Source organism: Iodidimonas sp. SYSU 1G8, assembly GCF_039655775.1.
GTDB lineage: Bacteria > Pseudomonadota > Alphaproteobacteria > SMXS01 > SMXS01 > RI-34.
The window spans coordinates 735,383-790,386 of the sequence record NZ_JBBYXJ010000002.1; the positions used below are offsets into that span (position 1 = coordinate 735,383).

A 55,004-nucleotide genomic window follows, 5' to 3' on the forward strand; every position below is an offset into this window, starting at 1 on the left:
CCCTTGGTCGACATCGGCACGATCTCGATGTCGGACTCGGCGTAGCACGTATGCGCGGCAAGCAGCCGCTGTTTGACTTCATGGGCCTGCGCCAGCGCCAGCGGGCTGCTGCGGGTGCCGATGCGTACCGGGCGTTGTCGGGTTGTCTCGCTCATGTTTGAGGCTATAACAGGCCCCGGCCCGAACTTGAAGCCTAAGGGAACAGCGTGCGCGTCCTCGGCATCGAAACCAGTTGCGACGAAACCGCCGCCGCCGTCGTGGACAGCGAGCGGGGCATCCTATCCAATATCGTCCTCAGCCAGCTCGACGAGCACCGTCCCTATGGCGGCGTGGTGCCGGAAATCGCCGCGCGCGCCCATATCGATCATCTCGATGGTTTGATCCGCGAAGCGATGGAGACGGCGGGCGTGTCCTATGCCGATCTGGACGGCGTGGCGGTCACCTCCGGGCCGGGGCTGATCGGCGGCGTCATGGTCGGGCTGATGACGGCGAAGGCCGTGGCCAGCGCGCATGGCCTGAAGTTTGTCGCGATCAATCATCTGGAAGCGCACGCACTTGCCGTGCGCATGACCGACAAGGTCGCGTTTCCCTACCTGCTGCTGCTGGTCTCCGGCGGCCATTGCCAGCTGCTGGTGGTCGAGGGCGTCGGCCGGTTCCGCCGTCTCGGCACCACAATCGACGATGCCGTCGGCGAGGCCTTCGACAAGACGGCCAAGCTGCTGGGCCTCGGTTATCCCGGCGGTCCCGCGGTGGAAGCCGCCGCGCAGGCTGGCGATCCGGCACGGTTTCACCTGCCGCGGCCGCTGATCGGCCGGGATGATTGCCATTTCTCCTTCTCGGGCCTGAAGACGGCGATCCGCCGCGAAACCGAACGCCTCGGCGTTCCCACCGATCAGGACAAGGCGGATCTGTGCGCCGGTTTCCAGGCCGCGGCGGGCGACGTGCTTGCTGACCGGACACGGCGCGCCATGGTCATCTTCAACGAGATGACCGGCGGGGCGAACCGGACCTTCGTGATCTCGGGCGGCGTCGCGGCCAACAAATACCTGCGTGCGCGCCTGGGCGTGCTGTGCGAACAGCAGGATTTCGCGATGGTGTGCCCGCCCATTTCCCTCTGCACGGACAATGGCGCGATGATCGCCTGGGCCGGGCTGGAACGCCTGGCCCTGGGCATGACCGACACGCTGGAGGCGCCGGCCCGTGCCCGCTGGCCGCTCGATCCGGATGCGCCCGCCGCCATGGGCGCGGGCGTCAAAGCCTAAGGGTCAGCGCCGGGTCAGGCCACTGATCAGCAACTGGATGACACCTTCCACCTGCGGCTCCAGATCCGTCAGGGTGCACTGGGTGTGAAGCTGGGGATAACGAAACTTCAGGGTGGCGTCCTGGATGAACGAGGCGGCGGCATCCGGATCCTCGATGGCGAATTCCCCGGTCGTCGCGCCCGCTTTCAAAATATCAGCCAGCAGGCCGCGTGACCGCTCGAGATATTCCTGGGCCAGCATCGGCCCCTTGCCGTGCGGATCGCGGACCTGCTCCTGCAGGGTCGGATAGGTCTGGAGCTGCTCGAAGGTGAAGTGCATCTCGCGTAGCACGAACTCGCGGAACTGGCCCGCCACCGTCAGGTGCGGCAGGGCGAACACCGACTTCAGCGCGGCCAGGGTCTCGTCCATGGCCTCGCGCATGATGACTTCGGCGATATCGGCCTTGTTCCTGAAGTAGCGGTACAGGTTGCCCGGAGACATGCTGCAATCCGCCGCGATTTCCGCCACGTTGGTCTTGCCGTAGCCATACTGGCTGAAACGGGCGGCCGCTGCGTCCAGGATGCGGCGGCGGACATCGGCGATGGATTTGAGGGTGCTTGCCATGGCCGGACATTACGGAGCGAAATCGTTACGCGCAATCGAGGATTTGGAACGCCGGTTATGTCTTGGGCGCGGGGTTGCGGCCCGTCCGCCGAGCGGGCATAAACAGGTCTCCTGAGGAGCGGCATCTTTGCACCACATCGGTATTATCGGCGGAGGCGCGTGGGGAACGGCGCTGGCGGCCAGCGCGGTTCGCGCGGGACGCAAGGTCACCCTGTGGGCGCTGGAGGACGAAGTCGTCTCGGCGGTCAACATCCGGCATGAGAACACGCTTTATCTGCCCGGCATTCCGCTCGACCCGGCGCTGCGCGCCACGGGCGACATGGCCGAGGCCGCGGCGGCCGATGCCATTCTGCTGGTGGCGCCCGCGCAGCATATGCGTGCCGTGGCCGGCCAGCTGGTCGATGCGGGGGCCGACGCGCCGCTGGTCATCTGTTCCAAGGGCGTCGAGCAGAAGACGCTCGCGCTGATGAGCGATGTCCTGTCAGACGTGGCGCCGGGCGCGGACATCGCGGTGCTCTCCGGCCCCACCTTCGCGGCGGAGCTGGCCCGCAACTTGCCCACGGCGGTGACCCTGGCGGCACGGGACGAGGCGCTCGGCGGCCGCCTGATCGAGGCGCTGGGTCATAACCGCTTCCGTCCCTACCTGTCCCATGACGTGGTCGGCGCCCAGATCGGCGGCGCGGTGAAGAACGTGCTGGCCATCGCGGCGGGCATCGTCGCCGGCGCCCGGCTGGGCGACAACGCCGCCGCGGCGCTCATTACCCGCGGCCTCGCCGAAATCATGCGTCTTGGCCAGGCCCTCGGCGCCCAGCGCGAGACGCTGATGGGCCTGTCCGGGCTTGGCGATCTGGTGCTGACCTGCGGCAGCACCCAGTCGCGCAACATGTCGCTGGGCAAGGCGCTGGGCGAGGGACGCGCGCTGGCCGAAATCCTCGGCGAGCGGCGGTCCGTGGCCGAGGGCGTGTTCACCGCCAGTGGCGTCGCCGCACTTGCCGATCGCCACGAGATCGAAATGCCGATCTGCGGTGCCATGGATCGCGTGCTGAATCATGGCGCGGTCGTCACCGACGAGATCGACGCCCTGCTCAGCCGTCCGTTCAAGCTGGAAACTCTTTAGGAGCATGACATGCACTATGTGATCTGGGGCCTGGACAAGCCGGACTCTCCCGACGCCCGCGCCAATACCCGCCCGCGCCATCTGGAATACTGGCAGAAGACGCCGCTTAAGGTGCTGCTGGCCGGGCCGATGATCGACGAAAGCACGGGCAACATGAAGGGCAGCATGCTGCTGATCGACGCCGACGACATCGAGACCGTCCGCGAGCACGCCTTCAACGATCCTTACTGGACCGAAGGGGTTTTCGGCAGCATCGACGTGACCGCGATCCGCCTGCCGCTGGGCGTCCTGGCCGGAAAGCTCTGAGCATGGCGTTCTGGCTGGTGAAGTCCGAACCGGGCGCGTGGTCGTGGGACGATCAGGTGCGTGATGGCGTGACCTCCTGGACCGGCGTGCGCAACCATCAGGCCGCGCTCAACCTCAAAACCATGAAGGTGGGCGAGAAGGCCTTCTTCTATCATTCGGTCGATCAGAAAAAGATCGTCGGCGTGGTGGAGGTGGTCAAGGAAGCCTATCCGGATGCGACGGATCCATCCGGCCGGTTCGTCACGGTTGACCTGAAGGCGGTCGCACCGGTGCCGGAGCCGGTGTCGCTCGCCCAGATCAAGGCCGATCCGCGCCTTGCCGATCTGGCGCTGGTGCGCCAGTCGCGCCTATCCGTGGTGCCGGTCGGCGACGAGCACTGGCAGATCATCTGCGGCCTGGCGGGCATCGACCCGTGAAACGGCCCCGGCCGGAGAGTCTGGGCGAAATCCCGGGCGCTCCACCAGCGGGGACGGTGCTGTGCCGCGTCAGCGATCTGGCGGCGCAAGGCGCGCGCGCCCTGCAGTTCCGCGATGGCGAATTGCGTTACGACATCTTCATCCAGCGCTGGAGGGACGAGATTCATGCCTACCGGGATTCATGCCCGCACCTGAAGCTGCCGCTGGATTACCGGGGCGGTCAGTATCTGGATGCGTCGGGGCGCTACCTCCGGTGCGCCCATCATGGCGCGCTTTTCCGGGTCGAGGACGGCTACTGCGTCGAAGGCCCGTGCAAGGGCCGCTGGCTCACGCCGATCCGCCTGCGCGTCGATGGTGACAACATCCTCGCCGGCTGACCCCGCCGAATCATCCATATTGTGCGGGTACGCGCTCGCCCCCTATCATCCCGCTCCGGCAGACAGGGAGAGCGTGCGATGAGCGATGAACAGGTGTTTCCAGTTTCTGAAGCCTGGGCGGAACGGGCCTGGATCGACGCGGCCGGCTACGAGGAGATGTATCAGCGCTCCATCGACGACCCGGAGGCTTTCTGGGGCGAGCAGGGCAAGCGGCTCGACTGGATCCAGCCCTATTCGCGGGTCAAGAACACCTCGTTCGAGGGCGATGTCGGGATCAGATGGTTCGAGGACGGTACGCTGAACGTCAGCGCGAACTGCATCGACCGCCATCTGGAGACGCGCGGCGACCAGACGGCCCTGATCTACGAAGGCGATGATCCTTCCGTCTCGAAGCACATTTCCTACCGCTTGCTGCACGACAATGTATGCCGCTTCGCCAACGTGCTGAAGGCGCGCGGCGTCCGCAAGGGTGACCGGGTCACCATCTACATGCCGATGATCCCGGAAGCGGTCTACGCCATGCTGGCCTGTGCCCGCATCGGGGCCGTGCATTCGGTCGTGTTCGGCGGGTTCTCGCCGGACAGTCTGGCCGGCCGTATCGTCGACTGCGAGTCGGCGGTGGTGATCACCGCCGATGAGGGCGTTCGCGGCGGACGGCGCGTTCCGCTCAAGGCCAACACGGATGAGGCGCTGAAGAAGTGTCCCGGCGTCAAGTCGGTGATCGTCGTGCGTCACACCGGCGGCGATGTGGCGTTCAACGAGGGCGTCGACGTCTGGTATGACGAGGCGGCGGCCCATGTGGCCGCCTACTGTGCGCCCGAGGAAATGAGCGCCGAAGACCCGCTGTTCATCCTTTACACCTCCGGCTCGACGGGCAAGCCGAAGGGCGTGCTGCACACCACCGGCGGCTATCTGCTGCACGCGGCGATGACTCACCAGTACGTGTTCGACTATCACGACGGCGACATCTACTGGTGCACCGCCGATGTGGGCTGGGTCACCGGTCACAGCTACATCGTCTACGGTCCGCTGGCCAATGGCGCGACGACGCTGGTGTTCGAGGGCATTCCCACCTGGCCGGACAGCTCGCGTTTCTGGCAGGTCATCGACAAGCACAAGGTCAACATCTTCTACACGGCGCCGACCGCCATCCGCGCCCTGATGCGCGAAGGCGAGGCGCCGGTGAAGAAGACGTCGCGGGCGTCGCTGCGCCTGCTCGGCAGCGTCGGCGAGCCGATCAACCCGGAAGCCTGGCTCTGGTACCACAACGTGGTGGGCGACGGCCGCTGCCCCATCGTCGACACCTGGTGGCAGACCGAGACCGGCGGCATTCTCATCACACCGCTGCCCGGCGCGACGCCGCTGAAGCCCGGTTCCGCCACGCGTCCCTTCTTCGGCGTGAAGCCCGAACTGGTCGATGCCGAAGGCAAGGTGCTGGAAGGCGCCGCCAGCGGCAATCTGGTACTGACCGAGTCCTGGCCGGGTCAGATGCGGACCGTCTATGGCGACCACCAGCGTTTCATCGACACCTATTTCAGCGCGTATCCCGGCAAGTATTTTACTGGCGACGGTTGCCGCCGCGACGAGGACGGCTATTACTGGATCACGGGCCGGGTGGACGATGTCATCAACGTCTCCGGCCACCGGCTCGGAACGGCCGAGGTGGAGTCCGCGCTGGTCGCCCATCCCAAGGTCGCCGAGGCCGCCGTCGTCGGCTATCCCCACGACATCAAGGGGCAGGGCATCTATGCTTATGTCACCTTGAATGCGGGCGAGACGCCGACGGAGGAGTTGCGCAAGGAACTCGTCGCCTGGGTCGGCAAGGAAATCGGCCGGATCGCCGCGCCGGACCTGCTGCAGTTCGCCCCCGGGCTGCCCAAGACCCGGTCCGGCAAGATCATGCGCCGCATCCTGCGCAAGATCGCGGAAGACGATCAGGGAAATTTAGGCGATATTTCCACCTTGGCGGAACCGGGGGTGGTGTCCGACCTTGTAGACAACAGACTCAACAGACATTAGCGCGTCGAGGGGACGATCCACATGGAGTTGCTGACCAATCCTGACGCATGGGCGTCGCTGCTTACGCTCACCCTGATGGAAATCGTCCTCGGTATCGACAACGTGATTTTCATCGCGTTGCTGGTCCAGCGGCTACCGCCCGAACAACAGGCCAAGGCGCGTGTGCTCGGCCTGGGCGCGGCTCTGGTGATGCGCGTGATCCTGCTGTTCGCCATCGTCTGGCTGATTCAGCTTACCGAGCCGCTGTTCACCGTCATGGACAACGAGATTTCATGGCGCGACATCATCCTGATCGCCGGCGGCGTCTTTCTCGTCGTCAAGGCGACCACGGAGATCCATCATTCCATCGAGGGCGTCGAGGAAGTGCGCAAGGTCGGGGTTCATGCCGCCTTCGGCATGACCATCCTGCAGATCATGTTGCTCGACATCGTGTTCTCGTTCGACTCGGTGCTGACCGCCATCGGCATGGCCGAGCATATCGAGATCATGATCGTCGCGGTCGTCATCGCCATCGGGGTGATGCTGTTCGCGGCCGGACCGATCTCGGATTTCATTCATAAACATCCGACCACCAAGATGCTTGCGCTCAGCTTCCTGCTCATGATCGGCATGGCGCTGATCGCCGATGGCTTTGGCTTCCATCTGCCACGCGGCTACATCTATGCGGCGATCGGCTTCTCCGTCCTGGTCGAGGTGCTGAACCTCGCCGTGCAGAAGCGGCGCGCGAACAAGAGCCACTAGCCCGCGGCCTGCCGCGCCAGGTTCAGGGACTTGTCACGGCGCTCTTGCCTCTCGGCAAGGGCGCCGGTTTCGTTCAGGCCATGAAGCCCCGCGCCACGCCGACGACCGTGATCGCCATCAGGGCCAGGGTCGCGCCCAGGGTGATCAGCATGCCGGCGCCTCGCTTCGCCGGGTCCCTCGTGTAGGTAACGGCGTAAAGCACACGCCCGATCAGCCATACCACGCCGATGGCTGCCGTCCAGACGTCTCCGACGACAGGCACCGCGAGCCAGAGAACCGGCAGGAACAGCACCAGCTGCTCCACCGTGTTGAGGTGAACGCGGTAGGCCCGTTCGAAAGTGGGATGGCCGCTGGTCGCCGGCGCGGCAACACCGGTCTTGCCGCGTAGCGCACCCACGCGGAAACTCAGCAAAATGGTGTAGAAGATGACGGCGATGGTCACCAGCGCCGTCAGTTTGGCCTCGATCATGGACATCCTCCCCTGGTCAGGAAGGGATCATATCGCGACGCGGCTTAGAAATCGCTGACGATGCCATTGCGCTCCCAGTCGCCGTACCGCGTCGGCTCGGGACCCTTGGGCCCACCATACTCTTTCGGCTTATCGTCCACCTTCGCCGGCTCGGCCGGCTTTACCGTCTCGTCGGGCTGCTTTTTTGTCTCATCGGTCATGCAAGGCTCCGCCTGATTGCCAGAACCAGATATGGCACCGGTCGGCCATGCGGCCAAGCCGCGATTTCCCCACGACCGAACGGGATTGAAGACGGAACCGGAGTTATTACATACCGGAGGCTCAATCACTCAGAGGCCCGAACGACAATGAACTGGTTTCGCACAACCTTGCTGATGGCGGCGCTGACCGCGCTGTTCATGGGTATCGGCGCCATGATCGGCGGCGGGGCCGGCGCACTGGTCGCGCTGCTGGTCGCGGCGGGCATGAACATGTTCGCCTACTGGAACTCCGACAAGATGCTGCTGCGCATGCACAACGCGCAGCCGGTGGATCAGCGCTCGGCGCCCGAGCTTTATGAAATGGTCGCGGACCTGGCGCACAATGCCGGCATTCCCATGCCGAAGGTCTACATTGTCGACGAAGACCAGCCCAATGCCTTTGCCACAGGCCGCGATCCCCAGCATGGCGCGGTGGCGGTGACTACCGGCCTTCTGCGCATGCTGAGCCATCAGGAACTGGCCGGTGTGGTGGCGCACGAGCTGGCGCACATCAAGAACCGCGACACGCTGATCATGACTATCACGGCGACGGTCGCGGGCGCGATCTCCATGCTGGCGAACTTCGCCTTCTTCTTCGGTGGCAACCGCGACAATCCCATGGGCATCGTCGGCTCCATCGCCATGATGATCCTGGCCCCGATCGCCGCCATGCTGGTGCAGATGGCGATCTCGCGCACCCGCGAATATGCGGCGGACCGCGCCGGCGCGGAAATCTGCGGCCGCCCCATGTGGCTGGCCTCGGCGCTGGGCAAGCTGGAGCAGGGCGCGCGCCGGATCGACAATCCGGCGGCCGAGCAGAACCCGGCGACGGCGCACATGTTCATCGTCAACCCGCTGCATGGCGGCCGCATGGATGGGCTGTTCACGACCCACCCCCGTACTGAGAACCGCATCGCCGCCCTGCGCCAGATGGCGGACGCGGGTGCCGGTCCGTGGGGCTGAGCCCTATTTCGGGCTCACAAGGCCGAGGACGTCCGACAGCAGGAAGATGGCGCTCTTGACCATGGCGTAAACCACGCCGGATACGACGGCGACCGAGACGATCGCCGTCAGCCAGCCCAGCAGCGCCACGGCGCCATCGCGCTCCAGCAGGGCCAGCGAGAACAGGCAGATGGCCAGGGCCGGCAGCATGTTGCCCAGCGGGATCGGCAGAAACAATATCGCGGCGAGAACGACGCAGGCGGCGCCGATGATCTGGTCCAGCGGCCGCGTGGCCAACAGCGTCAGCCGCGGCCGCATCAGCCGCTCCGCCCGTTCCATCAGCGGCGCGATTCGTGCGATGATCGCCGCGAAATCGGTCAGCAGCAACGACCGGCTGCCGATGATCCGGGGGAGCCATGGTACCCGCATGCCGATGGTCAACTGCGCGGCGAGAAACAGCAGCGGCGTGCCGAGGATCAACGATGTTCCCGGCGGTGTCGGCAGCAGGTTCGGCATCGCGAAAATGAACATCAGCGCGCCATACGCCCGGTCGTCCATGCGCGCCATGATGTCGGCGATGGAGATTCGCTCGCGCGGATGATCGGCGGCGATCTGGGTCAGCAGCTCCGACAATTTGGGCCCATGCCCATCGCCGCGCCGGGGCGCTGCGGGAACGGGAAGCGATGGGTCGGGAGGCATGTCCATGATCACGAATGTCAGCCTTATCAGATCATTCGGTGACTGTCTCCGCCCGTCTCCGTGAAATGCTTGCGACACATCCAAACAGCGCTTGAATAGCGCCTTGCCGCCGACTACTGAAAGGCCATGGATGTCGCTCGCCAGACTGCTCTCGCCCTGCTCGAAACGGTGCTCGCCAAGCGCCTTCCCTTCGACGATTCATTCGCGCGTGCCGCGGAGCCGTTGAGCCCGCAGGATCGCGGCTTCGTCCGTCAGCTGACCGCGACCACCCTGCGCAGGCTGGGCCAGATCGACGATCTCATCGACGGCTGCCTGCAGAAACCGCTCCCGCCGGCCATGCCCGTGCCGCGCGACATTCTGCGCCTCGGCGTCGCCCAGCTGCTGTTTCTCAATACGCCGGCCCATGCCGCCATCGACACCTCGGTCACCCTGGCGGACGAGCATGCGGACCGGCGCGTGGCGAATTTCAAAGGTGTCATCAACGCCGTGCTGCGCCGTCTGTCGCAGGAGGGCGTGCCGAAGCGGGCCCAGCAGGACGGCCCGCGCCTCAACACGCCGAAATGGCTCTGGGACAGCTGGTCCAAGGCCTATGGTGGCAAGACCGCGCGCCAGATCGCCGAGTTGCATCTGCGTGAGGCGCCTCTCGATATCACGTTCAAGCCAGGCCAGGACCTGAAGCCATGGGCGGCCAAACTGGGCGGGCAGGTGTTGCCGACCGGGACGGTGCGGATGCCCGCGGGCGGCCGGATCGAGGAATTGCCGGGCTACAGTGATGGCCTGTGGTGGATTCAGGATGCGGCGGCGGCCATGCCGGTGCGTCTGTTCGGCGATGTCGCCGGAAAGACCGCGGTGGATCTGTGCGCGGCGCCCGGTGGCAAGACGGCGCAGCTCGCCTCGGGCGGCGCGGCGGTGACCGCCATCGATCGTTCCGCGCCCCGCCTGCGCACCCTCAACGCCAATCTGCGCCGGCTGAAGTTGACGGCCGAGGTCGTGACCGCCGATGGCGCGGCCTGGACACCGCCCGCGCCGGTCGACATCGTGCTGCTCGATGCGCCCTGTTCCGCCACCGGCACCATCCGGCGCCACCCCGACGTGCTCTGGCTGAAGACCGAGCGGGACGTCGCCACCGTGCGCCCCGTCCAGGCCCAGCTGCTGAAGAACGCCGCGTCCATGCTGAAGCCCGGCGGCATGCTGGTCTATTGCGTCTGCTCGCTGCAGCCCGAGGAAGGCCCCCAGCAGATCGCGGGCTTCCTGAAAGCCAATCCGGACTTCCGCCGCGCCCCCGTGACCGCCGCCGAAGTTGGCGGCCTCGCCGACCTGATCACCGGCGACGGCGACCTGCGGACTCTGCCGTTCCATCTCGCCGAACAGGGCGGCATGGACGGCTTTTACGCGGCACGCCTGGTCAAGCAGGGCTAAGGCCGGGCAGTAACGGTCCCGCTCATTCCATCCGTCGCGATACGGCCGTCCACGATGTGGATCTGGCGGTCGCCGGCGCGCGCGAATTCGGGGTCGTGCGTCACCGCGAGGACCGTCTTGTTCCGCTCGTGTACCAGTTCGGACAGGATGTCGCGCACATTGGCGCTGGACACGGAGTCCAGATTTCCGGTCGGTTCATCGGCCAGGATGATCAGCGGGTCATTGGCCAGCGCGCGGGCGATGGCGACGCGCTGGCGCTGGCCACCGGACAGCTGGTCAGGCCGCTTGCGCAGGTGATCCTCGAGCCCCAGGTCGATCAGCAGTTCCTCGGCGCGCGCGCGCCGTTGCTTGTCGTTCAGCCGGCCCAGCTTGGCCATGGGCAGCATGACGTTGTCCATCACGGAGAATTCGGCCAGCAGGAAATGGAACTGGAAGACGAAGCCCAGTTTTTCCAGCCTGATATGGGCGATCTCGTCCTCACGCAGGTTGCTGACCTCCTGCCCGTCAAGCCGAATGGTCCCGGAGGTGGGCATGTCGAGCAGGCCCAGGAGATACAGCAGCGAGGACTTGCCCGAGCCGGAAGGCCCCATGATGCTGACGAACTCGCCCCGGTTGATGCTTACATGGGCGCCGCGCACGAGCGTCACGGGAACCGGTCCGGGCAGGATGCGGGTCACGTTCTCGGCGTGCAGCACCTCGGTCATCAGGCCTGTCCCCGCAGAATGTCGACCGGATGAACCTGACCGGCCTTGCGCGCCGGAAAATACGCCGCGCCCATGGCCGACAGCGTGGCGAAGGCGCAGGCGAGCAGCGCCTGGTCGATGCCCCAGTAGATCGGCAGGTTGATGGCGCCCGTGATGCCGGGCGGCTCGAACTGCAGCGACCCCAGCAGGGCCATCAGCGCCAATCCAAGGCCGATGCCGCCGACGCTGCCCATGGCGCCGATGATGGTGCCTTCCCAAAGGAAGATGCGGCGGATGTCGCGTGCCGAGAAGCCCATGGATTTCAGGATGGCGATGTCGCGGCGCTTTTCCATCACCACCGTCGAGATGATGTTGTAGATGCCGAACGACGCGACGACCAGGATGGCACTGACCACGCTGTACATGATGATGTTGCGCACCAGCAGGACCGACATGAGGCTTTCCGAGGCCTCCTGCCAGGATTGCGCGCGGTAGCCGATCTGCTTTTCGATCCGCGCGGCGATCTCGCGCGAGGCGTACGCGTCGTCCAGCTGCATCACCAGCAGGTTGGCGCGGTCGGGCCGGCCCAGCAGGACTTGCGCGCGCTTCAGCAGAACATAGGCCTGGCCCTCATCGACGCTGGTCACGCCGGTGTCGAACAGGCCGACGATCTTCATGGTGCGCACCAGACCGACAGGCGACGACACGGTCAGGGTGTCGCCCATGTCCAGGTTCATCTTCTTCGCCAGCGAGCGGCCGATGATGATGCCGTTGGGATTACCCGACAGCACGTCCAGCGAGCCGGCGACGATCTTGTCCTCGATGTCGCTGACGCCCTTCATCAGGTCCGGCACCACGCCGTTCATGAGAACGCCTTCTTCCTTGCCGGCGAAGGTGAGAATGATCTGCCCGGATAGGACCGGGGCGACCCGCACGCCGGGCAGACGCGCGATATAGGCCATCTTCTGCTTGTAGCCGCGAATACCGCGCACTTCGGTGCGCGGCTTGACGTTGGTGATGGCCACCGCGGCATCCGGATATCGGATCGCGGCCGGCTGAGGAGGCGGATCGCGGAATTCGTCGCTGACGGTGATGTGCGGGGCGGAATCGACCAACCGCTCGATGAAGTCCCGTTCGGATCCGCGCATCAGCGAACTGACCGCCATGAAGAAGGCCACGCCCAGCATGACACCGAGCAGCGACATCAGCGTCTGGCGTCGCCGGCTCGATAGATGGGTGATGGCGATCTTGAGGTTAAGGGCCACTCTTTTTCGTCCCGGGCACCGTGATGGTCACGCGGCGCCCCTCACGCAACGTGTCGGCCGGATTGACGACGACCTTGTCCTTGCGGGTCAGACCTTTCGTGACCTCGACCCAGTCCGCGCCGGACGCGCCCGTCGTGACGGGAATTTGCGCGAGCTTATCGCCCCGGACGACCCAGGCCTTGCCATCATTCACCGAGCCGGCGGGCAGCAGCAGGGCATTCTGCCGGGTCGCGGTGACGATATTCGTATCGGCGGTCATGCCGATCAGCAGGGGCGTGTCTTCGGGCAGGCCGATGCGGACGCGAAAGCTGCGTGCGACCGGGTCGCCCTTGGGCGTGATCTCGCTGACCTTGCCGTCGAGCACCTTGCCGGGAAACGCCTCAGAACGGATCAGGGCCTGCTGGCCCGGCTTGACGCGGGGGATGTCTTCCTCGTCCACTTCGACCGACACGCGCAGCGGCGCGCAACAGGACATCCAGAACAGCGCCTCGCCGGCGGGAAATACCTGGCCCACCTCGCCATCGCGCCGGATGATGGTGCCGGTTTCCGGCGCGGTCAACGCCATCTCGCTCATCTGCTTGCGCACCCGCGCCAGCGAGGCCTTGGCGGTTTCCAGGTCATTGCGCGCCGAATCCCGCGCCACGCCCGTGCCGACGCCGCGCCCGAACAGCTCGGCGGCGCGGTCGTACTGGCTCTGGCTGAAGCGCACCCGCGCCTCCCATTCCCGCACGGACTGGGCCATTTCCTCGTTGTCGAACACGGCCAGTTTCTGCCCCTTCGTGACCGAGGCGCTTTCGTCCACCAGCATCTGCACCAGCCGCCCGCTGAGCTTGGGGGCGATGGGCATCATCACGGTCGGCTCCACCGTCCCGGAGGCATAGACCGCCTCCACGGCCGGACCGATCCGGGGCGAGGCGACTTCGACCGCCACTGGCCCGGTCCGCCACCACAGCACGCCGCCGGCCACCGCGATCAGGGCGGCGGCAACAAGAGATCGAACAATCCATTTCCGCATCGAGGGTCACCGGCAGGCAAGCTTGGAGGGCGCGAGGCACCAGGCATAGCAGACAAATAGTTACCTGTCGGTACCATCGCCAACGCCATGACCTAAAACAATGAGGCGCATGAAAAAACATGCGTCATGCTTGCGGGCGCAATGCCAAGTTGGTAAGCACGGTCTATGCAGCAACAGGTCCGTATCTCACCGTCCATCCTATCCGCTGATTTCGCGAAGTTGGGCGAAGAAGTTCGCGCAATCACCGAAGCGGGCGCGGACTACATCCATATCGACGTGATGGACGGGCATTTCGTGCCCAATCTCACCATCGGCCCGTCGGTCATCAAGGCGCTCCGGCCGCACAGCGACAAGCCGTTCGACGTGCATCTGATGATCTCGCCAGTGGATCCGTTCATTCAGGCCTTCGCCGACGCGGGCGCCGACATCATCACCGTGCATCCCGAAGCCGGCCCGCACCTGCACCGCACCATCCAGAGCATCAAGGCGACCGGGGCGAAAGCGGGAGTCTCGCTCAATCCGGCGACGCCGGTCGAAGCGGTGGACTTCGTGCTGGACGATATCGACCTGATTTTGGTGATGAGCGTCAATCCGGGCTTCGGTGGCCAATCTTTCATCGACAGTCAGCTTGCCAAGATCGAAAGGCTGCGTACGATGATCGACCGTAGCGGCCGCCAGATCGATCTCGAAGTCGATGGCGGTGTCGGCGCGGATAATGCCGCCCGCGTGATTGCGGCCGGCGCCGACGTGCTGGTCGCGGGGACCGCGGCGTTCAAGGGAGGACCGGCGCAGTATGCCGGGAATATTCGCCAGTTACGCGGCCTGACGGCCTGAAACTTCGGAGCGCCATGCCCAGGAAGGCGAAAAGCAAGTTCATCGACCCGACGCGCGCCGTATCGCGCAGTCTGCGTCAGCGGCTTCGCAACTCCTATTATGATACGTTCCTGTACCGCCGCGTGCTCAAGGGCGCGCATCCGGTACAGATCAAGTTCAATCCCAAGAACCATTGGGGCGGCGATGTCGCCGTGGCCGATGCGCTGTTCCGTGGACAATATACCTTCGCGGGTCACACGGTCAGCGCGCCCAATGAAAACCCCTGGCGCCTGCAGGCGCCGAGCCAGGCCTGGCTCGACGAGCTGCATGGCTTTTCGTGGCTGCGGCATTTCCGCGCCCAGGGCGGCGATGCGGCCAAGCGGCATGTGGAAGTACTGATCAAGAAGTGGCTGCAGGATTTCCACGACTGGGATCCGGTCGCCTGGCAGCCGGAAGTGATCGCCCACCGACTGATCGCCTGGATGAGCAACGCCAGCATGGCGGTCAGCACGCAGGATCTGGTGCATCACAGCGCGGTGATGAACAGCATGGCCCGCCAGGCGCGCCATCTGGCCCGCACCGCGCCGACGGCCCGTGACGGTCTGCCCCGTTTGCTGGCGCTGATCGGTCTGATCTATAGCGGTTTCTGCCTGCCGGAAGGTGCGCGGCGCCTGTCCAAGGGCCTGCAGCTTCTCGAGCGCGAGCTGGACCGACTGGTCCTCGCCGATGGCTGCATCGTCACCCGCAATCCCAGCGATCAGTACGAGGCGCTCAAGGCCCTGGTGGCGCTCAAGGCCGATTTGAAGGCCGCCAGCCAGGACATGCCCAACTATATCCAGCGCGCCATCGACCGCATGGCGCCGATGCTGCGGTTCTTCCGTCTTGGCGACAGCAAGCTCGCCCTGTTCAACGGCAGTTTCGAGGAAAGCGTCGAGGAACTGGATCAGGTTCTCGATGCCGCCAAAGCCCAGGGCAAGCCGCTGGGCGGCGCCATCTATTCGGGATTCCAGCGCGTGCAGGCGGGCCAGACCATCGTGCTGATGGATGCGGGATCGCCGCCGCCGGGCGACCTCAGCATCAGCGCCCATGCCAGCGCCAACAGTTTCGAAATGTCGGTCGGCGCGGAACGGCTGATCGTCAATTGCGGCTCCAGCGATGAAATCCTGTATGACGGCCTGCACAAGGTCAGCCGAACCACGGCCGCCCATTCGACGCTGATCATCGACAACAAGAACTCGTTCCCGATCCTGGACAACCAGCGGATCGGCAAGCGGCCCAAGAAGGTTCTCGCCGTCCGGGACGAGATGGACGATACGGTCGGTCTCGACATCACCCACTATGGCTACGTCACCGCCTTCGGCTACGAGCACGAGCGAATCCTGAAGGTCGCGCGCAGCGGCAAGGTCATCGAGGGTATCGATGCGCTCAAGTCGGTGAACCGCAAGAAGCGGCCCAAATCGCCCATCGACATCCGCTTCCACCTGCATCCCGGCGTCGAGGCGCGGCGCACGGTTGATGGCGGCGCCGTCGAACTGACCCTGCCCAGTGGCGCGCTGTGGCGGTTCGAATCGACCCACGGCGTCAATGTCGAAGAGAGCCTCTATCTGGGGGAGCGCGGCCATGTGGAGCGCACCCGGCAACTGGTCGTCAGCGGCACCAGCGGCGCGCCGCGCCTGCAGATAAACTGGCGACTGCTGAAGATCTGACACCCGCAAGAACAAGAAGAAAGACGACCATGACCGATCAACCCATTCGCAGGGCGCTGCTCTCCGTTTCCGATAAGGCTGGCCTGATCGAGCTGGCCCGTTTCCTCGCCGATCGCGGTGTCGAGCTCCTGTCGACCGGCGGCTCGGCCAAGCTGATTGCCGACGAGGGCATCCCTGTCCGCGAGGTCGCGGACTATACGGGCTTCCCCGAAATGATGGACGGAAGGGTCAAGACGCTGCACCCCAAGGTGCATGGCGGCCTGCTCGGGCTGCGCGACAAGCACGCGGATGCCATGGCGCAGCACGAGATCGGCGCCATCGATCTGCTGGTGGTCAACCTCTACCCGTTCGAGGCCACCGTGGCGCGCGGCGCGGATTTCGAGACCTGCATCGAAAACATCGACATTGGCGGCCCTGCCATGATCCGCTCGGCCGCCAAGAACCATCACTTCGTCACCGTGGTGGTGTCGCCCGACGATTACCGCGCGGTGATGGATGACATGGCCGCGAACAATGGCGCCACCACCCTGGCCACGCGCCGTCGGCTCGCCGCCGTGGCCTATGGCCGTACCGCATCCTATGATTCCGCCATTTCCGGCTGGTTCGCGGGCCAGCTCGGCGACACCTTCCCCGAGCGTTTGACCATCGCAGGCACTCGGCGCCAGACCCTGCGCTATGGCGAGAACCCCCACCAGCAGGCGGCCTTCTATGTCTCGGGCGACGAGCGTCCGGGCGTCGCCACCGCGCGACAACTGCAGGGCAAGGAACTCAGCTACAACAACCTCAACGACACCGACGCCGCCTACGAGGCGGTCGCTGAATTCGATCCCGCCGAGACGCCGGCCGTGGTCATCGTCAAGCATGCCAATCCCTGCGGCGTCGCCATCGCGCCGTCCATGGCCGAGGCCTATCGTCGGGCGCTGGCCTGCGATCCGGTCAGTGCGTTCGGCGGCATCATCGCGCTGAATCGCACCCTCGACGGCGAAACCGCCGCGGAGATCGCCAAGATCTTCACCGAGGTGATCATCGCCCCGGACGCCACCGACGAGGCCCGCGAGATCATCGCGGGCAAGAAGAATCTGCGCCTTTTATTGGCAGGTGGCCTGCCCGATCCGGCGGCGCCCGGCATGACGGTGAAATCCGTCGCGGGCGGTTATCTGCTGCAGAACCGGGACAATGGCCGCGTGTTCCGCGAGGGCTTGAAGGTCGTGACCAAGCGGGCGCCGACCGAGCGGGAGCTGACCGACCTGTTGTTCGCCTTCCGTGTTTGCAAGCACGTCAAGTCGAACACCATCGTCTATGTGAAGGACGGCGCCACGGTTGGCGTCGGCGCCGGACAGATGAGCCGCGTGGATTCAGCCCGCATCGCCGCCCGCAAGGCGATCGACGCCGCCGAGGCCAACGGATACCCCGAGCCACTGACCAAGGGCTCGGTCGTCGCCTCCGACGCGTTCTTCCCCTTCGCCGACGGCCTGCTGGCCGCCGCCGACGCGGGCGCGACGGCGGTGATCCAGCCCGGTGGATCCATGCGTGACCAGGAAGTGATCGACGCCGCCGACGCCGCCGGTCTGGCCATGGTGTTCACCGGCATGCGCCACTTCAGGCACTGATCTAGACCGAGGCGAACAGGCCCCTGATCTGCCGGGCGACGTAGCCCAGTTTGGCCACCGTGATGGTGCCGCTGGAGCGGAGTTCGGCATTCAGCTCGCGCACCCGCTGCAGCGCCTTGGCATGGGTTTCGTCCCACGCCTCGGGCCCGCCCGCCTCCAGCGCCATGGCGGTGAGATCGCGCTGCTGGTCGTAGAGATCCTCGATGATGCTGCCGAGCGCGAGACTGTCCCAGTGGTCGTTGGTGACGGCCAGATCGGCTGCGTCCCGCAGCCATTCCAGCCCGACCGCCTCGCCAATGGCGAAATAGGCGCGAGCGACCGCGTCGAGTTCGCCTTGCACGCGTTCGTTCAACAGCACGATGTCCACGGCCGAGGCGAGCGGTCCCATGCTCGCGATCTTGCGCGCCAGCGCCGACGGCACACCGTCCTTCTCAAGGGCCGCGGCATGCTCGGCCAGGTCATCGCGGGATTGTGCGTCCATCAGCGTCGTCGAATTGAACAACGCCGCCACGCCCGGCGCGAAGCGCTCCACCGTGGCCGCCATGTCCAGCGGCAGCGCCAGATGCGTCAGGAACCAGATGGCCTTCCGGTGCAGGACTTCCTTGGCTTCCAGGCGCATGGCGGTCTGTACGGAAGCCGGCACCTTGTTGTCGAGGCTGTCGATTTCGTCCCAGATGGCGCGCAAGCCCATCACGTCGCGGGCGACGATGTAGGCGGCTGCGATCTGGTCCACCGCCGCGCCGGTTTCCTCGGCGACCCGGGTGACGAAGGTGATGCCGGCACGATTGATGATCTCGTTCGCCAGAATCGTCGAGGCGATGTCGCGCCGCAACTGATGCCGGGGAATATCCGCCTCGAAGCGCGACCGCATGGCTGACGGGAAATAGCCGATCAGGTCGGGCATGACCTGAGGATCGTCCGGCAGGTCGCTGCGTTCCAGCCGGCGGTAGAGGGAGATCTTGGCGTAGGCCATCAGCACGGCCAGTTCCGGACGGGTCAGGCCGATGCCGGACGACTGGCGGCGGGCGATGTCCTCGTCATCGGGGAGGAACTCGATGTCGCGGTCCAGCGATCCTTCCTGCGCCAGCCGCCGCATGAAGCGCGCCTGCGAATCCAGGAGTTCGGCGGCCCGCGCCTCGGTGGTCGACAGCATTTCCGTCTGCCGGTAGTTCGTCTCCAGCACGTGGGCGGCCACGTCCTCGGTCATCTCCTGCAGCAGGACGTTGCGCTGCTTCATGGTCAGATCGCCTTCGGCGACCAGCGCGTTCAGCAGGATCTTGATATTGACCTCGTTGTCCGAGCAATCGACGCCGCCCGAATTGTCCACCGCGTCCGTGTTCAGCCGCCCGCCGGTAAGGGCGTATTCGATGCGGCCGCGCTGGGTAAATCCCAGATTGCCGCCTTCGCCGACGACCCTCACCTTCAGGTCGCGGCCGTCAATGCGCAGGGCGTCGTTGGCCCGGTCGCCCACATCGGCATGGGTTTCGGTATGGGCTTTCACATAGGTGCCGATGCCGCCGACGAAGAGCAGGTCGGCCTCGGCCATCAGCACCGCGCGGATCAGTTCCGCGGGTGTCATCTTGTCCGTCTCGACGTTCAGCATGGCCTGGATCTGCGGCGTCAGCGTCACCGACTTGGCCGAACGCGGGAAGACGCCGCCGCCTTTGGAGATCAGGTCGGTATTGTAGTCGCCCCAGCTCGAGCGTGGCAGCTCGAACAGGCGCTGGCGCTCGGCGAAGCTGGTCTCCGGATCGGGGTCGGGGTCGATGAAGACGTGGCGGTGATCGAACGCCGCCACCAGCTTGATCGTCTTCGACCGCAGCATGCCGTTGCCGAACACGTCACCCGACATGTCACCGATGCCGATGACGCGGATCGTCTGGGACTGGACGTCGATCCCCAGTTCCCGGAAATGACGCTGCACGCCGATCCAGGCGCCGCGCGCGGTGATGCCTATCTCCTTGTGGTCATAGCCGTTGCTGCCGCCCGAGGCGAAGGCATCATCGAGCCAGAAGCCATAGTTCCGCGAGAGTTCGTTGGCGATGTCGGAAAAACTCGCCGTTCCCTTGTCCGCCGCCACGACCAGATAGGGATCGTCGTCGTCATAACGCACGACCCGCGCCGGCGGGACCGGCAGGCCCGACACGATGTTGTCGGTGATGTCGAGCAGGCCCGAGATCAGCGTGCGGTAACAGTGGATGCCCTCGGCTTGGATGGCCTCGCGACTGCCGCCTTCCGGCAGGCGCTTCGGCACGAAGCCGCCCTTGGCGCCGACCGGCACGATGACCGAGTTCTTGACCATCTGCGCCTTCATCAGGCCGAGGATTTCGGTGCGGAAATCCTCCGGACGGTCGGACCAGCGGATGCCGCCGCGGGAAATCTTGCCGCCGCGCAGGTGGATGCCTTCCATCCAGGGGGAATAGACGAAGACCTCCACCATCGGCCGCGGCTTGGGCAGCATGTCGACGAGATTGCTGGCCAGCTTGATCGCCAGATAATGCTTCGGCGCGCCGTCGGCGTCGGTCTGGAAGTAGTTGGTCCGCAGGCTGGAGCAGATCATGTCCATGAAATTGCGGATGATGCGGTCTTCGTCGAGACTGGCCACCGATTCCAGCTGGGTGTTGATCTCATCGACGATCCGGCCTCTTTCCTCGCTGTTGGCGGTGTCGGGGTCGAAGCGTGCCTTGAACAGGGCCACCAGATTACGGGCGATGGCCGCGTTGGCCGTCAGGGAGCGGCGGAGGTAACCCTGCGAGAAGGTCGATCCGGCCTGGCGCATGTATTTGAGGTACGCGCGCAGGATCACGACATCGCGCCAGACCATGCCGGTGTTCAGCACCAGGCTGTTCAGGCTGTCGTCTTCCGCGTGGCCGGCCCAAAGTTCGGCCAGGATCTGCTCCAGCGGCTCCTTCACAACGCTCAGTTCCAGATCGTCGCCGGCCGCGTCCATGGCATAGAATTCGTGGATCCAGGCCTCGCGGCTTTCACCCTTGGGCCGGATCGAGTGGGTCTGTTCCTCGATCACCTTCAGGCCGAGGTTCTCCAGCTTGGGCAGGCACTCGCTCAGCGGGATCAGCCGGCTGGCATGATAGATCTTGATCCGCACCACGCCCGGGGCATCCTCGGGGCGGCGGTAGGCGTTGAACGCCATGCCGTCCGGGGCCTTGAGATTGTTCAGTTTCTCGATGTCGAAAACCGCGAGCCCCGGTTCATAGGCTTCGCAATAGGACGATGCGAAACCATGCGCATAGCGGATCCAGTGACGGTTGCCGGCTTCCTCGCCGAACCGTTCGTGCAGGCGGTCCTTCAAGTGATCGGTCCATGTTCTCACCACGGCGGCGATCCGGCGGTCGATGTCCTCCGGGTTCACGTCGGGCACCGCCCCCGGCGGCGTGCTCAGCATCAGATGCAGCCGGGCCAGCGGCGAATCGCCGACCTGGGTATGCTCGGCGCTGATTTCACCGCCATAGGCCTCGGTGAAGATTTTCTCGATCTGCTTGAGACGGGCCGTGGTGAAGGCTTCCTTCGGGATGTAGATCAGCGCCGAAACGAACAGTCCGAAGGGACCGATGCGGATGAAGGATTTGGCGTGCGGCCGTTCCATCAGCCGCACGATGCCGATCGCGATTTCGTACAGTTCATCCGGGTGGATCTGGAACAGTTCGTCGCGCGGATAGGTCTGCAGGACGTTGTTCAGGATCTTGCCGTCATGGCTGTAGCGATTGTAGCCGGCCTCGCGCACGACCAGGTCGATCTTGCGCCGGAGCAGCGGAATCGAGCGGGGATGCATGCTGTAGGCGAGGCTGGTGAACAGGCCGACGAACTGCCACTCGCCGACCAGCTTGCCGTCAGCGTCATAGCGCTTCACACCCACATAGTTCAACTGGACCGGGCGATGGACGCGCGAGCGCTGATCGGCCTTGATGACGATCAGCGGCGTCGGCTCGTTCAGGAACTCCTGCACATCCGCTGACAGGACCCTGTTGTCGACCCGGCCCTTGAAGATCAGGAAGTCCGGATCGCGAAGCAGGCCCAAACCCTGCGCATGGTCAGGGACGGCCTTGATCGCGCCGCTCTCGGCATGGAAGCTGTAATCGCGAAAGCCCAGAAACGTAAAGTTGTTGTCGATCAGCCATTCCAGGAAAGCCAGTGCTTCCTTTGTCTCGGATGGATCGGACGGCCCCGGGAATTCGGCCAGATGGTCACGGCTTTCCTTCAGCTTCGCCAGCATGGGCTGCCAGTCGTCGAAGGTAATCCGGACATCGGCGAGAACGCCCTGAAGGCCGCGTTCGATCTCCGCGAGCGCGACCGGATCGGTCAGCTGATCGACTTCCAGATACATGTAGGACTCCGCGAAGGCGAGGCCATTCGCGTCCCGCTTGCCGTCGATGTTTCGCTCCACCGTCATCACCGGGTGGATCAGCATATGGATTTCGCGGCCCTGCCGGCTCAGCTCCGCCGATACGGAATCGACCAGGAAAGGCATGTCGTCGTTGACGATCTCGATGGTCGTTCTGTGGTCCTGCCATCCGGCGTCTTCCACGGTCGGGTTGAACACGCGCACCTTCGGCGCGCCCGGTTGGCGCGTGGCGGCGAAGCGCCACATGGACAGTGCGATGCCGAACAGGCTCGACGTCCGGCGCTCGATGATGTCCTCCGGTGGCACCCGCGCGTAGAACCTCTCGGCAAACGCCAGGAATGTCTCGGCCTCCTCCGGAGCCAGTTTGGCACGGGCCATGTCGGCGACGCTGGAGAGGTGTTGCTGTTTCCGGTCCCAGCGATTGTCCATCTTGCCGTCCCCCTGTTTGCACGCGAGGTGTCAACGCCCCAGCCGCGGTGAAGTTTTCAGCGGCTTGCCGCGGAATGGTCGATCGTCTTCCGCGCGGGTCTTCATCCCTTACATTATATGGTGTCTGTGGCTGTTTGACGAAGGCGGCGACCCTGCAACACGGTATCTTTCGTCAGAGCTGCCGATCCGAAAGTCCCGAGAATGCCTCCAGTACACGATCCGGCCATTCCATACCTGAATGAGCTGCTCACGTTTCTCGTGACGGCGCTCATCGTGGTGCCGGTCTCGCGCATGCTCAGGATCAGCCCGATTCTCGGCTTTCTCGGCGTGGGTGTCGTTGTCGGTCCGTCCGTTCTCGGGATCGCGACGGATGCCGACAACATCGAGGCGCTCGCGGAACTGGGCGTCGTCTTCCTGATGTTCACCATCGGTCTCGAGCTTTCGCTCGATCGGCTGTGGAAGGCCCGGCGCTATGTCTTCGGGCTGGGTGCCCTGCAGCTCGCTGGCTGCGCGGCGGCCATCGGCGGACTGGCCTATCTCTGGGGAAATCCGCCCGAGGCAAGCCTCCTGCTCGGTCTCAGCATGGCGCTTTCATCGACGGCGGTGGTCATGCAACTGCTCGTCGAACGCGGGCAGATTTCGTCGCGACCCGGACGCGCGGCTTTCGCGATCCTGCTGTTTCAGGACCTGGCGGTGGTCCCCTTGCTGTTCCTCGTGGGCGTGCTGAGCGAACCGGGGGAAGGATCGAAACTCCTGTCCTTCGGCGTCGCGATGCTCAAGGCCGCCGGCTGCGTGCTGGTGATCTTGCTGCTGGGGCGGCTGCTCCTGAGGCCTCTGTTCCGCGCGGTGGCGGCATTGCGCAGCCCGGAAGTGTTTCTGGCGCTGACGCTGTTGGCCATTCTCGGCACCGCGCTGGCGACCGACGAGGCAGGCCTCTCCATGGCGCTGGGAGCGTTCCTCGCGGGGCTTCTGTTGTCGGAAAGTGAATTCCGGCACCAGATCGAAGCCGACATCCAGCCGTTCAAGGGCCTGCTGCTCGGGCTGTTCTTTATTTCCGTGGGGCTTCGGATCGACCTGTCTCTGGTGGTCGACCGCTGGCCCTTGGTGCTGGCCGCCGTGGCCGGTCTTTATATGATCAAGACCGCGATCATCGCGGGTTTGGCGCGCCTGTGGCGCTTTCCGCTCGGGCAATCGATGCGGATCGGTCTCTATCTGGGGCAGGGCGGAGAATTCGCCTTCGTCGTCGTGGCGGCGGCGGTTTCCGGAGGCATCATGGCGACCGAGCCTGCCCAGTTCATGCTGGTCGTGACGGGTTTGACCATGGTCCTCACGCCCTTCGCCAGCCTGTTGGGCGATGCGCTTGGCCGGCGCAGCCTTGGCCGGGCGCCGGTGGGCGGCCTTCCCGAGGAGTTTGGCGACCTGGACGATCATGTCGTCATCGCCGGGTTCGGGCGCGTCGGGCGCACCGTTGGTCGGATGCTGACCATGCAGAAAGTCCCTTACGTGGCGCTGGACCTTGATGCCGAAAGCCTGGCGCCGCTCTATCGGGCGGGCGCCCCCGTATTCTTCGGCGATGCGAGGCGTGTGGACATACTGGACAAGGTCCGGGTCGAACAGGCGTCGTCGCTTGTCATCACGCTGGATGATCCGGCGGCGGTGCGGCAGTGCCTTGCCGCCGCTCATGAGCGCTGGCCGCATCTGACAATCTTTGTTCGGGCCCGCGATATGGACGATGCGCGTGAGTTGATGAAAAGTCGTTCGTGCACGGCGGTTCCGGAGATGATGGAATCGAGCCTGCAACTCGCGGCTGAAGTGCTGCGCGGGCGCGGATTGCCCGATGATGCGATCCTCCCGCTGGTCGACTCGTTCCGCCAGCAGATCTACACCGGCATCAAGCCGTCCGCCGAGGAGAGGGAATAGGCAATCGGCGCCGGCGGTGGATTGAGCGGCAGCCCCGCGGGGTCGCTGGAAGCATGTCGCTCCATCAGCAGGGCGAGATGCAGCGCCCGGACGAAAAAAGTGGGCAGGGTGGGGCCAGCACGGTATCGCCCCCAGTAACGGCGTTTCAGCCCGTCATGCAGCGCGTCGGGCACCAGATTTCGGTTCAATGCCGCCCTGGCAAGGAAATCGGTCGCACGGCTCAGGCGACTGCGGCGGGCTGGCGGGCGAAGGGCGGCGTCCAGGAGGGCGTCCAGCTCCGTCGGAGCCATGATCCCGGGAATGCCATCGCGCAGGGCGCGGATCGTCGCGCGAAGCTCTTCCGACTGCAGGAGTATGGCCTTGTGAAGGTCGGGTTGCGACTGCCGGAACGACGCCCGTCTTGCGCGGAAGAGGGCAGGCAACCGGCGCATGGCAAGGGATTCGAAGCAACGCTTTTCGACCCGCATTCCGCTGGGAATATGGCGCGCCATGTCCAGCACGCCCAGATCCAGGAACGGGGAGGCGAACGGCAGGAGGGGTGCCACGGCCAGATGGCGCATCTGCACCATGTTGGCGATCAGGAAGGTATCGAGAAACAGGCTGTCCTTGATGTCGTCGAGATTTGAGGACTTCGGCGCGGCGCTCAGAATTTCGCCGTAGACCAACCGCAGCGCGGCGCGCAACGTGGCGGCTGTCTCGTTCGTCAGGGCCGGCACTATCGCGCCGAGCAGGGCCGGATCCTTGAGTGCCGCCGAGCCCAGAAGATCCTCGTTGGTATCAAGGCGGTATGCGGACTGGCCGAATGCCTCGTCGCCGAAGCAGAACATGGATGTGGGATCACGTTCGCGCGCATGGGCCGCGGCGCGCGCGAAGGCATCCACTTCGAAGCAGCCCTTGCGCATGAACAGACCGTCGCGGACATGACTGCCGATCATGCCCGTGACGCTGAAATCATCGATCCTGTAGACCCGATGCGGCACGCCGAGTAGTGCCGCCTGGCGCCGCGCCGCATCGGGATCGCTGCCGCGCCGCGGCTCGCCCATGCTGAACGAGAAGGTGCTGGTCTGGACGCCCGCCCCGTGAAGGATACCGAGGATGGCCGTCGAATCGTAACCGCCCGAGAGCGCGAGCAAAGGGTGCCGGCCTGCCACATGGGACAGCACGGCCCCGGTGATCCGCGACCAGAGCTCGTGTTCCATCTCCTTTTTGTCCCGCCATACATCGTCGCCGGGGCGGTAGCGCCAGTAAGCCGTGGCCGAAAGACGGTTCGGTCCGATGCGCACCAGGCTGGCGGGGGGCAGGCTGCGCAGGCCGCTGAACAGGGTGCGTCCGCGCAGCATGCAGCCATTGACCAGGAAGCTGGCGATCATCGCCGGGTCGATACCGGCTGCGAAACCGGCCGCCATTCCGGCGTCGTCCGTGATCAGGTCGCAGCGCTCGGTCCGAATGTGATAGAGCCGCGATATGCCGAGATGATCCGTCCAGCAGGACAGGACGCCGGTCTTGTCCAGCCAAAGATAGCTGCGGTGCTGGACCGCGATCGAACGCAGGCCTTCCGGCGCGCGGGCCATGTCGATGAGATGGTGCGGTACCGCGACGTCGGGCGCGCCCCCGGTGCCGTCGACGGTTGCCAGCAACGGCTCGCCTGGCTTGGGCGGCTGGTTCCACCAGCCGAACATCAACGCGCCGTCGGCGAGCATCATATGTTCGACACCGACCGGCGCGCAGGCCGACATGATGCGCCGCGCCGCCGGAGCGGCGTCCTCGGCGTAAACGATCGCCAGGAATGTGGGTGTCGCCACCGTCTGAGCCCCCGTAGCACGCCGTGATGATCGCGCTACGGGTCATACTAGAATGCCTTTGGAGCCAATGGAATGGCAGGTTCGACCGTGATGCCGGTTCAGCGGGCTTCGATCCGGCGCACGAAGTCGTTCAGCAGCAGACGATAGAGGTCGTCCTTGAGAACCCCATCCTCGACGCCTCTGTCGATATTGGGGTTGTCGTTGATCTCGATGACGAACACGCCGTCCTCTCGCTGTTTCAGATCGACTCCGTAAAGGCCGTCGCCGACAAGGTTGGCGGCGCGCACGCCGGCCTCCACCACGGCGCGGGGCGCATCCTCGACCGCCACGGACTTGAAGGCGCCCTCGGCGAAGCCGCCGCCGGGCTTGTGGTTGATGATCTGCCAGTGCTTGCGCGACATGAAGTATTGCGACACGAAAATGGGTTTGCGGTTCAACACGCCGACACGCCAGTCATACTCGGTGTACATGAACTCCTGCGCCAGGATCACGGCGGAATGGCGGAACAGGCGCTTCGAGTGCTCAAGCAAATCCGACCGGTTATCGACCTTCACGACGCCGCGCGAGAACGAGCCGTCCGGAATCTTCAGCACCAGCGGGTAGGACAGGGCCGCTTCCGCGTTCAGCACGTTCTGCCGGCCGATGATGACGGTTCTTGGCGCGGCCACCTTGTTGGTCTGCAGCAGTTCGGCCAGGTAAACCTTGTTGGTGCAGCGCAGGATCGACACCGGATCGTCGATCACCGGAATGCCCTCGAACACCGCCTTCTGGGCAAACCGGAACGTGTGGTTCTCGAGCGTGGTGGTTTCGCGGATGAACAGGGCGTCGTATTCCGCCAGACGCAGATAGTCCTTGCGCTCAAGGGTCTCGACGTCGATGCCCATCTGGGCGCCGATGGCGATCAGCTTTTTGATCGTCTCGGGCGACGAGGGCGGCAGTTTCGCGTTCTGGTCATAAAGCACGCCCAAGGCAAATCGCGCGGTGGGGCGGGCTTTCGGCGCGCGCCAGTCGGCGCGGGTATAGTGCTCCAGGCGAGTTAGGAAGAAGTCGAACTCGTCCGGGTTGAGAGCACGCGGCGCGATGGCCTCCAGCGTTTTCACGCTCCAGCGTTCGTCGAACTCCACATGCACCCGCAGCAACGGGCAGCGGAACCGGTCGAATAACTGCCGGGCGAAGGTTCGGAAGCGCGCGCCCGCTGGCTGGCCGAAATAGACGGTCAGTGTAAAAGCCGCCTGGGGAGGATTGGCCAGCTTGGCGATTTCGTCGCGCAGCGTATGATTGAGGTCAGGCAGCTCGACGCTGTAGAGCGCCTTGCGCGACAGATTCAGGATGGTCTCGACCGTCGGCACCACCTTCTGGCCACGTGCCTCGGCCAGCAGGGAGCAGTAATATCCCAGGTCCAGATATTCCAGATCGCCGCTGAGGTTGATCACGCGCGCGCTCTTGCTCGAAAGCCCGTCCGGCGTTTCCACATATTGCTGCAGGGTGACGGCCTTGCCTGCCTTGCGCGCCCATTCGCAGTCGGCGGTGGAGTCGACGATAATGATATGTCGTGTCATGACGCCTTTAAGGAGACGCTGAGGTAAGGTCGTTGGTCGCCGAGCCGGGCGGATGATGCGCGCGGCCATGGTCTCAGTAAAGATAGCGTTTGTGGTCTAATCCGGTACGGTGGCGAGGAATTTTTCCAGTACCAGGGCAGCGGCGCCGTCATCGTAGAAATCCGGCTTGCGCCCGGCCCGCGCATACCCGGTCGCGAGATAGCGCCGGATCGCCGCGTCATTGTCTTCCCGGACTTCGAGAGTCATGCGCCGGCGCCCGGTCGCGGCCGCGAGCCGTTCGGCTTGGGCGAGCAGGCCCGTGCCGATCCCCCTGCCTCGGCGGTCCGGATCGACCGCGAGGGAGTACAGCCTTGCGGCCTTGCTGTTCCGGCGAAGCAACACGATGGCATCGCCAGCCAGGCCGGCATCGTCCTCGGCGACGAGGCAGAGGGCGGTATCGCGTCCCACGAGACGCCGCATGGCGCGCCGCGACAGACGGTCTCCCGGAAACGCCGCCAGTTCCAGCCGCTGCATGGCCTCGACATCGTCCTGCTGCGCTGGCCGAATCCTGATCGTTGACGCCATTGCGGCTGGTTTCCCCATACGATGATGATCGGGACGCCGGGGACGGTTGTGCGGCCCGCCGTCTGAGCCGATAGTCTGAGCATGCAATGAAAGGGACTACAATGGTTGCCGCTGTTCCTCAGTCAGCCCAGGCGTTCAGCGCCGACGCACGCAAATACGATGCTCTTCGCCGCGGCCTGGTGCCCTGCTTTGAGTCCTTCTATGGAGAGATCGGGCTGCTCATGGCCGACTGGGGCGGCCCCGAGGCGCCGCGCGTGCTGGACCTGGGGGCCGGGACGGGTCTGGCGGCGTCCTTCGTCCTCGCCACCCGGCCTCGGGCGCGTCTGACTCTCATGGACGGCTCGGACGCCATGCTCGATGTCGCACGGGGGCGTTTTTCGCTGGTTCCTGACGTCCATTATGTTCTCGCCGATTTCTCTTCGGCGGATCTGGGCGGTGACTGGGACCTGATCGTCTCAGGTCTGGCTATCCATCACCTTGAGCACGAGGACAAGCAGGCGCTGTTCGCCCGCATCGCGGCGGCGCTGGCGCCGGGCGGCCTGTTCATCAACGCAGAGCAGATTCTCGGGCCCACCGCGGCGCTGGAGGCCCGCAACGAACGGATCTGGACGGCGCAGGCGGCGGCGTTGGGTGTGCCGGACGCGGAGATCTACAATGCGCGCCAGCGCATGCTGCACGACCGCTGCGCCCCGGTGGAGGACCAGCTGAACTGGATGCGCGTGGCGGGGCTCGCGGACGTGGACTGCAGCTTCAAATCGCACCGCTTCGCCGTGATGAGCGGGCGGCGGCCCTGACCGAGGGAGAGACCGGTCAGGCGAGGACTTCTGCCAGAAAGGCCGTCATCGCCGACCACGAGCGGCGGGCAGCCGCCTCATTGTACTGCATGCCCTGGTCAGGTGCGTCGGCGGCTTTGTTGGTGAAGGCGTGACGGGCATGGCCATAGGCGTGCAGTTGCCAGTCGGCGCCCGCATCCGTCAGTTCCTTGGCCACGCCGATTACGTCGGGCGGGGGCGCCAGCGGGTCTTCCCAGCCATGCAGGATGAGAACCTTGGCCGTGATCGGCCCTTGTCGCTCTAGATTCGGTGGCGGGAAGATGCCGTGAATACTGGCTACTCCCTTGATGTCCGGTGTTCCGCTCCGGGCCATGTCCAGGACGCACAGGCCGCCAAAGCAATAGCCCATGGCCGCGATCCGTTCGGGATCCACCGCCGGATGTGCCTTCGCCGCCGTGACGGCCGCGATAAGCCGGTCTCGCAACAGGGCGCGATCTTCCAGAAAGGGCTGCATCAGCGCGGTATTGTCGCCAGCCAGATCGCCGCGCCGGCCCTTGCCGTAAACATCGATGGCGATCGCCACATATCCCAGTTCGGCAAGGCGCCGGGCAGCGCCGCGTTCAGCCTCGCTCTGGCCGGCCCATTGATGCACCACCAGCACGCAGGGCCGCTTGCCATCCTGGGTATTGTCATACGCCGCGAACGCTTCGCAGGTCACGTCGCCATGGGCATAGTCGAACGTGCCGGTGTCCATGAACTTACTCCGGGCTGCCGGTTCCGTCGGGCTTGCCCTCTTCTTCCGGCGGGGTCTCGTGGAAATAGGGTTCCACGTCACCCTTCAGCTTCACCGTCATGGGATTGCCGTAGCGGTCGCGCGTATTGCCGACGCTGAGGCGCACCCAGCCTTCGCTAACGCAGTATTCATCCACATTGGTCTTCTCGACGCCCTTGAAACGGATGCCGACGCCCCGCCGCAGAAGCTCTTCGTCATAGAACGGGCTTTTCGGATTGGTGGCCAGGCGGTCAGGAGGCGTGTCGGTCATGGGCTGAACTCTCGGTCGGTCATTTCCGGGCCACATTGCCCCAAGCGCACCGTCCGTGCCAATCCCAAATCCCTTTGCGCCACCAGTGTCATGACCCGGTGTCGGCATTAACCTGGATCAGCGACGGGCGTGACGATAGATGGCATTGTGCGTCCTTGCGCCCGATGCGGGCCGCGTCGTTGCGGTCAACCGCCATCCGCGCCCGACCATGAAAAGGTGTCCTGCGGGTGATTGAACGACCTGGCTATCCCAGTTGGGAGGAGCATCGCATTGCTGCGCTGCACCGGTACGACATTCTGGATACGCCGCCCGACGGCGCCTTCGACCGGATCACCGCGATGGCCGCCGATCTGTTCGATGTGCCGATTTCGATCATCAGCCTTGTCGATCAGGACCGCATCTGGTTCAAGTCGCGGCATGGCGTCGATACCGTGCAGATCGACCGCGCGCCGGGCCTATGCGCGTCCGCCATCCTGCAGGGCGAGCCATGGGTCCTGACCGATGCCCGCCGCGACGTCCGCTCCCTGACCAATCCACTGGTCGCGGGCGAGTTCGGGCTGCAGTTCTATGTCGGGGTACCGCTCCGAACGACCGATGGCTTCAATCTGGGCACGCTCTGCGTCATCGACCGTGAACCACGCGCGATCACCGAACGGCAACTGGCGCAACTGCGCAATCTGGCTGCCATGGTCATGGACCAGATGGAACTCCGGCTCTCGGCCCGCAACTCCATCGACGAGCTCTCGCGGGCCGTCGCCGAGAAGGAAACGGCGCTGCGGCGCGCCGAGGTGTTGGCCAAGGAGGTCGATCACCGGGTGATGAACAGCCTGCAACTCGTCGCCGCGCTGCTCAGGGTCCAGAGCCGGGCCGTCGATGACGCCCACAGTGCCGAGCAACTCAAACGCGCGAGTGGCCGGGTCATCGCGGTGGCGAGGGTGCACCAGCATATCTACCTCAACAACCAGGGCGATGTCGGCGAGTGCCGCGATTATCTTACCCGGCTCGGGCATGATCTGGCGGGCATGCTCGGCACCGGTGAGCATGCCCGGATTGTCGTCGATTCCATCGAGGCACGGGTCGCCATCGATCGTCTCGTGCCCTTGGGCATCATCATGAACGAGCTGGTGACGAATGCGTCGAAACAGGGCGCGAGGACGATCCGCGTGACATTGCGTCATGCTGATCCGGACCGTTACCTCCTGCGTGTCACCGATGACGGGCCCGGCCTGCCCGACCATTTCGACAGCACCGCGACAGAAGGCCTCGGCATGAAGGTGGTCGGCACCCTGGTCGAGCAACTGGGCGGCGAACTGGTGCTGGCCCACGCGGACGATCTGGGCGGCGCCAGCGTCGGCGTGCTCTTTCCCGTGCGTTCGCCGGATGAGACGATCATTCCCTAGGGTCGGCGCGGTTTCGGCGTGAAGTCGATGAACAGGTTCTGCTTAATGCGCAGGGCGTAGTTCGGAAGGTGCCGGAAGGTATTCTCCGGCGCCAGGCGGAAGTCCTCGATTCTGTCGATGAAGGCCTTGAAGCCCCAGTAGAGTTCTCGGCGGGCAAGTGGCGCGCCGAGGCAATGATGCACGCCCGAACTGAAGCCCAGATGGGCGCCGGCGTTCTTGCGCTCGAGATCGACCTCGTTCGGACACTCGAACTTCTCCGGGTCGCGGTTCGCCGCCGCGAACCGGACACACACGATGCCGCCCCTGGGGATCGTAACCCCGTGCAGCCTGACCTCCCGGGTGGCGAGACGCGTCAGGCCCTGCACCGGGCTCTCGAGCCGGACCACCTCTTCGCAGAAGGTCTTCAGATAACGCTCAGGGTCCGATTTCAGCCGATCCCAGACAGCGGGATTCTGGCCCAGCAGCATGAGTCCGCCGGTGAGTGCGTTGGTCGTCGTCTCCGACCCGCCGACAAACGTGTCCTGCATCATTTCGGCGTGGAGCTCGTTGTCGGTCAGCGGGCGACCCCATTCCGGGATCACCGTATTCACCAGGTCCGACAGCAGCGTTCCGTCGGGCTCCCGGCGAAGGCGCTCGAAGATCGGTTGGAAATAATGCTGTGCCTCGATCTCTTTGTCGGCCGACCACAAGGCTTCGTCCTCGGTCAGCCCGAAGCCGCGGCCTCGAATCCAGGCATCGGTCCACTCCTTGATCCGCCACACATCCTCGTCCCGCGCGCCCATCTGGCGGCAGATGATGATCAGCGGCAGCGGCACGGCGTACTGGCTGACGAATTCGCAGCGTCCTTCGTCGACGAACCGGTCGATCAGGTCGTAGGCAAGCGTTTCGACGAACGAGTCGATTTCCCTGATCTTGCCGGCGGTAAAGGCCTTGTCGAACATGGCGCGCATCTGCTTGTGCTCGGGCTCGTCGCGGCCGGCCAGCGAAATGCCCGGTACCCATCCCTTTTCCAGATATCTGTCGTGGATTCGCCTGGCGAGGCCGGTGAGATTTTGATGGTCCTCCCCGGGACGCTTGTTCGAGAAAGTCTCCGTGTCCCGAAGGATCTGGCGCAGGTCCTCGTACCGCGTGATGTTGTAAACGCCGGTCAACGGGTCGAGCCACACGGGCGCCTGCTCGCGCAGCAGGTCATAGGTCGGGTACGGACAGTCCAGCACCTCGGGATCGGCGAGCGCAGCCTCGTCGAGCGTCCTGGGGCGCACGGGGTTTTCCATCCGGTTGATCGGAGACATGGCTTTCCTCTTCCGCTCTGTTCGCCGGGGCATCCCGCCCCGGTGCTCGAGTGGCCAACCTTAGCGGCAGGAAAACGGGCTGCCGCCTGTGTGATCTGACAGGTCTCGCCAGATCACCCTGCGTCTCGACTGGCCGCATTGGTGCCAATTCTGGTGCAGAGGATGGATTTCGAGGTTCAATAACGGGACACATTGAGCCATGCTTGGCCCCGTGCATTCGAGCAAGGATGGTTCTGGAATGATTGTCATTCCGCTCCCTGACGTCTCCGATCCGGCGGGCGCCCACGCCCTGGATACCTATGCCAGCCGGCGAGGCTGGGCTGGCTACATCTGTTCCGTCGAGGACGCACGGGCCGGGCAGGGCGCCGAACCGGCAGTGGCCGGCGCGGTGTCGTCGTCGGCGTGCCGGCTGATCGAGCAGTATGGCGAAAAGGGTTTCGCCGAGACCGATCCCGTTCAGGGGTGGGTCCGGGAACATACCGTCCCGGTCATCTGGACCGTCGATGAGTTCCGGAGTTCCGGCGATCAGCGGCAGCGAGACCTCTTCTCCCTGGTCGCGGATCACGGGTTCAAAAGCGGCGTATCCATTCCGTTTTTCGGCCCGTTCAATATCCGGGGAACGCTGGTCGCGCTCGATCGGGCCGACAGCATCAACATGGACAGGGCGATCGAAGAGGTAAAGGAGTCGGCGCCGATCGGAAATTCGCTCGTGACCTGCGCCTGCAGGCAGACCCAACCGGCCTCGCCCTCCCTGACAGCGCGAGAGCGGGAATGCATGCGCTGGGTGGCGATGGGAAAGACGTCCTGGGAAATCGCGCTTATTCTGAGCATCAGTTCCCGGACGGTGGATTTTCACGTGCAGAACGCCATGTCGAAGCTGGATGCCACGTCCCGGCAGCAGGCCATCTACAATGCGATGAGCCTGGGGATTTTGAACGCGCCCGTGTCCGGCGCCAGACCGGGCGGTCCGCTCCTGTTCTAGTTCGTCGGTCTCGTCGACGGCCTCGGCCCCGGCCTCCAAACCCTCGTAAATCTATCAGGTAGTCACCCCTGCATGGGCCACTCTACCCTTTCTCGGCGTCGCGCGGGCGTCGCGGGAAATATTCCCATGATTGACGCGCAGATAACGGGGGAAGGAAACAATGAACAAGCACGCAGGGCTTGACCATAAATCATGCCGGGGAAACGGTTGGCGATCGGTTTCACTGATATTGTCTGTCGGCATCTGGTCGGCGGTACTGCCAATAAAGGCTTCGGCACAGGAAGGCGCGGACACCAGGCGGGTCGCAGAGACGGTGACGGTGACGGCGCGCAAACAGGTCGAGACGCTCCAGGAAGTGCCGGTGACCGTATCCACCGTCGGCGGGGCGGATATCGAGCGCTTCAATTACGATCAGGTCTCCGACATCACGACCCGCATTCCGACGCTGAGCGTGCAGACGGGAGGCTCTGGTTCCGGCGCGTCCATGAGTTTGCGCGGCGTCGGGTCATCCTACATCTCGGCCGCGTTCGATTCCGCGGTGGCGCTCGATTTCGACGGCATGCAGGTCAGTTCCATGCGCGTTCTGCAATCCGCCTTCGTGGACGTCCGCCAGATCGAGGTGCTCAAGGGGCCGCAGTCCCTGTATTTCGGCAAGAGCGCGTCGGCCGGCGTCCTGTCGATCAAGTCGGCGGACCCCACCGATGAATGGGAGGTCGGCGGCAAGGTGGCCTACGAGTTCGAGGAGCGGGGCGTTACGACCCAGGCCTATCTGTCGGGGCCGCTCAGCGACAAGGTCGGCATCCGGCTGGTGGCGCGCTACAACAATATCCACGAGGTCTATCTCAACAGCGCACCCGTCGCGGACCCGCATCGCGGCGAGCGGAACATCAATGTCCGTGCGACACTGGACTGGGAGCCGACCGACGATTTCGACGCCAGCCTGAAACTCAACTACATCCGGCATGCCAATGATGGGGCGATCCAGCGATCGGCATTCGACTGCGGCGCGAACGGTGTGCCGGACCCCGTTTTCCTGCTCAGCGGCGCGGTGGTGCTTCCGGCGGGCTATGGCTGTGATACGCCTGGCGGCAGGAAAACCTTCTATCTCACCGATCCCGCGCCGCCGCTTTCCGTCCAGGCGCCCAGCGAGGGGCCGGACCAGAATGGCGGGGTCCCTTATGGCCGGTCGACCATCTTTTTCGGCGTGCTCAAATGGGATTGGCAGCTGAGCGAGAGCCTTTCTCTCTCCTCCGTCACCGGCTACATCGACCAGTCGGCGCAGGATCTCGACGCCTACAGCTATGGCGGTGTCGTCGGCGGTGTCAGTTATGGCGCGGGAACCGGCCTGACCGACAACCAGCTGCGTCAGTTCAGCCAGGAGTTGCGCCTGCGCAGCGATTTCGATCACTGGTTCAACTTCATGGTCGGCGCCTTCTACGAAGACCGGCACATCGAGTTCAACACCAGCCAGAACGCCGTGAACATCTCGTTCTTCGGCCCCGACCCGGTGACCGGCAACACCTTCGACTGGTTCAAGCAGCATCCGACCGATACGCGTGCGATCTCGGTTTTCGGCAGCGCCGCCATCAACTTCACCGATCAGCTCGAATTGTCCGGCGGCGTGCGCTGGACCCATGAGAAGAAGGTGAACCATATTGTCGTGCCCTATGTGCACGCGTTCCTTGCGGGCACGGGCGCCTTCATCCAGAGCGGTTTTGACTCCGGTCCCATCGAATTCCGCGACAGCAACATCTCGCCGGAGGTGACGCTGAGCTACAAGGCGACCGACGACCTGAACTTCTACGCTTCCTACAAGGCCGGCTTCAAATCGGGCGGCATCGACAACAGCGCGCTGCCGTCGTCCAACCTGCTCGGCTTCGCCAGTTCCGATCCCGCCGTGCGCGAGGCGACGGCCGATGCGCTGATCTATGGCTCCGAGACGGCCAGGGGCGGCGAGGTCGGCGTGAAGTCGCAATGGGCGGACCGGACGCTGACCCTGAACCTGTCGGCCTTCTATTACGTGTTCAAGAACCTCCAGGTTCAGAACTTCGACGCGGTCGCCATCCAGTTCCTGACCACCAATGCCGGCGAGGTCACCTCGAAGGGACTGGACCTGGACTGGCGCTGGGAAACGCCGGTGCAGGGACTGAGCTTCTACGGCTCGATGACCTATCTGGACACCAAGTATACCGCGCCGTTCGATCCCAACCCGCTCGACGGCATCGATGCCAACCTGCAGGGAAGGCAGGGCCTCCAGGCGCCTCACCTGGCCGGCAACGCGACCGCGGACCTGCGGGTGCCGCTGGGGAATGCGTGGGAGTTCGGTCTGACCGGAAGTGCCCAGTACAGCGGCTCCTACTTCACATCGTTCGACAATTTCCGCCAGAAGTCGTTCTGGACTTTCGACCTGGCCGCTTCCATCGGCGATCCCGACGGCAGCTGGCAATTGGCGGTCATCGGGACCAATCTCGCGAACAAGCGGTACCTCAACAGCAGCGGGCCACGCCCCTTCCTGCAGGGCGGCGTGGGCGACGATATCATCCGCACCTATTCTCGCGGACGCCAGATATCGATCGAGGCATCGTTCCGGTTCTAGGCCTTCTGGCGCGGGCTACATCCGGCCAGCCCATGGCGCTGGCAGGGATCAAGATCACAACCCCTCGGCAGGTTTCCGAGGGGTTGTTTTTTTGTGGTCGCCGCCGGGATGAGGCCATGCCTTCCGATGGGCCATGATCGCTCATGCGCATGGCAAGGCGACAAGGCCTCTCGGCGTCGCTGTGACACGATCTTCATTAGGAAGTTGTTTCCGTCCGTGACGGAAAGCCTTCGCGAAAAGGCTTTTATTGGAGCGGGCGATGAGATTCGAACTCACGACCCTAACCTTGGCAAGGTTATGCTCTACCCCTGAGCTACGCCCGCGCTCCGTTTGCACCCTGGGGTGCAGGCGGCGGATATTACGCATTGGTTTCGGCTTTGCAACCCCAATCTTTTCAGAAAATTTCACCTTTTTCCGGTGCCGCCGATACGCGGCAAACCTTGACGGCAGGCTTAATTTCACCACCTCATTGTGCTAGGTCACGCCCAGCGCGGAAACCGGGGCATTCGGCGACTCCCGCCCCCATAACGAAACCGGAAGGCAAGCATGAGCACGTTGCAGGCGCCGCAAGGCGAACTGGTGAAAGACTCCGATACCGCCCGATTCATGGCGGATGTGATCGAGATGTCGCGCACGGTGCCGGTCATCGTCGATTTCTGGGCGCCATGGTGCGGCCCGTGCAAGCAGCTGGGCCCGGCGCTGGAAAAGGTCGTCAACGGCTTTGGCGGGCGGGTGCGCATGGTCAAGATCAATGTGGACGAAAACCAGCAACTGGCCGGTCAGCTCCGGGTGCAGAGCATTCCGGCGGTGTTCGCCTTCCATAATGGCCAGCCGGTCGATGGCTTCATGGGCGCGTTGCCGGAAAGCCAGGTGAAGCAGTTCGTCGAACGGGTCGCGGCGCTGTCCGGTCCCGGTCCCATCGCAGAACTGCTGGAAGAAGCCCGCGCCGCGGCCGAGGCCGGCGATCATGCGACGGCCGAGGCGGTCTACCGCGAAGTGCTGGCGGCCGAGCCGGACAATCTGGATGCCTATGCGGGCATGATCGCGGGACGACTGAAAACCGACGATATGGAAACCGCGCGCCAGATGTTCGACTCGCTCGATGCCGAAACCCAGGCCCGCAAGGAATTCGCCGGCGTGCGCGCCACGTTCCAGCTTGCCGAACAGGCGGGCGACGCGGGTGACGTGGCCGAACTACGCGCCAAGGTGGATGCGGACCCGGCCGACAGCCAAGCCCGTTTCGACCTGGCGCTGGCGCTTGTCGGTGCGGGGCGGAACGATGAGGCGGCCGCCGAACTGCTTCATATCGTGCGCAATGACCGGGCCTGGAACGAGGATGGCGCGCGCAAGCAGCTCATCACCCTGTTCGAGGCCTGGGGACCCACCAGCCCGCTGACGGTGCAGACCCGCAAGGCGCTGTCGTCGCTGCTGTTCTCATGATCCAGGACTGGACGCAGCTTCCCGATATCCTGCCGGTTTTTCCGCTGACCGGCGCGCTGCTGCTGCCGCGCGGCGCCCTGCCGCTCAACATCTTCGAGGCGCGCTATCGCACCATGATCGAGGATGCGCTGAAGGGGCGGCGCGTGATCGGGATGGTCCAGCCCCGTACGCTCGAGTCCGAGTCCCAGGAGCCGCCGGTCTATGACATCGGCTGCGCCGGCCGGCTCACGGCCTTCCAAGAACTGGAGGACGGCCGCTATATCATCACCCTGACCGGCATCCGCCGGTTCCGGATCGTCGAGGAATTGGCCCGGACCACGCCTTACCGCCTGTTCAAGGTGGACTACGCCGGCTTCATGCGCGACTTCGAGCCGGAAACGGCCCATTCGGCGAACCGGGACTACTTCCTGAAGCTGATCCGTCAATATGTGGATCTACAGGGATACCAGGTCGACTGGGACATGATCGAGAACACGGATACGGAAACCCTCATCCACGCCTCATCGACGCTGGCGCCTTGGGCGCCGAATGAGAAGCAGGCGCTGCTGGAGGCGGCCGATATCGAGCGGCGTTACCAGACGCTGATCGCGCTCTATGAAATGGCCATCGCCCAGGCCGCCGGCACCGGCGGTTCATTGCAATAGGAGGCGTCGCGATGCCCTCATCCAATGAAATCGATCCCAAACTATTGGAAATCCTGGTCTGCCCGGTGACCAAGGGGCCGCTTCACTATGACCGCGAGGCGCAGGAGTTGGTCAGTCGTCAGGCCGGGGTCGCGTTTCCGATCCGTGATGGTATCCCCATCATGCTCATCGACGAGGCCCGCAGCCTCGATCCGTCGTGACCGCGCGCCCTTGGCCCGCCGACCTCCGCTTCCGGCAGGAGGAGCGGCTGCTCGAGATCGATTTCGAGGATGGCAGCCGTTTCAGCCTGCCTTACGAATTGCTGCGCGTGGAAAGCCCGTCCGCCGAAGTGCAGGGCCATGGCGGCGATCAGAAGATGATCGTGCCGGGCAAGAGGAACGTCAACGTCACCGGCGTCGTGCCCACCGGGAATTACGCCGTGCGCATCCAGTTCGATGACGGTCACGATACCGGCATCTACAGCTGGGACTATCTCTATGATCTCGGCACGCGGCAGGATCAGGTCTGGCAGACGTACCTGCAGGCGCTGGACTGGAAGGGGCTGAAGCGGGACTGACCCGCTTTCAGTCGGTGGTGAAGGGCGGCTTGGGCGCGTACTGGATCACCTTCTGCGTCATGTGGCCATGCGCGGCGCCGAAGCGCTCTCCGGTCAGCCACAGGGCCATGTCGATTCCCGCCGATACGCCGGCCGAGGTGACCACGTTGCCATCGCGCACATAGCGCTGGTCCCGCACCATTTCCCCGACACCCCCGATCGCCGCCAGCTCGCCGAACGCGGCCCAATGGGTCGTGACGCGCTTGCCCTTGGCGGGGCCTGCGGCGACCAGCACGAACGCGCCGGTACACACGCTGGTGATCCAGGTGCAATGAGCGGATTGACGCCGCACGAAGTCCAGCATGGCCGGATTGCCGACCTCGCGCCGCGTGCCCTGGCCGCCCGGAACCAGGATGATGTCCAGGTCCGGGCAACTGGCGAAGGAATGATCGGCTTCCACGCGCATGCCCTTGGCGCAGCGCACCGTGGCGCCGGTTTCGGATATGGTGAAGATCTCGTCCGGCGCGGGCTGCTTTTGCCACTCGAAGAGCTTGTTGGCGCTGGTCAGTACCTCCCAGGGGCCAACGAAATCCAGTTCTTCCGCGTCGTCAAAGAGAATGATGCCGATGTTCACGGTTGGTCTCATGATGGGTTGGCAGCCGCCGGAAGCGGTCGCGATAGGCTTTGGGCCCGACGCCGAGGCGCCGTATGAAGGCACGGCGCATGCGCTCGGCCGCGCCGAAGCCGCGCTCGCTGGCGATCTGCTCGATGGACCGCGCCGTATGCTCGAGATCGCGCCGCGCCGCTTCGGTCCGGGCGCGTTCGACGAACTCGGCGGGCGTGGCGCCTGATTCGGCGTGGAACACCCGGGCGAAATTTCGCTCCGACATGCCGGCGCGCGCGGCGAGCGCCGTGACGGTGAGATCGGCGCCGGGATGATCGACGATCCAGGAAAACAGCGCCGCCAGCCGGCCGCCCTGATGCGCCTGCGCCTCGAGCTGCGCGCTGAACTGGGACTGTCCGCCTGGCCGGATCATGAACAGGACATGCCGCCGGGCGATCTGGACGGCCACATCGTGCCCCCAGTCCTCCTCGATCAACGCCAGGGTGAGGTCCATGCCGGCGGTGATTCCGGCGGAACTCCAGAGATTGCCGTCGCGGACATAGAGCGCGTCGGGATCGATCCTGAGATCGGGGAAGGCCCGCGCCATCAGCGCGCTCGCGTTCCAGTGAGTCGCGACCCGGCGCCCGGGGATCAGGCCGGCACTGGCGAGCAAGGCGATTCCGCTGCAGATTGAAACGATGCGCCGGGCTCTGGGCGCGGCACGCCTGAGGAAGGCAAGGTACCGTTCATCCCGCATGGCCTGCATGATGCCATCGCCGCCGGAGACGATCAGCGTATCGAGACGGGCGAGTTCATCATCACCAATGTCATTGAACGCACGGTCGATGACGAGCTTGAGGCCGCTGGTCGTGTTGATATGGCCGCCTTCGGGCGCGGCCAGAGTCAGTGTGTACGCCGATGCCCCCAGGTCGTTCACCGCCGACAGGATCTGCATCGGACCGGTGATATCGAGCACCTGCGCCTGCTCGAACCCGATCATGATGACGGTACGTGGTCGTGACGCCGACTGTTCCATGAGTGTGCCTCCGCTGCGCAGCGTAGGCGAAGCGGACTTTGGCTGGAATGACAATCACCCCACTATTTCCGCCATGGCAAAAAAGTGGGCCGCCTGCTCTCGCGGACGGCCCAGTCACAGGCAAAGGATGGAGGGAGTGGAAGGTCAGGCGATCTCTTGCTCGATGACCTTGGCGCCCGACCCATTGATGGGAATCTGGCGCGGTTTGCGCTCTTCCGGAATTTCGCGCACCAGGCTGACATGCAGCAGGCCGTTCTCAAGCGACGCGCCGGTCACCTTGATGGTGTCCGCCAGATGGAAGCGGCGCTCGAAGGCGCGCTTGGCGATGCCGCGATGCAGATAGACCGGCTGTGGAGCCTGTTCGGTCTCGCTGCCTTCCGCGGTCTCTGGGTCCGCTTTCGCGGCGCGGCCGGAAATGACGAGCACGTCGTCCTTGACCGTCACGTCGAGCTCGTCGTCGGTAAAGCCGGCCACCGCCATGGTGACGCGATAGTTGTCATCCCCGAGCTTTTCGATGTCGTAGGGGGGATAGCCGCCGTCGCCGTTAAAGCGCGTCGCGCTATCCAGCATCCGCACGAGATTGTCGAAACCCACGGCAGAACGCATCAGGGGATTGGTGTCGAATACACGCATCTTACTCTCCACGATTGAGCAATAAGGATCATATGGCCCACCGAAGTCGGACCGGTGTCTTGCGTCGGGCCCGTCAGCGGCACCCGACGAATGCTCATTTGGGAAAGGTTCGAGACTGTTCAAGAGGGGAAACGGGCTTTCTGAAATAGACACGGTGAAAGCCATCTTCCTCGCCCCGGTGGATCTCGGTGAAACCCAGGGAGCGGTAGTAGCTGATGTTCTCGATCATCAGCACGTTCGTATACAGCTCGATCGCGGCCAGACCGCGCGCGACCGCTGCTGTTTCGGCATGCCGCAGCAGCATCCTGCCCAACCCCTTGCCCCGTGCTTCCGGCACCACCGCCACGGTCTCCACATGGACGTGGTCACCGCGCGGATGGAAGACGATCACGCCCGTCACCTTGTCGCGCACCGCCACGTGGACCTTGCCGTCGGTGATCAGGCGCGCATGGTCCGTCTGCAGCGGCGCGGGCAACTTGCCGAGCCGTTCCACATAGGGCGTGTACGCCGCGCGGACACAGGCGATCACCGCGTCCAGATCGGCGGGTTCAGCGGGCCGGATGTCCATGCCGCACCTCGCTCAGGGCCTGATAGACGAGCGCTTTCAGGTCCTCGCGCAGTGGCAGCGTTCCGGCCGGGTATTGCTGCGTGACCAGAAGGGCGATCAGGTTCTCGCGCGGGTCGATGAAGAAATAGGTGTTGGCCGCGCCGGCCCAGTTGTACTCGCCCACCGACCCAGGCAGTTGCGAGCGGCCCAAATCCTCCAGCACGGCAAAGCCAAGGCCGACTCCATAGCCGGGCATGAAGGATTGCAGCGACGCCGTCTGATCGCGGGCAAGCTGGCCGGTGGTCATCAGCTCGATGGTCTTGGGTGACAGGAGGCGCTTGCCGTCCAGTTCACCGCCATTGAGCAGCATCTGGCAAAAGCGCAGATAGTCATCGGCGGTGGAGATCATGCCGCCACCGCCCGAGATAAGCTTGGCGTCGGCGCGAAATCGCGTGCGTTGCAGCGCCTCCGAAACCGGCCGAAGGCCGCCCTCGGGCGCCTTTTCGTAAAGCGCGGCGAATCGGTCCACCTTTTCCTCCGGCAACGTGAAGCTGCTGTCGGACATGGCGAGCGGCTCGAAAATCCGCTGTTGGACGAACCGGTCGAAAGGCTGTCCCGAGACCACCTCGACGAGACGCCCGAGAATATCGGTCGACACACCGTAATTGTAGGTCGTGCCGGGCTCGACGGCGAGGGGGAGCGAGGCGACCAGCCTGCTGAACTCGGCGAGGGTGCGGTCCGGCCGCTGGACCTGTGCGGCGTCATAGAGCTTTCCTACCGGAGTCCGCGCGAAAAGCCCGCCGCCATAGGTCAGGCCGGACGTGTGGGTAAGCAAATGATGGACGAGAATCGGGCGGGCGGCCTTTTCCGTCTCCGGCCCGTCGCCGACCATCACGCGGGCATCGGCGAATTCGGGCAGGTAATCGGCCAGTCGGTCGGTCAGGCGCAGCTTGCCTTCCTCGACCAGCATCATCACGGCGACCGCGGTCACCGGCTTGGTCATGGAATAGAACCGGGCCAGGGTATCGGCGCGCATGGGGCGCGCCGCCTCCATATCGGCCATGCCGGCGGAACGCTCGTAGGCAACCTTGCCATCGCGGGCGATGACGACCGTCACCCCGGCCAGTGTCTTGTCATCCACATAGCGCTGCAGCGCGGTATCGATTCGCGCGAGACGGTCCGGCGCGAAGCCGAGCGATTCCGGCGGTGATGCGGGCAGCCCGCTGGCCGCGGCCGGCGCGGCAAGAAACAGCAGGACCGCTCCCAGGCGAAGCGGTTGCATGAGTCGAAAATTCATCACGGCCCCCATTCTCGGGCCGGTCTCCCCAGACCGGCGTAATGGAGGCATTATGCGCGTGACCGGCTTCGCACGCGACGGCAAAAAGAAACGGCGCCCGAAGGCGCCGTTCCAAAACTCTGCGATTGGGCCGGATTAGAGGCCGAGATTCGCGAAGCGCTTGTTGAACTTGGCCACCTGGCCAGTTTCAAGGACGCGCTGCACGCCACCGGTCCAGGCCGGGTGCGACTTGGGATCAATGTCGAGCGTCAGCGTGTCGCCTTCCTTGCCCATCGTCGAACGGGTGTTGAAGGTCGTGCCATCGGTCATCACGATCTTGATCGTGTGGTAGTCCGGGTGAATGCCGGTTTTCATCTTCAGCTCCGGTGAAAGTCGAGGGCGCTGTATAGACGAGCCTTCGGTGCTTCGCAACCCCGATATACGGCCTTTTCCGCCGCGCATGCCCGTTGCCTTGGCGGCGGGCGCGGGCTAACCCTTGCGAGGGAAGAATAGCGGGGATGGCGATGATCGATATCTACAAAGGCATGGCGAACACCTGGGAATGCGACGAGAACGGGCATCTCAATGTCCGTTACTACGCCGCCAAGGTGGGCGAGGGGCTGGCCAGTCTCTGGCATGCCATCGGCCTACCGCGCACGGCACGGCGTGCTTCGGGCCTCGAAATGGCCGTCGTCGACCAGCACTTGCGCTTCCTGCGCGAGATGCATCCGGGCTGGGGCCTCTATGGCCGCGCCGGCTTTCTCGAGGTCGGCACCGATCACGTTCGTGTTTATGTGGAGCTGCTGAACGGCCATACCGACGCCGTGTCCGCCACCTTCAACATGCTGATCGTCTCGCGCGACCGGAAAACCGGCGTGCCCATGCCGCTGCCTGGCCCCGTGCGCGCCCGTGCCGAAGCACTGATGACCGACCTGCCGGCCCATGGTGCTCCCCGCAGCATCGACCTCGGCCCGCCCGGTATCTTCGCCGCTGGCGCGCCCACGCTGGCGCAAACCGAAGGCATGGGCCTGATCGAGATCACCCGCGGCGTCGTCCAGCCTATCGAGTGCGACGAGGGCGGCCGCATGCGGCCCGAATTCTACATCGGCAGGATTTCTGACGGCGTCGTGCACCTCAGCCGCCATTTTCGCCCGGTCGAAACAGGCAAGGAGCGGTCCACGACCCGATATGGCGGCGCGGTCCTCGAATACCGGCTCCGCTTCAACAAGCCGCTGCACGAAGGCAACATCGTCGTCGTCCGCTCGGGCCTGAAACATGTGGGCGAGAAGGCCAACCACATCATCCACTGGACGTTCAACGGCGAGACCGGCGAACTGGTCTCGGCCTCCGAGGCCATCGGCATCACGCTGGATCTTGAGGCGCGCAAGGTCGTCCCCATGCCCGAAGACAGGAAGCGCCATCTCGAGACGCTGGTGGTGCCCGGGCTGACCGCGTAGTTCCAAGGTGGAAACTTTCGCGGCCACCAAAGATTATTGGCGTATCGGGATCACCGCCGCCATGATCCTGGTTGGCGCTGGTGACGCGCGGGGAGCAGACACGTCAGCTTCTGTCGATCCTCATCTGGCTCTCCGCGAAGCAAAGTTATCCGACGTGCTGGCAATGCGACTGGCCTCCTGTTGGCTGCCTCCATCGCCCTATGGGCATCACCCTGTGCCCGTGACCATCAGGGTTGAACTCAACAGGGACGGGACTCTCGCCAAGCCACCACTCGTGGTGGAAAAGGAGCTTCTGGCGCACGATCCTGAATTTCGGAAGGCGGCGACCAATGCCCTGGATGCGCTTCGAACCTGCTTACCGCTAAAACTGCCCGCCGAAGAATACGAGCTCTGGAAAGAGGTAGAACTTCGGTTTGATCCGTTTCTTTCAGTCCCGTTAGATTTGTCTCCTCCGGAAGTGCACGAGTCGGTTTTGAACGGACCCCGCCCTTGATCGGTGGCCTCGCCGCGGTGCTTTCCTCTTCCAATGAATACGCGCCTGATAGTGACTTGCAGGGCAGGGCACCCTATGTTTCGCACTCGGACGACGCGAACAGGGAGTGTGGCGATGCGGCGGTGGGGCAGTGTGGTGGCGGGGCTTTGCATGGCGGCGATCTGCGGATCGGCGGCCGCCAGTGAGGTGAACGTCTATTCCTACCGCCAGCCCGAGCTGATCGAGCCCCTGTTCAAGGCGTTCACCAAAAAGACCGGCGTGAAGGTCAACATGGTCTATGCCCAGGCAGGCCTGCTGGAGCGCCTCAAGGCGGAAGGCGCCCGGTCGCCGGCTGATATCGTCCTGTCGTCCGACCTCACCCGCCTGATCGAGGTGGTCGATGCGGGCCTGTCCGCGCCGGTGCAATCGCCGTCGCTCGTGGCCGCCATTCCGGCGCAGTACCGCGATCCGGACGGCCGCTGGTATGGCCTGACCATGCGGGCCCGCATCATCTATGCCTCGAAGGAGCGGGTGCCCGTGGACAGCATCCGGTCCTATCTGGACCTCGCCAAGCCGGAATGGAGGCAGCGCATCTGCACGCGTCCCGGCGATCACCCCTACAATCTCGGCCTGATCGCCGGCATGATCTCGCGGCACGGCGTCGACAAGACGCGGGCATGGCTGCTGAGCGTGAAGGCCAATCTGGCGCAAAAGCCCCAGGGCAACGACCGCAGCCAGGTCAAGGGCATCCATGAGGGCCTGTGCGACGTGTCGCTGGGCAACACCTATTACATGGGCAAGATGCTTGCCGACCCGAAGGAGACGGCCTGGGCGCAGTCCGTCTACATGGTGTTCCCCGACCAGAACAGCGGCGGCACCCACGTGAACATCTCGGGCGCCACGGTTCTAAAAGCAGCGCCCAACCGTGCCGAAGCGGTCAAGCTGCTCGAGTTTCTCGCGACCGAGGAAGCACAGCGGATTTATGCCGATGCGAACTCCGAGTATCCGGTGCGCCAGGATGTCGCTCCCTCCGCCCTCGTCGCCGCCTGGGGCAAGTTCAAGGCCGACACGGTCGGCCTCGCCGATGTGGCAAAGCTGCAGGGCGACGCGCTTCGACTGGTCAACGAAACCCGCTTCAACGACGGTCCCTGACGCGCCGCGCGTGCACACCAGCTGATGCAGGACTCCGGGACCTACCAGCATCGCCCGAGCCGTCTTGGCTCGGGTTTCACCATCGCCGTCGCCGGCGTGGTGGCCCTGCCGATCCTGTCCGTGTTGTGGAGCGCCGCCGAAAGCGGCTTCAGCCCTAACTGGGCCCATCTCTGGTCGACCGTGCTGCCCGACTATGTGGCCAACACGCTGCTCCTCTCGTTCTGGGTGGCGCTGGGCGTCTCCATCGTCGGCGTGTCGACGGCCTGGCTGGTGACCATGTGCCGTTTTCCCGGCAGCGGCTTTTTCGAGTGGGCGCTGGTGCTGCCGATGGCGCTGCCGGCCTATGTGGTCGCGTTTCTGTTCACCGACCTGCTCGATTATGCCGGCCCGGTGCAGAAGGCGCTGCGGGACTGGTTCGAATGGCGGACGCGGCGCGACTACTGGTTTCCCGAAATCCGCTCGCTCGGCGGCGCGGCCTTCGTCATGACCATGGCGTTCTATCCCTATGTGTATCTGCTCGCCCGCTCGGCCTTTCTCGAGCAGTCCCATGACGCGTGGGAGGTTTCCCGCACGCTCGGCGCCAACAGCTGGCGGGCGTTCCGGCGCGTCGCCCTGCCCATGGCCTGGCCGTCCGTCGTCGTCGGGCTGGCGCTCGCCCTGATGGAAACGCTCAGCGACTACGGCGTCGTCAGCTTCTTCTCGGTCCAGACCCTGACCAATGGTCTGTTCAATGTCTGGCTCGTGCTGGGCGACCGGGCCGCCGGCGCGCAGATGGCGCTGATCCTGCTGGTGTTCGTGGTGGCGCTGGTGCTCATCGAGCGCCGCGCCCGCTCACGGCGGGCGTACTTCGCCCTGTCCAGCCGCGCCCGGCCCGGGACGCCGCAGGCGCTCGGCGGAATGGCGGCGGCCGTGGCCTGCATCGTGTGCGCGCTGCCCGTCCTGATCGGGTTCGTCCTCCCGGTCTGGCTGCTGCTCGACCTGGCATCCGAGCATGGCGCGGGACTGCTGACACCTGAATTCCTGACGGTGACGCTGCGCAGTCTCCTGCTGGCCGCCGCTGCCGCCGCGCTGGCGGTGACCGTGGCGCTCGGCATGGTCTACGCGGCGCGGATCGGCCTCTCGCGTGCCGCCCGTGCCGCCGTGCGAATCGCGTCCTTCGGCTATGCCATCCCCGGCGCGGTGCTCGCGATCGGCGTTCTCATTCCCTTCGGCGCCATGGACAGGCTGATCGGTACGCTCCTGCAGGGCGCCTTCGGTATCTCGACCGGCCTGCTGCTCAGCGGCACCGTCTTCACCCTGCTCGCCGCCTATCTGGTCCGGTTTCTCACCGTGTCCCATGGCACGCTCGAGGCTGGCCTGCAGCGCGTGCGCCCGACGCTGGACATGGCCGCGCGCACACTCGGGCGCGGCCCGGTCGCTACCTTGGCCAGCGTGCATCTGCCCATGCTGCGCGGCACGGTGCTGACCGCGACGCTGCTCGTCTTCGTCGATGTCATGAAGGAGCTGCCGGCCACGCTGGTGTTGCGGCCGTTCAACTTCGAAACCCTGGCCACGTCGGTCTACACGCTGGCCTCCGACGAGCGCTATGGCGAGGCGGCGCTGCCGGCGCTGGCGCTCACCCTGGCCGGACTGATCCCCGCCATCCTGCTTAGCCGGGCCATCGCCGGTGCGCGCCGGACGCCGGCCCTGACCGAGGCAATCGCATGAGCGCGGCGCTTGATTTCGAGAACATCCGACATGGGTTCGCGGGCAAAGCGGTGCTCGACGGGCTGACGCTCCACGTGCCCGAGGGCAAGGTCACCTGCTTGCTGGGGCCGTCCGGCTGCGGCAAGACCACGCTGCTGCGCATCGCCGCCGGGCTCGAACGGCCCTGGTCGGGGCAGGTCCGGCTCGGCGGCCGCGACGTGGACGGCGCGGCCGGTCACCTGCCGCCCGAGGATCGTAATGTCGGGTTCCTGTTTCAGGATTTCGCCCTGTTCCCCCATCTCACCGTGCTCGACAACGTCGCGTTCGGCATCCGCACCGGCAGCCGTGGCCAGCGGCGCGACCGGGCGCGTGATCTGCTGGGCCGCCTGGGTATCGCCGACAAGGCGGGTGTGTACCCGCACCTGCTCTCCGGCGGCCAGCAGCAGCGGGTCGCGCTGGCAAGGGCGCTGGCGCCCGATCCCGTCCTGCTGCTGCTGGACGAGCCCTTCTCGGGACTGGACACGGTACTCCGGCGCGGCATCTACGACGAGTTGCGCCTGCTGCTCAACCAGACGGGTGTCACGGCGGTGGTGGTCACCCACGATCCGGTCGAGGCGATGGTGCTGGGCGACAGGGTCGTGCTGATGAACCAGGGCCGGATCGAACAGCAGGGCGTGCCCGAGGATCTTTACTTGAAGCCTGCCAATGCTTTTGCCATGACCTTCCTCGGCGAGGCGAACCTGCTTCCCGTCCGGGTGGACGGCGGGCGGGTCGAGACGCCCCTGGGGCGCGCGGCGCTCGGCGCGACGGGCGCCGTCACCGCGCTGATCCGGCCGGAACATATCCGTGTCGCCGCCGCTAGCGCCGATGGAACGCCCGCGCGGGTGGAATCGCGGGTCTTCGTGGGCCGGGCCACGCGGCTCAGGCTCGTGCTCGACGACGGCACCGTGCTGACGGCCGAAGTGCCGGGTGTCGTCGATGTCGCGCCGGGCTCGGCTGTCACCGTATCAGTCCAGGCGGCCGACATTCACGTCTTTCCAGGCGACTGAACGAACGCCCGGTTGATTCACCCGCGCGGCTGGGTGATCCTGCCTGTCTGTGCACACGCTGGGGAGGGTGGCCGCCATGGAGTTTCCGCAACCGAAATTCGTCCAGACCAACGGCATCCGCCTTGCCTATTACGAGATGGGCGAAGGCCCGCCGGTGCTGCTGTGCCATGGCTTTCCGGAGCTGGCCTTCTCCTGGCACCGGGTGATGCCGCGCCTTGCCGCGGCCGGCTTCCGCGCCATCGCGGCGGATCAGCGCGGTTACGGCCACACGGACTGCCCGCCCCGGACCGAGGATTACGGGGTCACCCAACTGGCCGCCGACATGGCAGGACTGCTGGACGCACTGGGCATCGACCGCGCGGTCTATGTGGGACACGACTGGGGCGGTCCCGTGGTCTGGTCCTCGGCGTTGCTGCGGCGCGCCCATGTGGCCGGCGTCATCGGCGTCAACACGCCCTACCGGCCGGCACCGCTCATCCCCAAGGACCCGTTGCAGGCGCTGCGCGAGGAATGGGGCGACGATCAGTACATCGTCAACTTTCACAACAAGGGTCCCGACAACCCGGACTCGTCCGACGCCAAATTCAACGCCCATCAGGAGAAGCTGTTCACCGGCCTCTACCGCAAGGCCCTGTTCAGGATGAGCGACTTCCAGGCCCTGCCGAAGGAAAAGCGCATCCTGACCATGGAGAACCTGGTGTTCGCCGAAAACCCGCGCGGCGAGTTCGTCCTCACCCAGGATGAACTGGACTATTTCCTCGCCGCCTTCCGCCGTACCGGCATCACGCCGGGCCTGAACTGGTACCGCAACATCTCGGCCAACTGGCGCGCGACCAAGGATCTCGACCCGAACATCGACGTGCCCTGCCTGATGATCGAGGCGACCGACGATCCATCCGGCCCGCCCGGCTGTTCCGAGCCGATGAAGCCCTATGTGAAAGACCTCGAGGTCGCGGTCCTCGCGGACTGTGGCCACTGGACCGGCCACGAAAAGCCCGATGAACTCTGCGACCTCATGATCCCGTGGCTCAAGCGCAAATTTGGGTAGGGCGTCGCGCGCCGCTTACGCGCGCAGATCGCCCTGCCAGCCGTTGCGGTGCACGAAATCCTCGACCGGGCGCCGGGCAAGCGGGCCGAAATTGATCGCGGGCCAGCCGACCGGGATGAACGCGGCGATGTAGACGTCGGCCGGAATGTGCAGCAACTCGCGCAACTCCTTCTCGCAGGTGTTCTGGTACGTGGTGAAGCAGGTGCCGAGGCCCAGCGCCCGCGCCGCCAGCAGGATGTTCTGGGCCGCCGGATACAGCGCCGACCACACGAACTGCTCCGTCGGCGCCTGCGGGGGATAGACCTTCTTGCCGCAGACCAGGATGATCGCCGGGATATCACCCAGCGTCTTCGCCATGTTCACCGTACCTTGCAGCATGCGGCGGGTGACGTCGTCCAGCGCGTCGAGACCGCCCATGCTCTGCTGGATCGCGCCGACGGTTGCGTCCATCACGGTGCTGATCTTCGCGGACAAGGCCTGCTTGATGGTAGCGTCCGTCACCACGATGAAGTCCCAGCCTTGCGAATTCCCCGGGCTGGGCGCGCGGGTCGCGGCGTACAGAATCTTGTCGATCATCTCGTCCGGTACCGGCTCCTTCGTGAAGAAGCGGATCGCCCGGCAGGTTTCCATCGCCTCGAAAACATCCATTATCGTCTCCCCTCATGAACGCGGTGCCAGTCTACCCCAATTTTTTTCAATGAATCAGAACCGGGGCCGTGCTGCGCCGTTGATTACCGGCGGTCGGTATCCCACAGTTTAGGGGCCGACCATCGGAAGGCAAACAAACCTGGAGGGCTGGAACATGAAAAGCGAAAACCTGAAGAAGCTTGCGGTCTTGGCGCTGGTGACCATGGTCGCTGCCTGCAACACGGTGCAGGGCGCGGGCAAGGACGTTGAAAGCGTCGGCAAGGCCGGCGAGCGCGCCATCGACAGCGCGAAGTAATCGGGACGCCGCCCGGGCCATCCCGCGCGGGCGGCGTTTGTTTCGGCGATGGGTAGAACTTAACCGCCGCTCCGGCGTTGTTTGCCTGGAGCCGTCATCCTGCACCACAGGAATTCGGCCATCCGCCACATATCAACCTGGAGTGCAGGACCATGACATCAGACACCATCAAGAAGCTGGCCATCCTCGGTATCGTCGCGGCGCTGGGCGCCTGTAACGCCGTTCAGGGCGCGGGCCAGGACGTGGAGAGCGTCGGCAAGGCCGGCGAGCGCGAGCTCGACAAGGCGCAGGATCGCCCGGCCGACACCAGCAAGTAACCCGACATGAAAAAGCCGCCCGCTTCCCTTCGGAGGCGGGCGGCTTTCTCTTGTTCGTGATCAGTCCGCGTAGCCGGGATTGGCGCGGTCCAGCTTGCGCAGCAGCGCCGGCCAACCGATCTTGGCGGTGCCGCCGTCGAAGCTCCACTGCACCATTCCGGCTGTATGCTCGGGCACACCCTGGTTCGGCAGGTTGAGATGCTCGACACCCGCCGACAGTGCCTTCACCTGATAGGTGCAGGCACGCTCCAGATAATAGAGGCGCATGAAGGCATCGGCGCAGCTCTTGCCCATGGTCAGCAGGCCGTGATTGCGCAGGATCATGCAGTGCTTGTCGCCCATGTCCTCGACCAGCCGCTCGCGTTCGCTGTGATCCAGCGCGACGCCTTCATAGTCGTGATAGGCGATGTCGCCCCATAGGACCATGGCGTTCTGGGATACCGGCAACAGGCCGTGATCCTGTGCCGCGACCGCCGCGCCATCCGGCGAATGCGTGTGAATGACACAGTTGGCGTCCGGACTGTGTATGTGCATGGCGCTGTGGATGGTGAAACCGGCGGCATTGACGTAGTGCGGCGTCGAATGCTGCGGCCGGCCTTCCAGGTCGATCTTCACCAGGCTCGAGGCGGTGATCTCGTCGAAGCCGAGACCATAGGGATTGATCAGGAAGTGATGTTCCGGGCCCGGCACGCGCGCCGAGATGTGGGTGAACACCAGATCGTCCCAGCCATAGAGCGCGACCAGGCGGTAGGTCGCGGCCAGATCGACGCGAACCTGCCATTCCGCCGCGGAAATCGACTCGCGGTCGAAGGGCGGCAGGTTCTTGCGGTCGACCTTCATCGCCACGGATTGTTGCGTTGCCATCTTTATCTCCAGAGTCCCTGAGTTGCGCGCATTGTGGAACCGGGCAGGCGGGGCGTCAACCGGCGCGCCCGCACGGCCCGGGTGCCTTTTAGCCGTCAGAAGTCGACGACGAGGCGGAGCGGTTCCCCCTTGAGATAGCGCGACAGGTTGCCGAGGAAAACCTCGTCGCCGCGGGCGATGTTCATGGGGCTGTCGGCGGCGCAGTGGGCGCTGAGCAGCACGCGCGGGTGATCCCAGAACGGGCTGTCGGTCGGCAGCGGCTCCTTCTCGAACACGTCGAGTACGGCCACCGACGGCTTACCCGCGTCCAGGCCGGCGAGCAGCGCGGCTTCGTCCACCAGGCGGCCGCGCGCGATGTTCACGAACACCGCATCCTCCTTCATGGCGGCGATGAAGCCCGCGTCCACCAGCTTGTCGGTTTCGCCCGAATGCGGCGCGGCCAGCACGACCACGTCGGCGCGGGGCAGCGCTTCGATGATCCGATCAGGCGTGATCATCTCGTCGGCGGGATCGTTTCCATCGGGCGTCCGGCGCACGCCGATCACGCGCGCGCCAAAGGCGCGGGCGCGGATGCCGATCTCGCTGCCGATGGCGCCATAGCCGATGATCAGCCAGGTACTGCCCCAGACATCGCGAAATTCGTGGCGCTTCCACTCGTGGGCGGCCTGTTTGGCCGCGCGGCCGGCGGTGTCATGGAACGCCTCCAGCGTGCGCGCCAGCACGAATTCGGCGATGGCGATGCCCTGCGCGTCGCTGCGTGTCATGATGGTGCCGGTGGCGGCGACCTTGGTGAAGATGGGATGGTCGAATCCGGCGGCGCCGGACTGGAACCATTTCATGTCCTTCGCGGCGGTCAGCAGGCCGAAATTGAACCGTCCCGGCCCCTTGATGTAAAGGTCGGTCGAGGCCCAGGCGATCTCGAAACGGGCGTCCTCGGGGGCGACGGGCTGACCGTTCAGCGTCAGTGTTTCGTTCTGGTGGATCAGCAACGGCGTGACGCCAGCGGGCATGCGGTCGCGGATGCGTTCGTAAGCTGGAGCGTAGATCAACAGATTCATGCTATTTCTCCCTCGACTCGCTTGATATCAGGACCAACCCGAACATGCGAGGTAGCAGGTTGCGGACCGGGGACTTCACTGTAAAATCGCCGGCCACATGTAAAGACGGTTCAAACGGGAGCACTGGCGATCATGCCTGAGTACCAGATCAAGGAAGCGTTCAACGTCGGCGATAGCGTCCGCTATCACGCGGAGCGCACGCCCAACAAAGTCGCGACGGTGTTCGAGGATCGCTCGACCACGTTCGCGCAGGTGGATCGCTACAGCAACCAGATCGCCAACGGGCTGGCCAAGCTGGGCGTGAAGCAGCAGGAACGTGTCGGCTATTACGGCAAGAATTCGGACTATCATCCTCAGCTGATGGCCGGCGTTAACAAGGCTAACGCCGTGCTGGTACCGGTGAACTGGCGCCTCGCGCCGCCGGAAGTCCGGTATGTCATGGACAACGCGGACATCAAGGTGCTCGTCGTCGGCAGCGAATTCGCTGGTCTGGTCGAGAGCCTGATCGACGAACTGCCGACCCTGGAAACCGTGCTGGTGATCGATGGTCCGTACAAGAACTGGGGCGATTTCGCCCAGTGGCGCGACGCCCAGGATCCCACCGACCCGAAGATTCCGGTTGGTCCGCGCGATGTGTATGTCCAGCTTTACACCAGCGGCACCACCGGCAAACCCAAGGGCGTGATGATCCCGAACAATGCGGCTTATCTGGGTTGGGAAGGTCATCCGCCCGATCCGGAGCCGCTCAAGGGCACCTACAAGGAATACAGTCCGGACGAGGTCGCGCTCTGCATCGCGCCGAATTTCCACCTCAGTGGGAACGGTTCGGTGCTGACCGGCCTGCGCATGGGCACCACCGTGGTGATTCACCCGGATTTCGACGTGACCCGCATGGTCGACGCGGTGCTGGAATACAAGGTCGCCAAGATTTTCATGGTGCCCGCCGTGCTCAAGATCCTGCTCGACAAGGCCAAGCAGGGCGCCGATCTCAGCTCCATCCGACTGATCTCCTACGGCGCCTCGCCGATTCCGCCCGAGCTTATGCGCGAGGCGGTCGAGATCATCGGCTGCGGCTTCCTGCAGATGTACGGCATGACCGAAATCGGCGGCAGCGCCACCTTCCTCGAGCCGGCCGACCACACGCTGGTGCCGACCGAGAAGATGAAGAGCTGCGGCAGGCCGGGCGAGCTTCACGAGATGAAGATCGTCGATCCGGTGACGCGCAAGGAATTGCCGCCCCGCACGCCGGGCGAGGTCGCTCTGCGGACCGCGGCGCCCATGGTGGGATACTACAAGAATCCGGAAGCGACGGCCCAGGTGCTGGACGCCGATGGCTGGTACTATTCCGGCGACGTCGGCTACATGGACGAGGAAAACTACGTCTATATCCAGGACCGCCTGAAGGACATGATCGTCACCGGCGGCGAGAACGTCTATTCGGCCGAGGTTGAAAGCGCGCTCTACGAGCATCCTGCGGTGAAGGAAGCCGCCGTGATCGGCGTCCCCAGCGAAAGATGGGGCGAAGAGGTCAAGGCGATCGTCGTGCTCGAGCCCGGCAAGGAGCTTACGGCGGACGAGCTGATCATGTTCGCCCGTCAGCACATCGCCGGCTACAAGGTGCCGAAATCGGTCGAGTTCATCGCCGAGTTGCCGCGCAACGGCACCGGCAAGCTGATGAAGCACGTCCTGCGCGAGCCCTACTGGGCAGGCCGCGAACGTCAGGTCAGCTAAGTCTTTGCAAGGAAGCGCCGTTCCGCGATGTCGGGACGGCGCTTTTTTTGTGCCCGCCGTTCAGGACCGCCTGGTCAGTTGCGTGTCGGGC

55 protein-coding genes and 1 tRNA gene (2 of these 56 running past the window's edge) are annotated in these 55,004 nt (G+C 64.8%); 30 read left to right on the forward strand and 26 right to left on the reverse strand.

Annotated elements, in window-relative coordinates; all coding sequences use genetic code 11:
- Positions 1 to 155, reverse strand: the 5' portion of a protein-coding gene (gene hemC / locus WJU17_RS14485; protein WP_346328111.1) for a hydroxymethylbilane synthase. 784 nt of this gene lie to the left of the window's left edge; 155 of the gene's 939 nt are visible here — the first part of the coding sequence; it begins with the start codon at positions 153 to 155; its stop codon lies off the left edge, out of view.
- Between the two features lie 51 nt (positions 156 to 206).
- Here hemC and tsaD point away from each other — a divergent pair, with 51 nt between their 5' ends.
- Entirely contained in the window at positions 207 to 1,262 is a 1,056-nt protein-coding gene (tsaD, locus tag WJU17_RS14490; RefSeq protein ID WP_346328112.1) for a tRNA (adenosine(37)-N6)-threonylcarbamoyltransferase complex transferase subunit TsaD, read from the forward strand.
- Positions 1,263 to 1,265: 3 nt separating this feature from the next.
- Here tsaD and WJU17_RS14495 read toward each other — a convergent pair whose 3' ends face one another.
- A complete protein-coding gene (locus WJU17_RS14495; RefSeq protein WP_346328113.1) occupies positions 1,266 to 1,865 on the reverse strand; it encodes a TetR/AcrR family transcriptional regulator in 600 nt (199 codons plus the stop codon).
- A gap of 127 nt (positions 1,866 to 1,992) precedes the next feature.
- On the opposite strand from WJU17_RS14495, the gene WJU17_RS14500 reads away from it, so the two are divergent.
- From WJU17_RS14500 to WJU17_RS14525, 6 genes are all read left to right on the forward strand, one after another.
- Positions 1,993 to 2,982 carry an NAD(P)H-dependent glycerol-3-phosphate dehydrogenase gene (locus WJU17_RS14500; RefSeq protein ID WP_346328114.1) on the forward strand — a complete coding sequence of 330 codons (990 nt, stop codon included), beginning with the start codon at positions 1,993 to 1,995 and terminating at the stop codon, positions 2,980 to 2,982.
- 9 nt (positions 2,983 to 2,991) lie between these two features.
- Entirely contained in the window at positions 2,992 to 3,288 is a 297-nt protein-coding gene (locus tag WJU17_RS14505; RefSeq protein WP_346328115.1) for a YciI family protein, read from the forward strand.
- Positions 3,289 to 3,290: 2 nt separating this feature from the next.
- Positions 3,291 to 3,704 carry an EVE domain-containing protein gene (locus WJU17_RS14510; protein WP_346328116.1) on the forward strand — a complete coding sequence of 138 codons (414 nt, stop codon included), beginning with the start codon at positions 3,291 to 3,293 and terminating at the stop codon, positions 3,702 to 3,704.
- On the forward strand, positions 3,701 to 4,081 hold the full coding sequence (locus WJU17_RS14515; RefSeq protein WP_346328117.1) for a Rieske (2Fe-2S) protein: 381 nt from the start codon (positions 3,701 to 3,703) through the stop codon (positions 4,079 to 4,081). The genes WJU17_RS14510 and WJU17_RS14515 overlap by 4 nt, the downstream gene beginning before the upstream one ends.
- 78 nt (positions 4,082 to 4,159) lie before the next feature.
- Entirely contained in the window at positions 4,160 to 6,100 is a 1,941-nt protein-coding gene (gene acs / locus WJU17_RS14520; protein WP_346328118.1) for an acetate--CoA ligase, read from the forward strand.
- A gap of 21 nt (positions 6,101 to 6,121) precedes the next feature.
- Complete coding sequence (locus WJU17_RS14525) at positions 6,122 to 6,841, forward strand: TerC family protein (RefSeq protein WP_346328119.1); 720 nt, start codon at positions 6,122 to 6,124, stop codon at positions 6,839 to 6,841.
- 73 nt (positions 6,842 to 6,914) lie between these two features.
- Here WJU17_RS14525 and WJU17_RS14530 read toward each other — a convergent pair whose 3' ends face one another.
- Positions 6,915 to 7,310 carry an MAPEG family protein gene (locus WJU17_RS14530; protein ID WP_346328120.1) on the reverse strand — a complete coding sequence of 132 codons (396 nt, stop codon included), beginning with the start codon at positions 7,308 to 7,310 and terminating at the stop codon, positions 6,915 to 6,917.
- A 44-nt stretch (positions 7,311 to 7,354) separates the two neighbouring features.
- The gene (locus WJU17_RS14535) at positions 7,355 to 7,510 is read right to left on the reverse strand and encodes a succinate dehydrogenase assembly factor 4 (protein ID WP_346328121.1); all 156 of its coding nucleotides are present in this window, start codon (positions 7,508 to 7,510) and stop codon (positions 7,355 to 7,357) included.
- A 147-nt stretch (positions 7,511 to 7,657) separates the two neighbouring features.
- Between WJU17_RS14535 and htpX the strand changes: the two genes are divergently transcribed.
- Positions 7,658 to 8,512 (forward strand): zinc metalloprotease HtpX, encoded by an 855-nt coding sequence (gene htpX, locus WJU17_RS14540; protein WP_346328122.1) that lies wholly within the window; start codon positions 7,658 to 7,660, stop codon positions 8,510 to 8,512.
- 3 nt (positions 8,513 to 8,515) lie between these two features.
- Here the strand turns inward: htpX and WJU17_RS14545 are convergent, their stop codons facing one another.
- On the reverse strand, positions 8,516 to 9,124 hold the full coding sequence (locus WJU17_RS14545) for an exopolysaccharide biosynthesis protein (protein ID WP_346328123.1): 609 nt from the start codon (positions 9,122 to 9,124) through the stop codon (positions 8,516 to 8,518).
- Positions 9,125 to 9,316: 192 nt separating this feature from the next.
- Here WJU17_RS14545 and WJU17_RS14550 point away from each other — a divergent pair, with 192 nt between their 5' ends.
- Positions 9,317 to 10,609 carry an RsmB/NOP family class I SAM-dependent RNA methyltransferase gene (locus WJU17_RS14550; protein WP_346328124.1) on the forward strand — a complete coding sequence of 431 codons (1,293 nt, stop codon included), beginning with the start codon at positions 9,317 to 9,319 and terminating at the stop codon, positions 10,607 to 10,609.
- Here WJU17_RS14550 and WJU17_RS14555 read toward each other — a convergent pair.
- Genes WJU17_RS14555 through WJU17_RS14565 form a run of 3 tightly spaced genes read right to left on the reverse strand, consistent with a single transcriptional unit; the run spans position 10,606 to position 13,572 of the window.
- Positions 10,606 to 11,313, reverse strand: a complete 708-nt coding sequence (locus WJU17_RS14555) for an ABC transporter ATP-binding protein (RefSeq protein ID WP_346328125.1) — start codon at positions 11,311 to 11,313, stop codon at positions 10,606 to 10,608. The genes WJU17_RS14550 and WJU17_RS14555 overlap by 4 nt on opposite strands.
- Positions 11,313 to 12,557: an ABC transporter permease gene (locus tag WJU17_RS14560; RefSeq protein WP_346328126.1), complete on the reverse strand. Its 1,245-nt coding sequence runs from the start codon at positions 12,555 to 12,557 to the stop codon at positions 11,313 to 11,315. Before WJU17_RS14560 ends, WJU17_RS14555 begins: the two co-directional genes overlap by 1 nt.
- Positions 12,547 to 13,572, reverse strand: a complete 1,026-nt coding sequence (locus WJU17_RS14565; protein ID WP_346328127.1) for an efflux RND transporter periplasmic adaptor subunit — start codon at positions 13,570 to 13,572, stop codon at positions 12,547 to 12,549. The genes WJU17_RS14560 and WJU17_RS14565 overlap by 11 nt, the downstream gene beginning before the upstream one ends.
- Positions 13,573 to 13,737: 165 nt before the next feature.
- Here WJU17_RS14565 and rpe point away from each other — a divergent pair, with 165 nt between their 5' ends.
- Genes rpe through purH form a run of 3 tightly spaced genes read left to right on the forward strand, consistent with a single transcriptional unit; the run spans position 13,738 to position 17,701 of the window.
- Entirely contained in the window at positions 13,738 to 14,406 is a 669-nt protein-coding gene (gene rpe, locus WJU17_RS14570) for a ribulose-phosphate 3-epimerase (protein ID WP_346328128.1), read from the forward strand.
- 14 nt (positions 14,407 to 14,420) lie between these two features.
- Positions 14,421 to 16,091 carry a heparinase II/III family protein gene (locus tag WJU17_RS14575; RefSeq protein WP_346328129.1) on the forward strand — a complete coding sequence of 557 codons (1,671 nt, stop codon included), beginning with the start codon at positions 14,421 to 14,423 and terminating at the stop codon, positions 16,089 to 16,091.
- A gap of 29 nt (positions 16,092 to 16,120) precedes the next feature.
- On the forward strand, positions 16,121 to 17,701 hold the full coding sequence (gene purH, locus WJU17_RS14580; protein WP_346328130.1) for a bifunctional phosphoribosylaminoimidazolecarboxamide formyltransferase/IMP cyclohydrolase: 1,581 nt from the start codon (positions 16,121 to 16,123) through the stop codon (positions 17,699 to 17,701).
- A gap of 1 nt (position 17,702) precedes the next feature.
- On the opposite strand, the gene WJU17_RS14585 is transcribed toward purH, so the two are convergent.
- Positions 17,703 to 22,490: an NAD-glutamate dehydrogenase gene (locus tag WJU17_RS14585; RefSeq protein WP_346328131.1), complete on the reverse strand. Its 4,788-nt coding sequence runs from the start codon at positions 22,488 to 22,490 to the stop codon at positions 17,703 to 17,705.
- 201 nt (positions 22,491 to 22,691) lie between these two features.
- Between WJU17_RS14585 and WJU17_RS14590 the strand changes: the two genes are divergently transcribed.
- Positions 22,692 to 24,410: a monovalent cation:proton antiporter-2 (CPA2) family protein gene (locus tag WJU17_RS14590; RefSeq protein ID WP_346328132.1), complete on the forward strand. Its 1,719-nt coding sequence runs from the start codon at positions 22,692 to 22,694 to the stop codon at positions 24,408 to 24,410.
- Here WJU17_RS14590 and WJU17_RS14595 read toward each other — a convergent pair.
- From WJU17_RS14595 to WJU17_RS14605, 3 genes are all read right to left on the reverse strand, one after another.
- Positions 24,371 to 26,212 carry an asparagine synthase-related protein gene (locus WJU17_RS14595; RefSeq protein ID WP_346328133.1) on the reverse strand — a complete coding sequence of 614 codons (1,842 nt, stop codon included), beginning with the start codon at positions 26,210 to 26,212 and terminating at the stop codon, positions 24,371 to 24,373. The two genes, WJU17_RS14590 and WJU17_RS14595, sit on opposite strands and share 40 nt — an antisense overlap.
- Positions 26,213 to 26,310: 98 nt before the next feature.
- Positions 26,311 to 27,771, reverse strand: coding sequence for a RimK family protein (locus WJU17_RS14600; protein WP_346328134.1), 1,461 nt, complete (start codon positions 27,769 to 27,771; stop codon positions 26,311 to 26,313).
- Positions 27,772 to 27,867: 96 nt separating this feature from the next.
- The gene (locus tag WJU17_RS14605; protein ID WP_346328135.1) at positions 27,868 to 28,335 is read right to left on the reverse strand and encodes a GNAT family N-acetyltransferase; all 468 of its coding nucleotides are present in this window, start codon (positions 28,333 to 28,335) and stop codon (positions 27,868 to 27,870) included.
- A gap of 101 nt (positions 28,336 to 28,436) precedes the next feature.
- Here WJU17_RS14605 and WJU17_RS14610 point away from each other — a divergent pair, with 101 nt between their 5' ends.
- Positions 28,437 to 29,129: a class I SAM-dependent methyltransferase gene (locus WJU17_RS14610; RefSeq protein ID WP_346328136.1), complete on the forward strand. Its 693-nt coding sequence runs from the start codon at positions 28,437 to 28,439 to the stop codon at positions 29,127 to 29,129.
- A gap of 16 nt (positions 29,130 to 29,145) precedes the next feature.
- Here WJU17_RS14610 and WJU17_RS14615 read toward each other — a convergent pair whose 3' ends face one another.
- Both WJU17_RS14615 and WJU17_RS14620 read right to left on the reverse strand, forming a co-directional pair.
- Positions 29,146 to 29,862: a dienelactone hydrolase family protein gene (locus WJU17_RS14615; protein WP_346328137.1), complete on the reverse strand. Its 717-nt coding sequence runs from the start codon at positions 29,860 to 29,862 to the stop codon at positions 29,146 to 29,148.
- A 4-nt stretch (positions 29,863 to 29,866) separates the two neighbouring features.
- Entirely contained in the window at positions 29,867 to 30,151 is a 285-nt protein-coding gene (locus tag WJU17_RS14620; RefSeq protein ID WP_346328138.1) for a DUF3297 family protein, read from the reverse strand.
- A gap of 227 nt (positions 30,152 to 30,378) precedes the next feature.
- Here WJU17_RS14620 and WJU17_RS14625 point away from each other — a divergent pair, with 227 nt between their 5' ends.
- Positions 30,379 to 31,551 (forward strand): histidine kinase dimerization/phosphoacceptor domain -containing protein, encoded by a 1,173-nt coding sequence (locus tag WJU17_RS14625; RefSeq protein ID WP_346328139.1) that lies wholly within the window; start codon positions 30,379 to 30,381, stop codon positions 31,549 to 31,551.
- Here the strand turns inward: WJU17_RS14625 and WJU17_RS14630 are convergent.
- Positions 31,548 to 32,843: a cytochrome P450 gene (locus WJU17_RS14630; RefSeq protein ID WP_346328140.1), complete on the reverse strand. Its 1,296-nt coding sequence runs from the start codon at positions 32,841 to 32,843 to the stop codon at positions 31,548 to 31,550. The two genes, WJU17_RS14625 and WJU17_RS14630, sit on opposite strands and share 4 nt — an antisense overlap.
- A 238-nt stretch (positions 32,844 to 33,081) precedes the next feature.
- Here WJU17_RS14630 and WJU17_RS14635 point away from each other — a divergent pair, with 238 nt between their 5' ends.
- Both WJU17_RS14635 and WJU17_RS14640 read left to right on the forward strand, forming a co-directional pair.
- Positions 33,082 to 33,825, forward strand: coding sequence for a LuxR C-terminal-related transcriptional regulator (locus WJU17_RS14635; RefSeq protein ID WP_346328141.1), 744 nt, complete (start codon positions 33,082 to 33,084; stop codon positions 33,823 to 33,825).
- A gap of 319 nt (positions 33,826 to 34,144) precedes the next feature.
- Positions 34,145 to 36,421 carry a TonB-dependent receptor gene (locus WJU17_RS14640; protein ID WP_346328142.1) on the forward strand — a complete coding sequence of 759 codons (2,277 nt, stop codon included), beginning with the start codon at positions 34,145 to 34,147 and terminating at the stop codon, positions 36,419 to 36,421.
- Between the two features lie 248 nt (positions 36,422 to 36,669).
- Here WJU17_RS14640 and WJU17_RS14645 read toward each other — a convergent pair.
- A tRNA-Gly gene (locus tag WJU17_RS14645) sits at positions 36,670 to 36,744 on the reverse strand.
- 223 nt (positions 36,745 to 36,967) lie between these two features.
- On the opposite strand from WJU17_RS14645, the gene trxA reads away from it, so the two are divergent.
- Genes trxA through WJU17_RS14665 form a run of 4 tightly spaced genes read left to right on the forward strand, consistent with a single transcriptional unit; the run spans position 36,968 to position 39,061 of the window.
- Positions 36,968 to 37,861 (forward strand): thioredoxin, encoded by an 894-nt coding sequence (gene trxA / locus WJU17_RS14650; RefSeq protein ID WP_346328143.1) that lies wholly within the window; start codon positions 36,968 to 36,970, stop codon positions 37,859 to 37,861.
- On the forward strand, positions 37,858 to 38,505 hold the full coding sequence (locus WJU17_RS14655; protein WP_346328144.1) for an LON peptidase substrate-binding domain-containing protein: 648 nt from the start codon (positions 37,858 to 37,860) through the stop codon (positions 38,503 to 38,505). Before trxA ends, WJU17_RS14655 begins: the two co-directional genes overlap by 4 nt.
- 11 nt (positions 38,506 to 38,516) lie before the next feature.
- The gene (locus WJU17_RS14660; RefSeq protein WP_346328145.1) at positions 38,517 to 38,705 is read left to right on the forward strand and encodes a Trm112 family protein; all 189 of its coding nucleotides are present in this window, start codon (positions 38,517 to 38,519) and stop codon (positions 38,703 to 38,705) included.
- Positions 38,702 to 39,061 carry a DUF971 domain-containing protein gene (locus WJU17_RS14665; protein WP_346328146.1) on the forward strand — a complete coding sequence of 120 codons (360 nt, stop codon included), beginning with the start codon at positions 38,702 to 38,704 and terminating at the stop codon, positions 39,059 to 39,061. The genes WJU17_RS14660 and WJU17_RS14665 overlap by 4 nt, the downstream gene beginning before the upstream one ends.
- 7 nt (positions 39,062 to 39,068) lie before the next feature.
- On the opposite strand, the gene WJU17_RS14670 is transcribed toward WJU17_RS14665, so the two are convergent.
- The 6 genes from WJU17_RS14670 to rpmE all read right to left on the reverse strand — a co-directional run bounded on the left by WJU17_RS14670 (position 39,069) and on the right by rpmE (position 43,511).
- Positions 39,069 to 39,674, reverse strand: a complete 606-nt coding sequence (locus WJU17_RS14670) for a DJ-1/PfpI family protein (protein ID WP_346328147.1) — start codon at positions 39,672 to 39,674, stop codon at positions 39,069 to 39,071.
- Positions 39,649 to 40,680, reverse strand: coding sequence for a DJ-1/PfpI family protein (locus WJU17_RS14675; protein WP_346328148.1), 1,032 nt, complete (start codon positions 40,678 to 40,680; stop codon positions 39,649 to 39,651). Before WJU17_RS14675 ends, WJU17_RS14670 begins: the two co-directional genes overlap by 26 nt.
- Positions 40,681 to 40,824: 144 nt before the next feature.
- Positions 40,825 to 41,313, reverse strand: coding sequence for an Hsp20 family protein (locus tag WJU17_RS14680; protein WP_346328149.1), 489 nt, complete (start codon positions 41,311 to 41,313; stop codon positions 40,825 to 40,827).
- A 94-nt stretch (positions 41,314 to 41,407) separates the two neighbouring features.
- A complete protein-coding gene (locus tag WJU17_RS14685; protein ID WP_346328150.1) occupies positions 41,408 to 41,881 on the reverse strand; it encodes a GNAT family N-acetyltransferase in 474 nt (157 codons plus the stop codon).
- Complete coding sequence (locus WJU17_RS14690; protein WP_346328151.1) at positions 41,862 to 43,142, reverse strand: serine hydrolase domain-containing protein; 1,281 nt, start codon at positions 43,140 to 43,142, stop codon at positions 41,862 to 41,864. Before WJU17_RS14690 ends, WJU17_RS14685 begins: the two co-directional genes overlap by 20 nt.
- 150 nt (positions 43,143 to 43,292) lie before the next feature.
- Complete coding sequence (gene rpmE, locus WJU17_RS14695) at positions 43,293 to 43,511, reverse strand: 50S ribosomal protein L31 (protein WP_346328152.1); 219 nt, start codon at positions 43,509 to 43,511, stop codon at positions 43,293 to 43,295.
- 143 nt (positions 43,512 to 43,654) lie between these two features.
- Here rpmE and WJU17_RS14700 point away from each other — a divergent pair, with 143 nt between their 5' ends.
- From WJU17_RS14700 to WJU17_RS14725, 6 genes are all read left to right on the forward strand, one after another.
- Positions 43,655 to 44,593 (forward strand): thioesterase family protein, encoded by a 939-nt coding sequence (locus WJU17_RS14700; RefSeq protein ID WP_346328153.1) that lies wholly within the window; start codon positions 43,655 to 43,657, stop codon positions 44,591 to 44,593.
- A gap of 7 nt (positions 44,594 to 44,600) precedes the next feature.
- Entirely contained in the window at positions 44,601 to 45,086 is a 486-nt protein-coding gene (locus WJU17_RS14705) for a hypothetical protein (RefSeq protein WP_346328154.1), read from the forward strand.
- A 114-nt stretch (positions 45,087 to 45,200) separates the two neighbouring features.
- The gene (locus WJU17_RS14710; RefSeq protein ID WP_346328155.1) at positions 45,201 to 46,217 is read left to right on the forward strand and encodes a Fe(3+) ABC transporter substrate-binding protein; all 1,017 of its coding nucleotides are present in this window, start codon (positions 45,201 to 45,203) and stop codon (positions 46,215 to 46,217) included.
- A gap of 24 nt (positions 46,218 to 46,241) precedes the next feature.
- Positions 46,242 to 47,924: an iron ABC transporter permease gene (locus WJU17_RS14715; protein WP_346328156.1), complete on the forward strand. Its 1,683-nt coding sequence runs from the start codon at positions 46,242 to 46,244 to the stop codon at positions 47,922 to 47,924.
- Complete coding sequence (locus tag WJU17_RS14720) at positions 47,921 to 48,952, forward strand: ABC transporter ATP-binding protein (RefSeq protein WP_346328157.1); 1,032 nt, start codon at positions 47,921 to 47,923, stop codon at positions 48,950 to 48,952. The genes WJU17_RS14715 and WJU17_RS14720 overlap by 4 nt, the downstream gene beginning before the upstream one ends.
- A gap of 76 nt (positions 48,953 to 49,028) precedes the next feature.
- Complete coding sequence (locus WJU17_RS14725; protein ID WP_346328158.1) at positions 49,029 to 50,000, forward strand: alpha/beta hydrolase; 972 nt, start codon at positions 49,029 to 49,031, stop codon at positions 49,998 to 50,000.
- 15 nt (positions 50,001 to 50,015) lie between these two features.
- Here WJU17_RS14725 and WJU17_RS14730 read toward each other — a convergent pair whose 3' ends face one another.
- Positions 50,016 to 50,648 carry a nitroreductase family protein gene (locus tag WJU17_RS14730; RefSeq protein ID WP_346328159.1) on the reverse strand — a complete coding sequence of 211 codons (633 nt, stop codon included), beginning with the start codon at positions 50,646 to 50,648 and terminating at the stop codon, positions 50,016 to 50,018.
- Positions 50,649 to 50,802: 154 nt separating this feature from the next.
- On the opposite strand from WJU17_RS14730, the gene WJU17_RS14735 reads away from it, so the two are divergent.
- Both WJU17_RS14735 and WJU17_RS14740 read left to right on the forward strand, forming a co-directional pair.
- Positions 50,803 to 50,943, forward strand: coding sequence for an entericidin A/B family lipoprotein (locus tag WJU17_RS14735; protein ID WP_346328160.1), 141 nt, complete (start codon positions 50,803 to 50,805; stop codon positions 50,941 to 50,943).
- A gap of 152 nt (positions 50,944 to 51,095) precedes the next feature.
- Complete coding sequence (locus tag WJU17_RS14740) at positions 51,096 to 51,260, forward strand: Entericidin EcnA/B family protein (protein WP_346328161.1); 165 nt, start codon at positions 51,096 to 51,098, stop codon at positions 51,258 to 51,260.
- Between the two features lie 60 nt (positions 51,261 to 51,320).
- Here WJU17_RS14740 and WJU17_RS14745 read toward each other — a convergent pair whose 3' ends face one another.
- Positions 51,321 to 52,124, reverse strand: a complete 804-nt coding sequence (locus WJU17_RS14745) for a class II aldolase/adducin family protein (RefSeq protein ID WP_346328162.1) — start codon at positions 52,122 to 52,124, stop codon at positions 51,321 to 51,323.
- Between the two features lie 95 nt (positions 52,125 to 52,219).
- Positions 52,220 to 53,182 carry a D-2-hydroxyacid dehydrogenase gene (locus tag WJU17_RS14750; RefSeq protein ID WP_346328163.1) on the reverse strand — a complete coding sequence of 321 codons (963 nt, stop codon included), beginning with the start codon at positions 53,180 to 53,182 and terminating at the stop codon, positions 52,220 to 52,222.
- 132 nt (positions 53,183 to 53,314) lie between these two features.
- Here WJU17_RS14750 and WJU17_RS14755 point away from each other — a divergent pair, with 132 nt between their 5' ends.
- Complete coding sequence (locus tag WJU17_RS14755) at positions 53,315 to 54,913, forward strand: long-chain-fatty-acid--CoA ligase (protein ID WP_346328164.1); 1,599 nt, start codon at positions 53,315 to 53,317, stop codon at positions 54,911 to 54,913.
- Between the two features lie 60 nt (positions 54,914 to 54,973).
- Here WJU17_RS14755 and WJU17_RS14760 read toward each other — a convergent pair whose 3' ends face one another.
- Positions 54,974 to 55,004, reverse strand: partial view of an iron-sulfur cluster assembly scaffold protein gene (locus WJU17_RS14760; protein WP_346328165.1) — the end only. It continues 437 nt past the right edge of the window; the window shows 31 of its 468 coding nt (coding positions 438–468); its start codon lies beyond the right edge, outside the window; its stop codon occupies positions 54,974 to 54,976.

Bases quoted from the DNA above. Each gene is read 5' to 3' on its own strand.
- WJU17_RS14495 (WP_346328113.1), bottom strand. From the start codon at position 1,865: ATGGCAAGCACCCTCAAATCCATCGCCGATGTCCGCCGCCGCATCCTG.
- WJU17_RS14505 (WP_346328115.1), top strand. From the start codon at position 2,992: ATGCACTATGTGATCTGGGGCCTGGACAAGCCGGACTCTCCCGACGCC.
- WJU17_RS14510 (WP_346328116.1), top strand. From the start codon at position 3,291: ATGGCGTTCTGGCTGGTGAAGTCCGAACCGGGCGCGTGGTCGTGGGAC.
- acs (WP_346328118.1), top strand. From the start codon at position 4,160: ATGAGCGATGAACAGGTGTTTCCAGTTTCTGAAGCCTGGGCGGAACGG.
- WJU17_RS14525 (WP_346328119.1), top strand. From the start codon at position 6,122: ATGGAGTTGCTGACCAATCCTGACGCATGGGCGTCGCTGCTTACGCTC.
- WJU17_RS14530 (WP_346328120.1), bottom strand. From the start codon at position 7,310: ATGATCGAGGCCAAACTGACGGCGCTGGTGACCATCGCCGTCATCTTC.
- WJU17_RS14535 (WP_346328121.1), bottom strand. From the start codon at position 7,510: ATGACCGATGAGACAAAAAAGCAGCCCGACGAGACGGTAAAGCCGGCC.
- htpX (WP_346328122.1), top strand. From the start codon at position 7,658: ATGAACTGGTTTCGCACAACCTTGCTGATGGCGGCGCTGACCGCGCTG.
- WJU17_RS14550 (WP_346328124.1), top strand. From the start codon at position 9,317: ATGGATGTCGCTCGCCAGACTGCTCTCGCCCTGCTCGAAACGGTGCTC.
- WJU17_RS14555 (WP_346328125.1), bottom strand. From the start codon at position 11,313: ATGACCGAGGTGCTGCACGCCGAGAACGTGACCCGCATCCTGCCCGGA.
- WJU17_RS14565 (WP_346328127.1), bottom strand. From the start codon at position 13,572: ATGCGGAAATGGATTGTTCGATCTCTTGTTGCCGCCGCCCTGATCGCG.
- rpe (WP_346328128.1), top strand. From the start codon at position 13,738: ATGCAGCAACAGGTCCGTATCTCACCGTCCATCCTATCCGCTGATTTC.
- WJU17_RS14575 (WP_346328129.1), top strand. From the start codon at position 14,421: ATGCCCAGGAAGGCGAAAAGCAAGTTCATCGACCCGACGCGCGCCGTA.
- purH (WP_346328130.1), top strand. From the start codon at position 16,121: ATGACCGATCAACCCATTCGCAGGGCGCTGCTCTCCGTTTCCGATAAG.
- WJU17_RS14585 (WP_346328131.1), bottom strand. From the start codon at position 22,490: ATGGACAATCGCTGGGACCGGAAACAGCAACACCTCTCCAGCGTCGCC.
- WJU17_RS14590 (WP_346328132.1), top strand. From the start codon at position 22,692: ATGCCTCCAGTACACGATCCGGCCATTCCATACCTGAATGAGCTGCTC.
- WJU17_RS14600 (WP_346328134.1), bottom strand. From the start codon at position 27,771: ATGACACGACATATCATTATCGTCGACTCCACCGCCGACTGCGAATGG.
- WJU17_RS14605 (WP_346328135.1), bottom strand. From the start codon at position 28,335: ATGGCGTCAACGATCAGGATTCGGCCAGCGCAGCAGGACGATGTCGAG.
- WJU17_RS14610 (WP_346328136.1), top strand. From the start codon at position 28,437: ATGGTTGCCGCTGTTCCTCAGTCAGCCCAGGCGTTCAGCGCCGACGCA.
- WJU17_RS14615 (WP_346328137.1), bottom strand. From the start codon at position 29,862: ATGGACACCGGCACGTTCGACTATGCCCATGGCGACGTGACCTGCGAA.
- WJU17_RS14620 (WP_346328138.1), bottom strand. From the start codon at position 30,151: ATGACCGACACGCCTCCTGACCGCCTGGCCACCAATCCGAAAAGCCCG.
- WJU17_RS14630 (WP_346328140.1), bottom strand. From the start codon at position 32,843: ATGTCTCCGATCAACCGGATGGAAAACCCCGTGCGCCCCAGGACGCTC.
- WJU17_RS14635 (WP_346328141.1), top strand. From the start codon at position 33,082: ATGATTGTCATTCCGCTCCCTGACGTCTCCGATCCGGCGGGCGCCCAC.
- trxA (WP_346328143.1), top strand. From the start codon at position 36,968: ATGAGCACGTTGCAGGCGCCGCAAGGCGAACTGGTGAAAGACTCCGAT.
- WJU17_RS14655 (WP_346328144.1), top strand. From the start codon at position 37,858: ATGATCCAGGACTGGACGCAGCTTCCCGATATCCTGCCGGTTTTTCCG.
- WJU17_RS14660 (WP_346328145.1), top strand. From the start codon at position 38,517: ATGCCCTCATCCAATGAAATCGATCCCAAACTATTGGAAATCCTGGTC.
- WJU17_RS14675 (WP_346328148.1), bottom strand. From the start codon at position 40,680: ATGGAACAGTCGGCGTCACGACCACGTACCGTCATCATGATCGGGTTC.
- WJU17_RS14680 (WP_346328149.1), bottom strand. From the start codon at position 41,313: ATGCGTGTATTCGACACCAATCCCCTGATGCGTTCTGCCGTGGGTTTC.
- WJU17_RS14685 (WP_346328150.1), bottom strand. From the start codon at position 41,881: ATGGACATCCGGCCCGCTGAACCCGCCGATCTGGACGCGGTGATCGCC.
- WJU17_RS14690 (WP_346328151.1), bottom strand. From the start codon at position 43,142: ATGCAACCGCTTCGCCTGGGAGCGGTCCTGCTGTTTCTTGCCGCGCCG.
- rpmE (WP_346328152.1), bottom strand. From the start codon at position 43,511: ATGAAAACCGGCATTCACCCGGACTACCACACGATCAAGATCGTGATG.
- WJU17_RS14700 (WP_346328153.1), top strand. From the start codon at position 43,655: ATGGCGATGATCGATATCTACAAAGGCATGGCGAACACCTGGGAATGC.
- WJU17_RS14710 (WP_346328155.1), top strand. From the start codon at position 45,201: ATGCGGCGGTGGGGCAGTGTGGTGGCGGGGCTTTGCATGGCGGCGATC.
- WJU17_RS14715 (WP_346328156.1), top strand. From the start codon at position 46,242: ATGCAGGACTCCGGGACCTACCAGCATCGCCCGAGCCGTCTTGGCTCG.
- WJU17_RS14720 (WP_346328157.1), top strand. From the start codon at position 47,921: ATGAGCGCGGCGCTTGATTTCGAGAACATCCGACATGGGTTCGCGGGC.
- WJU17_RS14725 (WP_346328158.1), top strand. From the start codon at position 49,029: ATGGAGTTTCCGCAACCGAAATTCGTCCAGACCAACGGCATCCGCCTT.
- WJU17_RS14730 (WP_346328159.1), bottom strand. From the start codon at position 50,648: ATGGATGTTTTCGAGGCGATGGAAACCTGCCGGGCGATCCGCTTCTTC.
- WJU17_RS14735 (WP_346328160.1), top strand. From the start codon at position 50,803: ATGAAAAGCGAAAACCTGAAGAAGCTTGCGGTCTTGGCGCTGGTGACC.
- WJU17_RS14740 (WP_346328161.1), top strand. From the start codon at position 51,096: ATGACATCAGACACCATCAAGAAGCTGGCCATCCTCGGTATCGTCGCG.
- WJU17_RS14745 (WP_346328162.1), bottom strand. From the start codon at position 52,124: ATGGCAACGCAACAATCCGTGGCGATGAAGGTCGACCGCAAGAACCTG.
- WJU17_RS14750 (WP_346328163.1), bottom strand. From the start codon at position 53,182: ATGAATCTGTTGATCTACGCTCCAGCTTACGAACGCATCCGCGACCGC.
- WJU17_RS14755 (WP_346328164.1), top strand. From the start codon at position 53,315: ATGCCTGAGTACCAGATCAAGGAAGCGTTCAACGTCGGCGATAGCGTC.